At 64.9% G+C, this 57,239-nt stretch carries 53 protein-coding genes and 1 tRNA gene (1 of these 54 only partly in view); 16 read left to right on the top strand and 38 right to left on the bottom strand.

All coding sequences use genetic code 11. From position 1 onward, the window contains the following. The first annotated feature begins 409 nt into the window (after positions 1–409). From G6R19_RS09160 to G6R19_RS09145, 4 genes are read left to right on the top strand one after another with little or no spacing between them, the layout of a single operon-like run. Complete coding sequence (locus G6R19_RS09160) at positions 410–1,693, top strand: branched-chain amino acid ABC transporter permease (protein WP_163164644.1); 1,284 nt, start codon at positions 410–412, stop codon at positions 1,691–1,693. 9 nt (positions 1,694–1,702) lie between these two features. Beyond that, complete coding sequence (locus G6R19_RS09155; protein WP_163164254.1) at positions 1,703–2,671, top strand: branched-chain amino acid ABC transporter permease; 969 nt, start codon at positions 1,703–1,705, stop codon at positions 2,669–2,671. Further along, positions 2,668–3,762: an ABC transporter ATP-binding protein gene (locus tag G6R19_RS09150; RefSeq protein ID WP_205484344.1), complete on the top strand. Its 1,095-nt coding sequence runs from the start codon at positions 2,668–2,670 to the stop codon at positions 3,760–3,762. The genes G6R19_RS09155 and G6R19_RS09150 overlap by 4 nt, the downstream gene beginning before the upstream one ends. Beyond that, the gene (locus G6R19_RS09145) at positions 3,759–4,532 is read left to right on the top strand and encodes an ABC transporter ATP-binding protein (RefSeq protein ID WP_163164253.1); all 774 of its coding nucleotides are present in this window, start codon (positions 3,759–3,761) and stop codon (positions 4,530–4,532) included. Before G6R19_RS09150 ends, G6R19_RS09145 begins: the two co-directional genes overlap by 4 nt. Before the next feature lie 70 nt (positions 4,533–4,602). Here the strand turns inward: G6R19_RS09145 and G6R19_RS09140 are convergent, their stop codons facing one another. The 24 genes from G6R19_RS09140 to G6R19_RS09025 form a co-directional block, all read right to left on the bottom strand. Further along, positions 4,603–5,955, bottom strand: a complete 1,353-nt coding sequence (locus G6R19_RS09140) for an ABC transporter substrate-binding protein (RefSeq protein ID WP_163164252.1) — start codon at positions 5,953–5,955, stop codon at positions 4,603–4,605. A gap of 218 nt (positions 5,956–6,173) precedes the next feature. Beyond that, a tRNA-Leu gene (locus G6R19_RS09135) sits at positions 6,174–6,247 on the bottom strand. A gap of 20 nt (positions 6,248–6,267) precedes the next feature. After that, positions 6,268–7,227, bottom strand: coding sequence for an N-acetyltransferase (locus G6R19_RS09130; protein WP_163164251.1), 960 nt, complete (start codon positions 7,225–7,227; stop codon positions 6,268–6,270). Between the two features lie 131 nt (positions 7,228–7,358). After that, on the bottom strand, positions 7,359–8,834 hold the full coding sequence (locus G6R19_RS09125; protein WP_163164250.1) for an FAD-dependent oxidoreductase: 1,476 nt from the start codon (positions 8,832–8,834) through the stop codon (positions 7,359–7,361). A gap of 59 nt (positions 8,835–8,893) precedes the next feature. Beyond that, positions 8,894–10,258 carry a S8 family serine peptidase gene (locus G6R19_RS09120; protein WP_163164249.1) on the bottom strand — a complete coding sequence of 455 codons (1,365 nt, stop codon included), beginning with the start codon at positions 10,256–10,258 and terminating at the stop codon, positions 8,894–8,896. A 27-nt stretch (positions 10,259–10,285) separates the two neighbouring features. Beyond that, the gene (locus G6R19_RS09115) at positions 10,286–11,233 is read right to left on the bottom strand and encodes a Ppx/GppA phosphatase family protein (protein WP_163164248.1); all 948 of its coding nucleotides are present in this window, start codon (positions 11,231–11,233) and stop codon (positions 10,286–10,288) included. Then, positions 11,230–11,901 carry a DUF501 domain-containing protein gene (locus tag G6R19_RS09110; protein ID WP_205484342.1) on the bottom strand — a complete coding sequence of 224 codons (672 nt, stop codon included), beginning with the start codon at positions 11,899–11,901 and terminating at the stop codon, positions 11,230–11,232. Before G6R19_RS09110 ends, G6R19_RS09115 begins: the two co-directional genes overlap by 4 nt. A gap of 28 nt (positions 11,902–11,929) precedes the next feature. Then, on the bottom strand, positions 11,930–12,634 hold the full coding sequence (locus G6R19_RS09105; RefSeq protein WP_163164246.1) for a septum formation initiator family protein: 705 nt from the start codon (positions 12,632–12,634) through the stop codon (positions 11,930–11,932). A gap of 123 nt (positions 12,635–12,757) precedes the next feature. Next, positions 12,758–14,038: a phosphopyruvate hydratase gene (gene eno, locus G6R19_RS09100; RefSeq protein WP_163164245.1), complete on the bottom strand. Its 1,281-nt coding sequence runs from the start codon at positions 14,036–14,038 to the stop codon at positions 12,758–12,760. A gap of 133 nt (positions 14,039–14,171) precedes the next feature. Further along, entirely contained in the window at positions 14,172–14,789 is a 618-nt protein-coding gene (locus tag G6R19_RS09095) for a MazG nucleotide pyrophosphohydrolase domain-containing protein (RefSeq protein ID WP_163164640.1), read from the bottom strand. A 133-nt stretch (positions 14,790–14,922) separates the two neighbouring features. Beyond that, positions 14,923–16,059, bottom strand: coding sequence for an adenosine deaminase (locus tag G6R19_RS09090; RefSeq protein ID WP_163164244.1), 1,137 nt, complete (start codon positions 16,057–16,059; stop codon positions 14,923–14,925). Between the two features lie 39 nt (positions 16,060–16,098). Beyond that, the gene (locus tag G6R19_RS09085; RefSeq protein ID WP_163164243.1) at positions 16,099–16,827 is read right to left on the bottom strand and encodes a DedA family protein; all 729 of its coding nucleotides are present in this window, start codon (positions 16,825–16,827) and stop codon (positions 16,099–16,101) included. Positions 16,828–16,952: 125 nt separating this feature from the next. Next, the gene (locus tag G6R19_RS09080) at positions 16,953–17,582 is read right to left on the bottom strand and encodes a DedA family protein (protein WP_163164242.1); all 630 of its coding nucleotides are present in this window, start codon (positions 17,580–17,582) and stop codon (positions 16,953–16,955) included. A 6-nt stretch (positions 17,583–17,588) separates the two neighbouring features. Further along, positions 17,589–18,920 (bottom strand): thymidine phosphorylase, encoded by a 1,332-nt coding sequence (locus tag G6R19_RS09075; RefSeq protein WP_163164241.1) that lies wholly within the window; start codon positions 18,918–18,920, stop codon positions 17,589–17,591. Next, positions 18,917–19,342, bottom strand: a complete 426-nt coding sequence (locus tag G6R19_RS09070; RefSeq protein ID WP_163164240.1) for a cytidine deaminase — start codon at positions 19,340–19,342, stop codon at positions 18,917–18,919. Before G6R19_RS09070 ends, G6R19_RS09075 begins: the two co-directional genes overlap by 4 nt. Further along, positions 19,329–20,654 (bottom strand): ABC transporter permease, encoded by a 1,326-nt coding sequence (locus G6R19_RS09065; protein ID WP_163164239.1) that lies wholly within the window; start codon positions 20,652–20,654, stop codon positions 19,329–19,331. Before G6R19_RS09065 ends, G6R19_RS09070 begins: the two co-directional genes overlap by 14 nt. Continuing rightward, complete coding sequence (locus tag G6R19_RS09060) at positions 20,651–22,024, bottom strand: ABC transporter permease (protein ID WP_163164238.1); 1,374 nt, start codon at positions 22,022–22,024, stop codon at positions 20,651–20,653. Before G6R19_RS09060 ends, G6R19_RS09065 begins: the two co-directional genes overlap by 4 nt. Continuing rightward, a complete protein-coding gene (locus G6R19_RS09055) occupies positions 22,017–23,597 on the bottom strand; it encodes an ABC transporter ATP-binding protein (RefSeq protein ID WP_163164237.1) in 1,581 nt (526 codons plus the stop codon). The genes G6R19_RS09060 and G6R19_RS09055 overlap by 8 nt, the downstream gene beginning before the upstream one ends. 180 nt (positions 23,598–23,777) lie before the next feature. Further along, complete coding sequence (locus G6R19_RS09050) at positions 23,778–24,848, bottom strand: BMP family ABC transporter substrate-binding protein (RefSeq protein WP_163164639.1); 1,071 nt, start codon at positions 24,846–24,848, stop codon at positions 23,778–23,780. A gap of 287 nt (positions 24,849–25,135) precedes the next feature. Further along, on the bottom strand, positions 25,136–26,164 hold the full coding sequence (locus tag G6R19_RS09045; RefSeq protein ID WP_163164236.1) for an NADP-dependent oxidoreductase: 1,029 nt from the start codon (positions 26,162–26,164) through the stop codon (positions 25,136–25,138). After that, positions 26,161–26,589: an organic hydroperoxide resistance protein gene (locus G6R19_RS09040; RefSeq protein WP_163164235.1), complete on the bottom strand. Its 429-nt coding sequence runs from the start codon at positions 26,587–26,589 to the stop codon at positions 26,161–26,163. The genes G6R19_RS09045 and G6R19_RS09040 overlap by 4 nt, the downstream gene beginning before the upstream one ends. A 50-nt stretch (positions 26,590–26,639) precedes the next feature. Beyond that, complete coding sequence (locus tag G6R19_RS09035) at positions 26,640–27,074, bottom strand: MarR family transcriptional regulator (protein ID WP_163164234.1); 435 nt, start codon at positions 27,072–27,074, stop codon at positions 26,640–26,642. Between the two features lie 118 nt (positions 27,075–27,192). Then, positions 27,193–28,392 carry an amidohydrolase gene (locus G6R19_RS09030; protein WP_163164233.1) on the bottom strand — a complete coding sequence of 400 codons (1,200 nt, stop codon included), beginning with the start codon at positions 28,390–28,392 and terminating at the stop codon, positions 27,193–27,195. Positions 28,393–28,481: 89 nt separating this feature from the next. Continuing rightward, complete coding sequence (locus G6R19_RS09025) at positions 28,482–29,615, bottom strand: mannose-1-phosphate guanylyltransferase (RefSeq protein ID WP_163164232.1); 1,134 nt, start codon at positions 29,613–29,615, stop codon at positions 28,482–28,484. 295 nt (positions 29,616–29,910) lie between these two features. Between G6R19_RS09025 and sdhC the strand changes: the two genes are divergently transcribed. The 5 genes from sdhC (at position 29,911) to G6R19_RS09000 (ending at position 34,391) form a co-directional block, all read left to right on the top strand. Then, on the top strand, positions 29,911–30,291 hold the full coding sequence (gene sdhC, locus G6R19_RS09020; RefSeq protein WP_015936418.1) for a succinate dehydrogenase, cytochrome b556 subunit: 381 nt from the start codon (positions 29,911–29,913) through the stop codon (positions 30,289–30,291). A 3-nt stretch (positions 30,292–30,294) separates the two neighbouring features. Continuing rightward, complete coding sequence (locus tag G6R19_RS09015; protein ID WP_050055919.1) at positions 30,295–30,756, top strand: succinate dehydrogenase hydrophobic membrane anchor subunit; 462 nt, start codon at positions 30,295–30,297, stop codon at positions 30,754–30,756. Between the two features lie 108 nt (positions 30,757–30,864). Then, the gene (sdhA, locus tag G6R19_RS09010; protein ID WP_163164231.1) at positions 30,865–32,664 is read left to right on the top strand and encodes a succinate dehydrogenase flavoprotein subunit; all 1,800 of its coding nucleotides are present in this window, start codon (positions 30,865–30,867) and stop codon (positions 32,662–32,664) included. A 1-nt stretch (position 32,665) separates the two neighbouring features. Continuing rightward, positions 32,666–33,448, top strand: a complete 783-nt coding sequence (locus G6R19_RS09005; protein ID WP_163164230.1) for a succinate dehydrogenase iron-sulfur subunit — start codon at positions 32,666–32,668, stop codon at positions 33,446–33,448. A 166-nt stretch (positions 33,449–33,614) separates the two neighbouring features. Further along, positions 33,615–34,391 carry an alpha/beta hydrolase gene (locus G6R19_RS09000; protein ID WP_163164229.1) on the top strand — a complete coding sequence of 259 codons (777 nt, stop codon included), beginning with the start codon at positions 33,615–33,617 and terminating at the stop codon, positions 34,389–34,391. Positions 34,392–34,439: 48 nt separating this feature from the next. Here G6R19_RS09000 and G6R19_RS08995 read toward each other — a convergent pair whose 3' ends face one another. Further along, a complete protein-coding gene (locus tag G6R19_RS08995) occupies positions 34,440–35,738 on the bottom strand; it encodes a sugar ABC transporter substrate-binding protein (RefSeq protein WP_163164228.1) in 1,299 nt (432 codons plus the stop codon). 117 nt (positions 35,739–35,855) lie between these two features. Here G6R19_RS08995 and G6R19_RS08990 point away from each other — a divergent pair, with 117 nt between their 5' ends. Continuing rightward, a complete protein-coding gene (locus G6R19_RS08990; protein ID WP_163164227.1) occupies positions 35,856–36,788 on the top strand; it encodes a glycoside hydrolase family 43 protein in 933 nt (310 codons plus the stop codon). 244 nt (positions 36,789–37,032) lie between these two features. Beyond that, complete coding sequence (locus G6R19_RS08985) at positions 37,033–39,144, top strand: hypothetical protein (protein WP_240341828.1); 2,112 nt, start codon at positions 37,033–37,035, stop codon at positions 39,142–39,144. 17 nt (positions 39,145–39,161) lie between these two features. On the opposite strand, the gene G6R19_RS08980 is transcribed toward G6R19_RS08985, so the two are convergent. From G6R19_RS08980 to glyA, 10 genes are all read right to left on the bottom strand, one after another. Next, positions 39,162–40,232 carry a YihY/virulence factor BrkB family protein gene (locus tag G6R19_RS08980; RefSeq protein WP_163164226.1) on the bottom strand — a complete coding sequence of 357 codons (1,071 nt, stop codon included), beginning with the start codon at positions 40,230–40,232 and terminating at the stop codon, positions 39,162–39,164. A gap of 37 nt (positions 40,233–40,269) precedes the next feature. Beyond that, on the bottom strand, positions 40,270–40,935 hold the full coding sequence (locus G6R19_RS08975; RefSeq protein WP_240341827.1) for a 2'-5' RNA ligase family protein: 666 nt from the start codon (positions 40,933–40,935) through the stop codon (positions 40,270–40,272). A 61-nt stretch (positions 40,936–40,996) separates the two neighbouring features. Further along, positions 40,997–42,040 carry a tryptophan--tRNA ligase gene (trpS, locus tag G6R19_RS08970; RefSeq protein ID WP_163164225.1) on the bottom strand — a complete coding sequence of 348 codons (1,044 nt, stop codon included), beginning with the start codon at positions 42,038–42,040 and terminating at the stop codon, positions 40,997–40,999. A 21-nt stretch (positions 42,041–42,061) separates the two neighbouring features. Beyond that, positions 42,062–42,895, bottom strand: coding sequence for an exodeoxyribonuclease III (locus G6R19_RS08965; RefSeq protein WP_163164224.1), 834 nt, complete (start codon positions 42,893–42,895; stop codon positions 42,062–42,064). Positions 42,896–42,905: 10 nt separating this feature from the next. After that, entirely contained in the window at positions 42,906–43,466 is a 561-nt protein-coding gene (locus G6R19_RS08960) for a hypothetical protein (protein WP_163164223.1), read from the bottom strand. 139 nt (positions 43,467–43,605) lie between these two features. Next, a complete protein-coding gene (locus G6R19_RS08955; protein ID WP_163164222.1) occupies positions 43,606–44,439 on the bottom strand; it encodes an ABC transporter permease in 834 nt (277 codons plus the stop codon). After that, positions 44,436–45,281 carry an ABC transporter permease gene (locus G6R19_RS08950; protein ID WP_163164635.1) on the bottom strand — a complete coding sequence of 282 codons (846 nt, stop codon included), beginning with the start codon at positions 45,279–45,281 and terminating at the stop codon, positions 44,436–44,438. Before G6R19_RS08950 ends, G6R19_RS08955 begins: the two co-directional genes overlap by 4 nt. A gap of 28 nt (positions 45,282–45,309) precedes the next feature. Continuing rightward, positions 45,310–46,227 carry an ABC transporter ATP-binding protein gene (locus tag G6R19_RS08945; protein WP_163164633.1) on the bottom strand — a complete coding sequence of 306 codons (918 nt, stop codon included), beginning with the start codon at positions 46,225–46,227 and terminating at the stop codon, positions 45,310–45,312. 208 nt (positions 46,228–46,435) lie between these two features. Next, positions 46,436–47,341 (bottom strand): bifunctional methylenetetrahydrofolate dehydrogenase/methenyltetrahydrofolate cyclohydrolase, encoded by a 906-nt coding sequence (locus tag G6R19_RS08940; protein ID WP_163164221.1) that lies wholly within the window; start codon positions 47,339–47,341, stop codon positions 46,436–46,438. Between the two features lie 3 nt (positions 47,342–47,344). After that, positions 47,345–48,643 carry a serine hydroxymethyltransferase gene (gene glyA, locus G6R19_RS08935; RefSeq protein WP_163164220.1) on the bottom strand — a complete coding sequence of 433 codons (1,299 nt, stop codon included), beginning with the start codon at positions 48,641–48,643 and terminating at the stop codon, positions 47,345–47,347. Positions 48,644–48,919: 276 nt separating this feature from the next. Here glyA and purU point away from each other — a divergent pair, with 276 nt between their 5' ends. The 3 genes from purU (at position 48,920) to G6R19_RS08920 (ending at position 51,082) form a co-directional block, all read left to right on the top strand. Further along, entirely contained in the window at positions 48,920–49,780 is an 861-nt protein-coding gene (gene purU, locus G6R19_RS08930; protein ID WP_163164219.1) for a formyltetrahydrofolate deformylase, read from the top strand. Between the two features lie 39 nt (positions 49,781–49,819). Beyond that, entirely contained in the window at positions 49,820–50,482 is a 663-nt protein-coding gene (locus G6R19_RS08925; protein WP_163164218.1) for a class I SAM-dependent methyltransferase, read from the top strand. An 81-nt stretch (positions 50,483–50,563) separates the two neighbouring features. Further along, positions 50,564–51,082, top strand: a complete 519-nt coding sequence (locus tag G6R19_RS08920; protein WP_163164217.1) for a gamma carbonic anhydrase family protein — start codon at positions 50,564–50,566, stop codon at positions 51,080–51,082. Here the strand turns inward: G6R19_RS08920 and G6R19_RS08915 are convergent. Both G6R19_RS08915 and G6R19_RS08910 read right to left on the bottom strand, forming a co-directional pair. Then, positions 51,079–52,812, bottom strand: a complete 1,734-nt coding sequence (locus G6R19_RS08915; RefSeq protein ID WP_205484339.1) for an NAD(P)/FAD-dependent oxidoreductase — start codon at positions 52,810–52,812, stop codon at positions 51,079–51,081. The genes G6R19_RS08920 and G6R19_RS08915 overlap by 4 nt on opposite strands. 20 nt (positions 52,813–52,832) lie before the next feature. Continuing rightward, the gene (locus G6R19_RS08910; protein WP_163164216.1) at positions 52,833–54,356 is read right to left on the bottom strand and encodes an amino acid permease; all 1,524 of its coding nucleotides are present in this window, start codon (positions 54,354–54,356) and stop codon (positions 52,833–52,835) included. A gap of 110 nt (positions 54,357–54,466) precedes the next feature. Here G6R19_RS08910 and G6R19_RS08905 point away from each other — a divergent pair, with 110 nt between their 5' ends. Beyond that, positions 54,467–56,092, top strand: a complete 1,626-nt coding sequence (locus G6R19_RS08905) for a PucR family transcriptional regulator (protein WP_163164215.1) — start codon at positions 54,467–54,469, stop codon at positions 56,090–56,092. Here the strand turns inward: G6R19_RS08905 and G6R19_RS08900 are convergent. Then, a complete protein-coding gene (locus G6R19_RS08900; RefSeq protein WP_163164214.1) occupies positions 56,089–56,883 on the bottom strand; it encodes a nitrilase-related carbon-nitrogen hydrolase in 795 nt (264 codons plus the stop codon). The two genes, G6R19_RS08905 and G6R19_RS08900, sit on opposite strands and share 4 nt — an antisense overlap. A gap of 205 nt (positions 56,884–57,088) precedes the next feature. On the opposite strand from G6R19_RS08900, the gene G6R19_RS08895 reads away from it, so the two are divergent. Beyond that, on the top strand, positions 57,089–57,239 hold the 5' portion of the coding sequence (locus G6R19_RS08895; protein ID WP_163164213.1) for an ROK family transcriptional regulator. The gene runs 1,040 nt beyond the window's last position; only the first 151 of its 1,191 coding nucleotides appear in the window; the start codon lies at positions 57,089–57,091; the stop codon falls past the right edge of the window.

The raw sequence follows: 57,239 nt of genomic DNA, 5'->3' as shown, positions 1-57,239 counted from the left end.
GCTGCTGCGGGTGCAACCCAACCGTGACGTGCTGAAACCGCGCTGGGGTTGGGTGACTAGAGCTCACCAGGCGGTTCAGCCGTCCGGGAAGCACCGTGGCTCAACAAAGGTTTCCTCCTGCTCTCCCACGGCTTCGGCCCCACGGTACAGCGCAGTTGTTACCTGATCGCTATGCTGACGCCTCCAATCAGGGCATTTATAGGTTCTCCCGCGCTGTAGCATAAGCCAAGCAGGGTGACGGAACTCACATGCGTGACGGGTGCAGGGCGTTATGGCACTATCCCAGCCCTGCATCCGTTCGCAGCGGCTGCAATGGCGCAGCCGAGACCGCCCCCAAGTGGAGGTTTTCAATTTGAGAAGTACATCCCAAGGCCTGCCGGCCGGAGGACGCCGCGGGTTGCTAAGACTATTGGGAGCCATCAGCGCCTCCATCCTGGCAATCCTCCTCGTGGCGGCCCCGGCATCCCAGGCCACTTCCCCCTCACCGACACCATCCCCGTCGAACCAAACCTTCCAGAACAACATCAGCGGATTTCTCCGTGACGATACCCGTGCACCGCTGGCGGACGTGACCATCACCGCCAAGAGCGGCGACTTCACCGGTACCGCCAAGTCGTCCGCCAACGGGTCCTGGAGCATTGGGGTGCCCGAGCAGGGGACCTACACGGTGGAACTGGACGAATCAACCCTGCCTGAGGGCATTACCCTGGCCGAGGGCCAGGAGAATCCCCGTGACGTCACGTTCAGCCAGACGTCCAATCTGTCGGTCATCTTCGCCTTCGGCAAAGGCATCGTGGTCCAGGAGCAGGACTTCGGCCAAAACCTGCTCAACCGGCTCGTGGCGGGATTGAGTTTTGGGTTGCTGCTGGCGCTGGCGTCCGTAGGCCTCTCGCTCATCTTCGGTACTACGGGACTGACCAACTTCGCCCACGGCGAGATGGTCACCCTCGGTGCGGTACTGGTGTTCGCCTTCAATGCGATCGGCCTTCCGTTCTGGCTGGCCATCGTCCTTTCCCTGCTAGGCGGCGGGTTGTTCGGCTATGTCCAGGACAGGGGGCTGTGGCGGCCCCTGCGGCGCCGGGGCACGAGCCTGGTGCCCATGATGATCGTCAGTATCGGCCTTGCCCTTGCCGTCCGGTATGTCATCCAGTTCTTCTTCGGCGGGGCCACCCAACAGCTGCCGTTCGCCCAAAGCCCTGAGATCCAGCTCGGCCCGGTATCCATATCACCCAACAACCTCTGGTCCCTGGGCATCAGCGCGGTGGTCATCGCCCTGATCGGCATCGTGCTGCTGAAAACCAGGCTGGGCAAAGCCACCCGCGCAGTGGCGGACAACCCCGCCCTCGCTGCGGCGTCGGGAATCGACGTCGACGGCGTGGTCCGGCTGGTCTGGATCACCGGCGGCATGCTGGCGTCGCTCGGCGGCATCCTCTGGGCCTATTACCGTCCAGGCGTCACGTTCGACATGGGCTCCGCCATCCTGCTGCTGATCTTTGCCGGCGTAACCCTCGGCGGGCTCGGCACCGTGTTCGGCGCCCTGATCGGTTCAATCATCGTCGGTATCTTTGTGGAGCTGACCACCGTGTTCGGCCTCGCTGCCGACCTCAAATATGTGGGAGCCCTGTTCATCATGATCGTTGTCCTCTTGTTCCGGCCGCAGGGAATCCTGGGCCGACGCGAGCGCGTGGGTTAGGAGACAGCCATGGACTTTGGATTCATTCTTGCCAGTGCCGCCACTGAGATTTTCAGCCCGACGACGGCCGCCTACGCCTTGGCCGCACTCGGCCTCGCGGTACATTTCGGGTACTCAGGGCTGCTCAACTTCGGGCAGGCGGGCTTTATGGCCGTGGGCGCCTATGGCTTCGCGATCTCCACCCTAAGCTTCGGCGTGCCGTTCTTCGTGGGGCTGCTGATTGCCGTCATTGCTTCAGCCATTTTTGCGCTGCTGCTTGGCATCCCCACCCTGAGGCTCCGCGCCGACTACCTGGCAATCGTCACCATTGCGGCGGCCGAAATCGTGCGGTACATCGTCACCACCAACCAGCTCACTTCGGTCACCGGATCGGCCAACGGCCTGGCGGCCTTCGAAGGCGGGTTCTACTCCATGAACCCGTTCCCTGAAGGCTCCTACTTCGGCATGAACAACCGTGACTTCTTTATCCGCGTGGTGGGATGGGCGCTGGTGGTCATCTGCTGCACGCTTGTGTGGCTGTTGATGCGCAGCCCTTGGGGCCGGGTGCTCAAAGGCATCCGCGAAGACGAGAACGCCGTACGTTCGCTGGGCAAGAACGTCTACGCGTACAAGATGCAGGCCCTTATCATCGGCGGCGTGCTGGGCGCCCTCGCCGGCATGGTCTTCACCCTTCCCCGCGGAGCGGTGCAGCCGGCAAACTACGGAACGGAACTTACGTTCTTCCTCTATACCTGCCTCCTGCTTGGTGGCATGGCCACGGTCCTCGGACCGGTCATCGGCGCCATGATCTTCTGGGTGGTCCTCTCCTTGACCCAGGGGATCCTCTATGGCCTGATCGAATCAGGTGCCGTTACGTGGCTTAACACGGTCCAGGCCGGGCAGCTGCGCTACATCCTGGTTGGCGTCGCCCTCATGCTGCTGATGATCTTCAGGCCGCAGGGCGTCTTCGGAAACAAGAAGGAGCTGGCGTTCGCATGAGCAAGCACAGTGAAGAAATCACCACCCCACGGGCCGGGGAACCGGACTACATGACGGACACCCGTCCCATAGCTGCCGGCGAGACCGCTCCCGGGTGCAAGAAGCGGGACCCTATCGTCGTGGCTGAAAACGTCACCCGAAGCTTCGGCGGCATCAATGCGGTGGACGTTGAGTACCTCGAGATCCCCCGCCACAAGATCACTGCACTCATCGGCCCCAACGGAGCCGGCAAAACCACTCTCTTCAACCTGCTGACGGGTTTTGATACGCCCAACAGCGGCAAGTGGCAGTTCGAAGGCCAGAGCCTGGCCGGGGTGTCCCCCTACAAGGTGGCGCGGATGGGAATGGTGCGCACGTTCCAGCTCACCAAGGTCATGGGCAAGCTCACGGTGATGGAGAACATGCGCCTCGGCGCGGCAAACCAGCCCGGTGAGAGCCTCGCGAAGGCGCTGTTCAAAGGCATCTGGGGCGGCAGGGAAAAGCAAATTACCGCCGAAGCAGATGTCCTGCTGGAGAAGTTCAAGCTCGACGCCAAAAAGGACGACTACGCGGCTTCCCTTTCAGGCGGGCAGCGCAAGCTCCTGGAGATGGCACGCTCCCTCATGGTCCGGCCCAAGCTTGTGATGCTAGATGAGCCCATGGCAGGTGTTAACCCCGCGTTGACGCAGTCCCTGCTGGACCACATCAAGAACCTCAAAGCCGAAGGCATGACGGTGCTCTTCGTCGAACACGACATGCACATGGTCCGGCACATCGCCGACTGGGTGGTGGTTATGGCTGAAGGAAAGGTAGTTGCAGAAGGTCCTCCCGGGGAGGTCATGAAAAACCCCGCAGTCATCGACGCTTACCTGGGCGCCCACCACGACGTTGACCTTGGAGACTCCGAGGGCATCAAGGAGCTGGCAGCGGAACTCGTCGCTGACGAGGAATCCATCGTTGGAACAGAAAATGCGGGCATCATCGCGGTGGACGTAGTGGCGGCAGAGGGCGGCGAACCTTCCCGCAGCGACGACGGCGGGCCACAACGCGATCAATCCCGCGGCCGTCACGGAAGCACGGAGACCGGCAGCACAGAACAGGATACCCAATGAGCAGCACCAGCACGGCACCCGCCGCACAGCCAGTCAGCGACAGCGACTCGGTGGTTAAGGTCACCGACCTTGTGGCCGGTTACCTTCCCGGGGTCAACATCCTGAACGGCTGCAGCATCGAGGCCCGCAAAGGCGAACTGATCGGCATCATCGGGCCCAACGGAGCCGGCAAGTCCACACTGCTGAAAGCGATGTTCGGCCTCGTCAAGGTCCATTCCGGAACAGTGATTGTGCGTGGGCAAGACATCACCGGGCTGAAAGCGAACAAACTCGTGTCCCGGGGCGTGGGTTTCGTTCCGCAAACCAACAACGTGTTCGCCACCCTGACCATCGAGGAAAACCTGCAGATGGGCATGTTCCAGCGGCCCAAGGACTTCGCGGAGCGGTTCGACTTCGTCACCGGCCTGTTTCCTGAACTCGGCAAGCGCCGCGCCCAGCGGGCCGGCTCCCTCTCGGGCGGCGAGCGCCAGATGGTTGCCATGGGCAGGGCACTGATGATGGATCCGGCGGTGCTGCTGCTCGACGAGCCGTCCGCGGGCCTTTCCCCCGTCAAGCAGGACGAAACCTTCCTGCGTGTCCACGAGATCAACCGCGCCGGCGTCTCGGTGATCATGGTGGAACAGAACGCCCGGCGGTGCCTCCAGATCTGCGACCGGGGCTACGTCCTGGACCAGGGCAGGGATGCCTACACCGGCACGGGACGCGAACTCATGAAGGACCCCAAGGTCATTCAGCTCTATCTGGGCACGCTCGCCGATACGGTCGAGTAAAACAATAGGCCACATACAAAGAGCCCCTGTCCGGCTGGACAGGGGCTCTTTGGTGTATCAGGAGTAGAGATTACAGCTTGCCGAACTCCGACTGGAGGGGCTTGAGCTTGTTGTCGTTGGTGTACTCGTAGATGCCGATGTAGGCCTCGGTCGGGTCACCGGCGTCGGAGAACGTCACGGGGCCGGACTGGCCGTCGTAATCGATGTCCTTGCCCTCGCGCAGCAGGGTGACGCAGGAGGGGAAGCTGGAGCACTTCTCCCCGGCCTCCGAGACTCCCTTGAGCTGCTTGGCGATTTCAGGGCCGCTGGTGCTTCCGGCAGCTTCAGCCGCCAGCGCGATCAGGTTCACGGCATCGTAGGATTCACCACCGTAGGTGAAGTCCTTCAGCGCCGGGTCCACCTCAAGAAGCTTCTTGGTGAAGGATTCGTTGGCAAACGTTCCCGGGAAGGTGCCGTGGGCTCCGAGCATGGTGCCTGCCTGGAAGTCCTTGCTGTAATCCGAGGTGTTGCCGTCCACCAGGAACATCTGGGTGGGCTTTACGCCCTTGCCGGTCATCAGCGGCACGATGCTCTTGGCCTGGTCGAAAGTGATCAGGGCGATGGCATCGGGCTTGGCTGCGATGACCTTGTCCACCTGGCTGCTGAACTGGGTATCGCCTTCGTTAAAGAGCTCCTCGGCGACGACCTTGCCACCGGCTGACTCGAAGGCTGCCTTGATGTTGGTCGCGAGCCCGGTGCCGTAGGCGTCATTCAGGACGATCATGCCGACCGTCTGGGCGCCACAGGTGGCCATGTAGTTGCCCAGGACCTTGCCCTGGAGGACGTCGGACGGCGCTGTGCGCCAGTACAGGCCCTTGTCATCCCACGTGGTGAAGTCCGGTGAGGTGTTGGCGGGAGAGAACTGGAGAACGTTGGCGCCCGTGATCTGGTTGATGACCGTCTTGGAGACGCCGGAGGACGCTGCACCAATGATGGCGTTGACGCCCTGGCCGAGCAAAGCTGCTGTGGACTGGGTTGCAATGTCCGTCTTGGTGTCACCGGAGTCGCGGTGTACCACTTCAACAGGCTTACCGAGGACGCCACCGGCGTCGTTGACTTCCTTGACACCGAGGTTAACACCGGCGATTTCCGGCGGGCCGAGGTACGCCAGCGAGCCCGTGGTGGGCAGGAGGGAGCCGAGCTTCAGCGGAGTCTCCGTTGTGCCCTTGGACGGTGGGACCGCGCCGCCCGCGCCAGTGGGCTGGGCGGTGCTTCCACCGGTGGAGCCGGGGGCAGGGCAGGCAATTCCTGCCGCCGAACCGGTGGCGGTTTCGGACGCCGTGGGTGTGGACGAACCGCCGCAAGCCGTTGCCATAAAGGCGACGCCGATGCCAAGCACTGTCAGCTTGGCAACGCGGGTTCCCGCCTGGGGGAATAAAGTCATTTACGAGCTCCTCGATCTAAAGGTGCGAACGGCCTTTGACACGAAAAATCAGGTGTTCCTGATTTAGCTTCAAGCTAGTGCATATCCAGGGCGAAGATAAGTGACTGAGGTCACATCCTTATAACAGTCGTTGCATATGTGGAATTAAATGCGGGAAGCCGCCCGCGCTGCGGACGGCTTCCTCTGTCGCCCGGCGCCCTGCGCCAGGTTCTGCCAAGTACCCCAGGTGGGACTCGAACCCACAACACGCGGATTTTAAGTCCGCTGCCTCTGCCAATTGGGCTACTGGGGCAACGGCTCCATGGTATCCCGTCAGAGGCGCGTGAACGGTTCGGCATACCGGAAGGTCCCCCGGACCCCGCCATGCCACAGGGCGAGCGGCAGAAGCTGGAAATAATCGCCCCATGCCTCCTCCGGCGGGAGCACACCCATCGTGGCTGCCGGGACGAACCCGAAGCGGGAGTAGTAGTCGGGGCTGCCCAGCAGTGCGATGCCGATTTCCCCCGCAGCGTTGGCCCTCTCGATGCTCTCCTTCATCAGGGCTGAGCCGATGCCCTGCCTTTGAAGCCGCGGCGTGACTCCGAGAGGACCGAGGCCCAAAAGTTCCCGGTCCCCCGCCCACCCGCGGGTGCTGATCACGTGCCCCACCACCTGGCCGTCAAGGACCGCAACGACGCTGAACCCGGGGAGGTACTCCTCGGCGTCAAAGAGCTCCCGAAGCACGTTGACTTCAACCGGTTCCCCGTCCGCCGGGAGCCCGGTGGCCGGCGAGATGGCGAAAGCGTCGGCTGTCAGGGCAAGGATCGCGTCCCGGTCGGCTGGAGTCTCGTCGCGCAGCACCAGCCCGGGCAGGGGCTGCTTCCCATGATCCTGAACCTGCCCCCGCCCGGAGAGTTCAGCCAGCACCCCAAGGGCGCGTCCGGCGTCGGCCACCGGTACGAGCAGATGGTCGTGATGGAACCCGGCCAGGACGTTGCAGCTGATCCTTGCATCCGTGAGGGCCCTGCTGACGGCGGCAGTCAATCCGACGGCTTCCAGTGCCGAGTGGATCTGCAACGTGATCCACGCGGCGACGAAGTCGTAGGACAGCCCTTGCTTGTCCGCCTCGGCACGGGGCAGGACCACAGTGAGGCCCTCAGCTTCCCTGACCGCCGCCTCGATGCCGGGCGCCAGCGGCCGTCCATGCGGCCACAGGACGTAAACGTATTCGCCCGGCCGCCGCACCGGGTGCATCCCTGCCAGCAGGGCCTGAAGGTTCTTCTCGCCAGTCATGCTGCCCAGTCTAGAAGGCGCGGCAGCGGGCTGCCGGGTAAGCAGCCGCTATCAGGCTGCCGGGTAAACGCAAACGGCGGCCATCCCCGGAAGGGGACAGCCGCCGTCGTGCGCATTAAAGCCGGGCCGGTCTATTTGGCGTTGGCCGTAACCGATTCCTTGGAGTCCACCGCAGTGGAACCGGAGCCGCCGGCCACCGGGGCGGGGGCATCGGCAGCGGGTGCGGCGGCCGGCTTCGGAGCCGGGGTAGCTGCGGCCACGAAGGCACCGCGCGGGTTGTCCAGGTCCATCAGCTGCGTGGTGTCGCGGCCTGCGAAGAAGCTGATGATCCAGTTGAAGATCACCCGGAACTTGCGCTCGAACGTGGGCATGGCCATGCCGTGGTAGCCGCGGTGTGCCAGCCAGGCGAGTCCGCCCTTGAGCCCGATGCTGCCCACAAGATTGATGTTGGCAACGCCCTTCCACTCACCGAAGCCGGCAACAGCGCCCAGGTTCTTGTGCTTGTAGTCCTTCAGCGGCTTGTCCCAGCGGGAGGCCCAAAGGTTCTTGGCGAGGCGCTTCGCCTGGCGGAGCGCGTGCTGGGCGTTGGGGACGCAGGTACCGTCCGGGAGGCCCTTGCCGGTGAGGTCGGGAACGGCGGCGACGTCGCCGGCTGCCCAGGCGTTGTCGATGATGCCTTCATCGCCGGCAACCCGGAGGTCCGGCAGGACGCGGACGCGGCCGCGCGGCTCGAGCGGGAAGTCGGTGGACCGGACCATGGGGTTGGCCTGCACGCCGGCCGTCCACACGAGGGTGTCCGTTTCGAACTCCTGGGCGGGGGTCTTGTCCGGGAGGTTGATGAGCTTGAGCGTGCCCTCAGCGTTGTCCAGGGACGTGTTGAGGAGTACCTCGATGCCGCGGCTGCGGAGGTGCTCCACAACCCATTCGGCCTGCTTGGCGGTAACCTCGGGCATGATCCGGCCCATGGCTTCCACCAGGACGAAGCGGACTTCCTCCTGCTTGATGCGCGGGTTGTTCCGGACGGCGGCCCGGGCAAGGTCCTCCATCTCGGTGATGCACTCGATGCCGGCAAACCCGCCGCCCACCACAACGAAGGTGAGGGCCTTGGCACGCGCCGCGGGATCGGTCATGGTGGAGGCAACTTCGATGCGCTCCAGGACCTTGTTGCGGAGGGCAACAGCTTCCTCGATGGTCTTCAGGCCGATGCCCTTGTCCGCGAGGCCCTTGATGGGGAACGTGCGGGTGATGGCACCTGCCGCCATCACAACGTCGAAGTAGGGAACCTCAAAGTGCGCACCGCCGTCGGCGGGAGCCACCACCGCCGTGCGGTTGGCGTGGTCGATCGAGGTCACTCGGCCCTGGATCAGTTCGGTCTGCTTGAGGTGCTGACGGTGGGAGACCACAGCGTGGCGCGCCTCGATGTTGCCGCCGGCCACCTCGGGCAGGAACGGCTGGTAGGTCATGTAGGGCAGTGGATCCACGAGGGTGACGATGCCACCGGCATTCGCGATCTTCTTCTGCAGTTTGAGTGCTACGTACAGGCCGACGTACCCGCCGCCGACGACGAGTACCCTGGGACGGTCCTGGAGCTCTGGGGTGGTTGCCATAGTTTAAGGATACAGCAGTTTGTGAAAATCTTCACTAACTGCCGGACAGGCTTCCCGCCTCAGGGTTTCCGGGCGGAATCGACGCTGTCCATCACGCCGGTGTCAGGCTCCTCCGCCACCACTCCCGGGCTCCTCGCCGCCCGCCGGAGTTGGACGACGGCTGCCGCGATGATCGCCACGAACAACAGGCTGAAACCGATCACGACGGCGGCGCCGAGGGCAGTGTCCCGCTGCGACGGCGGCTTGGCCGCGGGTACGGTAGCCTCCGGCAAGGTAGGCACGGCGCTAGGGACTTCCGAGGTAGGCAGCGGGGCGGGGGTGGCGAGGTTGCCCCGCCGGTGAACGCGGATCCATTCCGCAATGGAGCCAAGCGGGTTGGCGCCGGCCTCGGGAACGTTGCCCTTCAAGGCCGCCTCGGCATCGAGCACACCGAAGCCGTACAGGGGGTCCTTGCCGGGTGCTCCGGCGTCCTTTGCGGTCGTAACAATCCTGTTGATGACCTGTTTCGCGGACATCTCCGGCCATTTGGACCGGATCAGGGCCGCAACGCCGGAGACAATCGGCGTCGCACCCGAGGTTCCTGCCCATTCCGCATAACTGCCGCCGGGAAGACCGCCCAGCAGGTTTTCAGCGGGCGCCGCAACCCCGATGCTGATTCCCTGGGAGGATGCGTCAACGCTGGCTGCGCCCTTGCGGTCCAGGCCGGCGACGGTGAGGACGCCGGGAATGGTGGCAGGAGCGCCCACCTGCGTGTTGCCACCCACCCGGTTGCCGGCCGCCGCCACGATTACGACGTCTTTTTGCTCGGCGTAGAGGAAGGCGGCGTCCCAGCTTTGCGGCCATTGCGGCGTGGTGCTGCCCAGGGAAATGTTGATGACCTTTGCACCGTTGTCCACCGCCCAGCGGACAGCCTCGGGAATCTGGTCCTGGTCGCTTTTACCTGAGGGATTCGCTGAGCCCAACCAGGTGGAGACCGAAAGGATCTGGGCCTCCGGGGCCACGCCTATGATTCCGTCGGGGGGAAGGGCTGCGGGGCCGGGTGTTGGGCTGGCAGTGGCGTCGGCCGGCTGATGGCCCCTTCCTGCAAGCATGGTGGCCACGAGGGTGCCGTGTTCAGTCTTGGAGCCCACACCTTTTTGGCCATTGGGCTGCCCCGAACCGGAGGCGTCGTAGCCGCCGGCAACAGCTCCCTTAAGGTCGGGATGCTGGGCGTCCACGCCGCTGTCGATGACGGCAACTTTCACGCCGGCGCCCTTGGAAACCTCCCAGGCCTTGGTGATGCCGGACTCGCCCAGCCAGTACTGCTTGTCGCGCCATTCATCTGCGTGGGCTGCCGGGGCGGTGAGAAGACCGGTGACAAGGCAGCCGCCAGCCAGGACCAGCGCGAGCAGTGCTGCGGTGGCCCGTCCAAGGGGTGATCCCATCCCAGTGCTGTGTTTGAGCATGGGCCGTCAGTCGATGCTCAGGGCAATGCCGTCGAGAATGTCATGTTCGCTGGCGGTGGCTGTTGCAATCCGTCCACCGGTCAACCCGGCCAGCCTTTCGAGGATCCGCCGCCAGACCAGTCCCCCTGCACCGATGACGTCCACCCGGCCCGGATGCATGTAGGGCAGCGCGGCGCGATCTGAACGCGTCATGGTGAGGAGATCGGTACCGGCAGCCCGGACCGTGTCGAGGGGAAGTTCCCTGCCGTGGATCGCGTTGGGCGAATATTCCGTCAGCCGAAGGGCGTGGGCAGTAATGGTGGTAATGGAGCCGGCAACGCCGACGACGGCGGTGGCGCGTTCCAGCGGAACGTCCTGTCCGGCGCGTGCGATGGCGGCGTCCACATCAGCTTCCGCGGCTGCTATCTGTTCGGGGGTGGGCGGGTCCTGGCGCAGATGCCGTTCGGTCAGCCGCACACAGCCGATATCCACTGATTTTGCTGCTGTCACGCCGGCTGCCGTACCCAGGACGAATTCGGTACTTCCGCCGCCCAGGTCAACTACCAGCACCTCCTGGCCGTCCAGGATGGGCAGGACGCTGCTGGCGCCGGCAAAGGACAGCGCGGCTTCCTCGTCGCCGGAGATGACCTCAGGTTCCACGCCCAGGAGGTCCCGGATGCCGTCCACGAAGACGCCCCTGTTCCGCGCGTCACGGCTGGCAGAGGTGGCAACGAAACGAACCTTGCCGGCACCGTGCTCCTGGATCAGGCGGGCGTAGTCGGCGGCCGCCGCGAAAGTGCGCTCCAGCGCTTCCGGAGCCAGTTCGCCCGTGGCATCCACTCCTTGGCCCAGCCGCACCACGCGCATCTCCCGCACCACGTCCTTGAGGCTGGTGGTCCCGTTGCTGCGTTCGATGTCGGCGATGAGGAGGCGGATGGAGTTGGTGCCGCAGTCAATGGCGGCGACGCGGGTCATTGCCCGGCCTCTGCGGTGCCGGAGGTCTTTCGAACGGGCGCGGGACGGCCTACGATGTCCGGCAGCCCCTGCGGTCCGTGGCGGCTGAGGTCCCGGGACGGGGCTTCACCGGTGGTGTCCCATGCGCCTTCGCAGTAACACGTGTCGGCGGTCCACCACTCGCTGATGGCGGAGATGGCCTGGTCCCCCAGCGGATTGACTCCCGGACCGGCCGCGAGTGAGTGCCCTACCAGGACGTGAAGGCATTTGACTCGGGTGGGCATGCCGCCGGCTGAGATCCCATCGATTTCGGGGACGGCTCCGATCCCGGACCGTTCACCGATGTCCGAGCGTGCCTTTAGGTACGCGTTGTGGGCAGAGCGGTAGGCGGCGGCCAGTACGTCATCGCCGGCCAGTTGCTCGTTCATCACGTTCATAACGCCCGCGGCTTCGAGCCGGGAAACTGCAGAGGTAATGACCGGATGCGTCAGGTAGAAGGTGGTGGGGAACGGAGTTCCGTTGCCGAGGCGGGGAGCGGTGGCGGCCACCAGCGGGTTACCGCAGACGCAGCGCGCAGGAATCTCCACTACGTCCCTGACCGGCCGTCCCAGCTGGCGGCTCAGTACTTCCAGGTCTTGCGGTGATGGTTGGCGGGATTCATCCCGGGCGGCTGCCGTGTTGGGTTCCACTGTCGCGGGCCGTCCTTCCTTTTGCGGTTCAGTCTGTGGCCGCGCGCGTGATGGACTCCCACAGGGAATCCACCCACGGCAGATCGGCGGGGTCTTGTGCTGCTGCACCGGTTTGGCTACTGCTTTCTCCGGCCGGCACATCGCTGCCGAAGACCCAGTAGCCGGTTTCGCCCGGCATAACCATGTTAATGCGGTCGCGGGCCTGCTGTTTCACGTAGTTGGGGTCCTGCCACCGGGAAACCTGCTGCCGGAGGCTGTTGCCTTCCGCCTCGCGGGCGGCAATGTCAGCGTTCAGGGCCGCTATTTCTGCCCTTTTGTCGAAGAAAATCTTCACCGTGGGGGCCAGCATGATGGTGATGGCAATCATGACCACGGCCAGCGCGAGCATCCGTCCGGAAAACGCCTTGGCCGGGACGGGCTGCTGGTCTTCGGGCGTTTCGGCGCCGGCCGCCGCAGACGCGCCTTGGGAATTGCTCCCCTTTCCTGCGCCGGCAGGCGAGGAGGCGCCGTGTGGTCCCGGGACGTTTTTGGAGCCGGGCGAGTGGGCACCCGCTGCGTTGCCGGCCGTCGGTGCGGCAGCTTTTCGGCCGGCCCCGTTGGCGCCGGGTTTTTCCTTGGCGGAACGGAAATCCGCCCGGATTACAGCGGCTTCGTGGTCCGTTTCCTGGTTCGACCGCGGTGTGCCCGAACGGGAAGAGGCGACCTTTGGAACTTTGGGACGGCGGGTAGCCATGACACTCCTGAAACACGCAGCCTGCCTGGGCCGCCGCTAGCTGGGCTGAAACTAAGTTGCCGAAACAACAACGGTGGCTATGGTCTTTCAACCATAGCCACCGCCTCGTTGTTTATGCGGCTACTAGCCCTTGAAACGCGGGAACGCGCTGCGGCCTGCGTAGCGGGCGGCATCGTCGAGTTCCTCTTCGATGCGCAGCAGCTGGTTGTACTTGGCAACGCGCTCGGAGCGGGCCGGTGCGCCGGTCTTGATCTGGCCGGCGTTGGTGGCCACCGAGATGTCGGCGATGGTGGTGTCCTCGGTTTCGCCGGAGCGGTGCGAGGTGATGGTGGTGTAGCCGGCACGCTGGGCCAGGCTCACGGCGTCAAGCGTTTCGGTGAGGGAACCGATCTGGTTGACCTTGACCAGCAGCGAGTTGGCGGTCTTGGTGTCAATGCCGCGCTGCAGGATGGCGGGGTTGGTGACGAAGAGGTCATCGCCCACCAGCTGCACCTTGTCGCCGATGGAGTCGGTGAGGGTCTTCCAGCCGTCCCAGTCGTTTTCGTCCAGCGGGTCTTCGATGGAGACCAGCGGGTAGTCAGCGACGAGTTCGGTGTAGTACGCGCTCATCTCGGCGGAGGTCAGCGACTTGCCTTCGAACTGGTAGGCGCCGTCGGTGAAGAACTCGGAGGAGGCGACGTCCAGGGCCAGCGCGATGTCCTTGCCCGGGGTGTAGCCGGCGTTCTTGATCGCTTCCTGGATCAGGTCCAGTGCTGCACGGTTGGACGGCAGGTTCGGGGCGAAGCCGCCTTCGTCGCCGAGGCCGGTTGCGAGGCCCTTTTCCTTCAGCACGGACTTGAGGGCGTGGTAAACCTCAACGCCCCAGCGCAGGCCCTCGGAGAAGGTTTCGGCGCCCAGCGGGACAACCATGAATTCCTGGATGTCGACATCGGAATCAGCATGCGAGCCGCCGTTGAGGATGTTCATCAGCGGAACCGGCAGGACGTGGGCGTTCGGGCCGCCCAGGTACTTGTACAGGGGAAGGTCTGCCGAGGCGGCAGCCGCGTTCGCAACGGCCAGGGAAACGCCCAGGATGGCGTTGGCGCCCAGCTTGCCCTTGTTCGGCGTGCCGTCCAGGTCCAGCATGGCCTGGTCGATGCTGCGCTGGTCCGTGGCGTCGAAGCCGGTCAGGGCCGGGGCGATCTGGTCGATGATGGCGTCAACAGCCTTCTGGACACCCTTGCCAAGGTAACGGCCCTTGTCGCCGTCACGCAGCTCAACGGCTTCGTGCTCGCCGGTGGAAGCACCGGACGGTACTGCAGCGCGGCCGATCTGGCCGTCGGAGAGCAGTACTTCAACTTCTACTGTGGGATTGCCGCGGGAATCGAGGATCTCGCGGGCGTGGATGGCATCGATAAGCGCCATGAATTTGCTCCTTATGGGCGATTAACGGGGGGATCTTGCAGAAAGACTCGACGTACTCGTCACGGACCAGCGTAGTCGAGAGTGGTCCGGGTTACGGAAACCTATCCAGCCCCCGGACGTCATGATGGTGCGGTTATCTCTGGTGGTGCTGCTCGGGGACACGCTGCTGGTAGGTCCGGACCGCGCCGCGCAGGGCACGCTCGGCGTCGAACCCGCTGGCCCGGGCGGAATGCACGACGGCGAACAGCAGCTCGCCGAGTTCTTCTTCCGACGTGAAGGGGCCAACATCCGCCGGTGGTTGAGCTTGCGGAAGCCCTGCCCTGGCCACGCGGTCGATGGATTTTTGAGCCCGTGCCAGCGCCGGGAGGGCCAGCGGGATCCCTTCAAACGGATCCCGCCGCTCCGGCCGCTCGGCGCGCTTCACGGCGTCCCACTTCTGGACGATCTCATCAATGGTGGCCGGAAAGCTGTCCTGCAGGGAGCCGTCCGGGCGGAACACATGGGGGTTCCGGCGGACCATCTTGGCACTGAGCCCGCGCGCGACGTCGTCGAACGTGAAGGCGCCGCGCTCCTCGGCAAGCCGGGCGTGCAGCACCACCTGGAGCAGGACGTCGCCCAGCTCGCCCTGGAGTTCGGCGTCTGCTGCTTCTGCCGTGGTACCGCCAGAGCTTCCGGCCTCGATCGTTTCGGCAACCTCAAAGGCCTCTTCGAGGAGGTACTCCACCAGCGACGCGTGGGTGAGCGCCCCCATCCACGGGCAGTGCTCCCGGAGGGAAGCGACTATCCCCAGCAGCTCCCCCAGCTCGCAAGCTCGCTCGGGGCCCCCTGCTGCTGTGGGCCCATTCCGCAGCTCCCCCACCGGGGAGCTGCCGACATCCGGCTCGTTAGCCAAGGTTCGCGTAAGCGTCGTTGATGTACTCCACCAGGGCTTCCTTCTCCTCCAGCGGCAGGAAGGATGCCTCGGCGGCGTTCAGGGTCAGCTCCAGCAGGTCGTCGAGATCGTAGTCGAAGGTTTCCACGAGGAGGTCGAACTCGTCGGTCAGGGTGACCCCGCTCATCAGGCGGTTGTCGGTGTTGATGGTGACGTTGAAGCCGAGCTGGTACAGCATGTCCAGCGGGTGGCTTTCGATGCCGTCGCCGAACCCCGCGATCGCACCGGTCTGGAGATTTGAGGACGGGCAGATTTCCAGGGCAATGCCGCGGTCGCGGACCCAGCTGGAGAGGTCGCCGAGGGTCACCAGTCCGATGGTGTCCTCGGTCTCGTCATCGTCGTCGAACTCCACCATGATGTCCTCGGCGATCCGGACGCCATGTCCAAGCCGGAGCGCCCGGCCGTCCACCAGTGCGGACTGGATGCTCTCCAGGCCGGCTGCCTCGCCCGCGTGAACGGTGGCCGGGAAGTTGTTCTGGGCCAGGTAGGTGAAGGCCTCCCTGAAGCGGGAGGGCAGGAAGCCGTCTTCGGCGCCGGCGATGTCAAAACCTACAGCGCCCTTATTGCGGTGCCGGACTGCGAGTTCAGCGATCTCCTGGCCGCGGTCGGCGTGGCGCATGGCCGTGATGAGCTGGCCCACCTGGATTTCCCGTCCGGTCTCCCCCACGGCCTCGACGCCGGCCTCAAGGCCTTCCTGCACCGCTTCCACGGCTTCATCCAGTGTGAGGCCCTTCTGCAGATGCTGCTCGGGGGCCCACCGTACTTCGCCGTACACCACGCCGTCGTCGGCAAGGTCCTCGACGAATTCCTTCGCGACGCGGAAGAGTCCTTCGGCGGTCTGCATCACGGCGACGGTGTGGTCGAACGTCTCAAGGTAGCGGACCAGGGAGCCGGAGTCCGCCGACTCGCGGAACCATTGGCCCAGCGCCACAGGATCGGTGGAAGGAAGGGTGTGGCCAACTGCCTCGGCGAGTTCGATGATGGTGGCCGGACGGAGTCCTCCGTCCAGGTGGTCATGAAGTGAAACCTTTGGGAGGTTCTTCAGGTCAAAATCGATGGCAGGGGCAGCGTCAACAATAGGCTCAGTCACGTTCCCACCTTAGGGTGGGCAGGGGTTCAATGCCAGCGGCTAGGTGGCGGCAGGCTTGCCGTCCGCGGCAGCGGGTGCCAGGACGGCGTTGCCTTCGGTTTGGCTGTCCCGTGCGCCGTCCGGGCCGCCGTCGAGCCACTCGTCCAAGTCCTGGGCGTCGTTGCGGGCAAGGTGCTTGTGCCACCACCGGAGCAGGTGGTCGATGAGGATGCCGAGCACAATCGCGAACACCACCGCTATGCCCGCACTGAGCAGCGGGTTGTGGTGCAGCCACGGAAAGGAACTGGCCAGCAGTCCGATGCCGATGGAATACCCCACCCACGTGATGCAGGCGAAGGCGTCCAGCAGGAAAAAGCGGCGGTGGCCGAAGCCGGTGCTTCCAGCCACGTAGTTCACGGCCACCCGGCCCCATGGGATGTAGCGGGCAGTGAAGATCAGCACCGCTCCGCGCTTCTCGAGTTCATAGCGGGCCCAGCCGAAGGCCTTCTGGACCTTGGGCCGGCGCATCCATTTCCACCGGTTCAGGCCAATCCGGCGTCCGAGCATAAAAGCCATGTTGTCGCCGGCGATGGCACCGACCAGGGCGGTGATGCCCAGGATCCAAAGATTGGGTTCCCCACCGTGCCGGGAGAACGCCGCAAGGGCTACGATGAGGGTTTCGCTGGGGACCACCATGGCGAAGCCGTCCACAAAGAAGAACAGCAGCAGTACCGGGTAGATCCACCACTGGCCCGCTGCATGGAGCACGGCCTCATTAATAAACTCCACGCGGTCTTGCTCCTATGCAAAATGGCACCAGCCAAAAGTGACGCAGCCAAAGCGGAAATCGTTCTAAGTGTCCCACGGCCGCGGCGCAACACGCTACGCCCCTGCCTGCCCGAACAACGGTTGAACTACGCTTCCGGTTCCTTCATCCGCTCCACCATGGGCGCCTTTCGCCGGACCCGGTTGATGACCAGGTCCACCACGATCCCGAGGGCCACTGCACAGATGATGGCGATGACGGCGCCCAGGAGGTGGTTGTCTTCAAACCACTGGCCAAAGAACAGCCCGATTCCCACCGAGTAGGCCGCCCACAGGCTGGCCGAGAGGACGGTCAGCCCCACGAAGCGCAGGTGCGGATAATGCGTGACCCCGGCCGTGAGGTTCACAGCTACTCTTCCGATTGGTACGAAGCGCGCCACGAGGATGAGCGAGGCCGGGCGCTTGCGCAGCTCCCGGCCTGCCCACCGGAAGGCGCTTTGCATCCGGGGGCCCCGCATCCACGACCACCTATTGGTTCCTACCCTGCGGCCGATCAGGTACGCGATGTTGTCGCCGGTAAAGGCGCCAAGGGCCGCCACCAGCATCAGGAGCCAGGGGTTGGGTACATCCGCGGTGGCAGCCACTGCGGAGAGGCCCACCACCACTGATTCACTCGGTACGGGCGGAAAGAAGCCGTCAATGATGCAGCAGGCCAAAACAAGGAACAGCACCCAGGGCTGTCCGGCTGCCGCGAGGATGAAGTCATTGATGGCCTGCATGGCTCCCTATGCTATGCGGTCAATGATCAGGCGCTGTGCCGGCCGCGATCCCTCGGGGGCTATGACAGCTGCGTTCTCCAATGCTTCCTTTGCCCGGGCGAACCGTTCCGGAGTGTCCGTGAGGAGGGTCATCAGGGGCTCTCCCGCCCGGACCACGGCACCGGGCTTGGCATGCATCCGGACTCCCGCGCCTGCCTGCACGATGTCCTCCTTGCGCGCGCGTCCTGCGCCGAGCCGCCAGGCTGCGACCCCCACGGCAAGGGCGTCGAGTTCCACCAGCACTCCATCGGCCGGGGCGTAGACCACCTCGGATTCCCGGGCCACCGGCAGCTTGGCCCGCGGGTCGCCGCCCTGCGCCTCGATCATCCGGTTCCAGACGTCCATGGCACGGCCGTCTTTGAGCGCTGCGGCGGGATCGGCGTCGTGCACTCCTGCAGCGGCGAGCATTTCCTCGGCGAGCCGGACCGTCAACTCCACCACATCATCAGGGCCGCCGCCCGCCAGCACCTCGACGGATTCCTCCACCTCGATGGCGTTGCCGGCCGTCAGGCCCAGGGGCGTGCTCATATTGGTGAGCAGAGCCACGGTGTTGACCCCGGCATCCTTGCCAAGCGCCACCATGGTCTCCGCCAGCTCGCGTGCCTTGGCCTCATCCTTCATAAAGGCACCGCTGCCCACCTTGACGTCCAGGACCAGCGAGCCGGTGCCCTCGGCAATCTTCTTGCTCATGATGGACGAGGCAATCAGCGGGATGGCCTCAACGGTGCCGGTGACGTCGCGCAGGGCGTACAGCTTCTTGTCTGCCGGGGCCAGGCCTGCGCCTGCTGCGCAGATGACGGCGCCCACGTCCTGGAGCTGGGCCAGCATCTCCTCGTTGGTGAGTGAGGCCCGCCAGCCGGGGATGGCCTCCAGCTTGTCCAGCGTGCCGCCGGTGTGGCCCAATCCCCGGCCGGAGAGCTGGGGAACGGCGACGCCGAACACTGCTACCAATGGCGCCAGCGGCAGGGTGATCTTGTCCCCCACGCCTCCGGTGGAGTGCTTGTCCGAGGTGTACTTCAGCCCGCCGTCCGGACGGCGCAGGCTGGAGAAGTCCATCCGCTCGCCGGAAGCGATCATTGCGGCCGTCCACCGGGCAATTTCGCTGCGGTTCATGCCATTGAGCAGGATGGCCATGTTGAGGGCGGCCATCTGCTCGTCGGCGATGACGCCCCGCGTGTAGGCGTCAATGGTCCAGTCGATCTGTTCCGGGCTCAGGGTGCCCTTGTCCCGCTTAATACGGATGATATCGACGGCGTCGAACGCTTCGGCCACGTTGATCGCTGCGGCGGTGTCTGTCATCGCGTTCCCTCCAGGTGTTCGGGACCAAAGGCGTCTGGCAGCACCTGGTCCATGGTCTTGATGCCTTGGGTGGTCATAAGCTCCATGCCGGAGGCACGGAATTCGTACAGCAACTGCCGGCAGCGCCCGCAGGGCATCAGGATGTTGCCGGCGCCGTCCACGCAGTAGAACGCGCGGAGCAGGCCGCCGCCGGTCATGTGCAGGTTCCCCACCAGCGCGCATTCGGCGCAGAGGGTCAGGCCATAGCTTGCGTTCTCCACGTTGCAACCACTGACGATCCGGCCGTCCTCGGTGAGGGCCGCCGCCCCCACCGGAAACTTGGAGTACGGCACGTAAGCCTTTCGCATGGCTTCGACGGCGGCCGCCTCCAATGCGGACCAGTCCACGTGCCCCTCGCCGGCCACGCCGTCAACCCTTGACATACGGGATGCCGCTGGCTGCCGGCCCTCGTGACCTGCCCACCAGCCCGGCCACGGCCAGAACCGTCACCAGGTAGGGCAGCATGGCCATGAACTGGCTGGGCACAGGGGTGCCGATGATGGTCACGATGCTCTGCAGGTTGTCAGCGAACCCGAACAGCAGGGCAGCAAAGAAGGCACCGATCGGATTCCACCGGCCAAAGATCAGGGCAGCCAGCGCGATGAAGCCGCGGCCGCCGGAGATCTCCTTGGTGAAGCTGTCGATCGCCACCAGGGTGAAGAACGATCCGCCGATGCCGGCTACTGCCCCGCCAAGGGTGACGTTCCAAAACCGGGTGGCATTGACGTTGATGCCCAGGGTGTCGGCCGCCTGCGGGTGTTCACCGACAGCGCGTACACGCAGGCCCCAACGGGTTTTGAAGAGGCCTACCCAAACCACCAGGACCGCTACGTACATCAGGTATCCCACCAGCGACTGGCGGAAAAGGATGGGCCCGATGATCGGGATGCTGGACAGGACGGGAATCTCGATGATGTCCAGCCCGGGAGGCGAATTGAACTGCGCCTTGTTGGCCTGCATCACCGTGCTGAACAGGAAGCCGGTAACGCCGGAGACCAGGACGTTCAGCACCACGCCCACGATGATCTGGTTCACAAGGTACTTGATGCTGAACAGGGCCAGGACCATGGAAACGACTGCCCCGGCCACGGCGGCGGCCAGCAGCCCGATAAAGGGGTTTTGCGTCATGCTGGCAACGATGGCGGCGGTGAATGCGCCACCGAGGAGCTGGCCCTCAATGGCGATGTTGACCACGCCCACCCGCTCACACAGGACGCCCGAGAGTGAACCGAACACCAGCGGGACGGCAAGGGTGACCGACCCGGCGATAAGCCCGGCCAGTGAGATGCTCGGGGTGCGGGCACCGCCCACCACCCAGATGAGGAAGGCGGCCACGAACAGGACAATGAAGCTAACTGTCAGCCAGCCCGGTGCGGGCCGGTTCTGGGATTTCAGGTACACCGCATAGGCTGCCAGGCCCAACAGGAGGACGGACAACACGATGCCCGCGGCGAATGCGTTCACCTCCAAAGCCGGCAGCTGGAAGAAGTCCTCGCCGGTGGAGATGCCGAAGCTGGCGGTCTGGTTGGGTGCCATCAGCCCGAAGAAGACCAGGGCGATCAGTCCGAAGGCCGTGAGCAGGACCGGCGTGCGCCAGGTCACCGGCTTGCCTGAGACGGCTGCGGTGCCGGTGCCTGCCGGGGTATTACCCGGCTGCGGCTTTCCGGGGAGGGGCGACGATACTTTTGTGCTCATGCTGCACCTCCGGTTGTGGCTGCCTGGCGGGACTTGGCCGCGCGGGCAGGCTTCTTGCGGCGGGGGTTCAGGCCGAAGACGGCCCGCACCAGCGGCGGAGCCGCAATGAAGAGGACGATCAGGGACTGGACCACCAAAACGATATCGATGGGGGTTCCGGTCTGGATCTGCATCTGGACGGCCCCGGCGCGGAAGGCGCCGAACAGAAGGCCGGCAGCGAAGGTACCCCACGGCGTCGAACGTCCCAGCAGGGCGACGGTAATCGCGTCGAATCCATAGGTGGCAGCAACGCCGTCGGTGAGCACTTTCTCTGTGCCCGCTACCTGGGCGACGCCGGACATGCCGGCGAGTCCGCCTGCAATGGCCATCACCAGGACGGTGGAGCGGGAAACGTTGATGCCCGCGGTCTGTGCCGCCTTGGGGTTGGCACCGACGGCACGGAACTCGAAGCCCACCGTGGAGCGGTTCAGGAGCCACCACACCAGTACGGTGGCTGCAATCGCCAGGAGGAAGCCCAGGTGCAGCCGGTACTGGGTGCCAAAAATCTGCGGGTACACGGCGGTGGGATCCAGGATGGGCGAAATGGGGTTCGTCTCCCCCGGCCGCTGGAAGGCCGGTGTGTTCAACAGGTACCGCAGGAAGTACAGCGCGATGTAGTTGAACATGATGGTCAGGATGACTTCGTGGGCGCCCGTCCGGGCTTTAAGCAGACCCACCAGTCCGCCCCAGAAAGCGCCGCCGATGATGCCGGCCACCAGGACCAGCAGCAGGTGCAGCCCCAGCGGCAGGTGCAGCGCGAAGCCAACCCAGGCGGCAAGGATGCCGGCCACAATGATCTGTCCCTGCGCACCAATGTTGAAGAGTCCGGCGCGGAAGGCCAATGCTACGCCGAGGCCGGCCGTGATAAGCGGCGTGGCAATGGTGAGGGTTTCCATGAACGGTGCGAACTGGGCCGCGACGCTGTTGCCCCGGGGGTTGAAGACCGAACCCTGGAACAGCGCAATGTAAGAGCGCGTTGCGGCGTTCCACACTGCTGACAGGAAATCAGAGGGACGGGCAAAGAGGTAGGTGGATGTGGTAGCGACCTGTTTGTCGGTGCTGGCAATCAGGAGGCCGCCGATGACGAGCGCAAGCAGTACGGCCAGGACCGAGACCATGCCGCTCCCGGTAAAGATTTTGCGGAGCAGCGTGTCCGGGCCGCCCGGAAGCTGGCCGCTTTGCGCAGTGGCCGGAACGGCGGAGGGCTCCATGGCGCCGCCGGCAGTATCAACGGATACGACGGCGGCCGTCTCCTCCGCGGCGGGAGTTGCCTCGTGCGCTTTGCCGCTGTGTTCGCCGGCCGCGTGCTTGGGGGGATGCTTGTCAGACATGGTCGCCTCCTTCGGCGTCGGAAGTGGAGGCCGTGGCAGCGGAGGGCGCCTGCCCCGTCGGATGGCCGTGTTCCTCGGGCGGGATGCCCGCCATCATGAGGCCCAGGACGTCGCGGCTGGTGCCGGCCGGAACGATGCCCACCAGCTTGCCTTTGTAGAGCACGGCGATCCGGTCGGCCAGTTCCATGACCTCGTCCAGCTCGGTGGAAATGATCATCACGGGGGTGCCCTGGTCCCGCTCCGCGACGATCCGGCGGTGCAGGAACTCGATGGACCCCACGTCCACGCCGCGGGTGGGCTGGGAGGCGATGAACAGCCGCAGCGGGCGGGAGAGCTCGCGCGCCATCACCACTTTTTGCTGGTTGCCGCCGGACAGCGTACCTGCCGCGGCTACGGCCGATGGCGTCCGCACGTCGAATTCGCCGATGCGGGCCTTGGCGTTCTCCAGGATTTTCGCCGGGCTCATGCTGATGCCCTTCGCGAAGGGAGGCTTGTCATAGAGGTCCAGGACCAGGTTCTCGGCCACGGAGAACGTGCCCACCAGCCCGTCCACCTTGCGGTCTTCCGGCACGAATCCGACGCCGGCGTGCAGGACTTCCTTCACGGACCGGCCCAGCAGCTCCTTGCCGTCAAGCCTGATGGAGCCGGAGACCCGGTCCTGGAGGCCAAGGATGGCTTCGGTGAGCTCGGTCTGGCCGTTGCCCTGCACACCGGCTACTGCCAGGATCTCGCCGCGGGCAATGTCGAAGCTGAGTCCGTCCACCACGTGCTGGCCGTTGGGAGCGATGACTGTGAGGTCCCGGACTTCGAAGGTTTTTTCCTTCGGCTGGGCGGGTGCCTTATCCAGGTTCAGGCTGACGGCGCGCCCCACCATCATGGAGGCGAGTTCGGCAGTGGGGGCGGCAGGGTCCGCCGTGCCCACCACCTTTCCGCGCCTGATCACGGTGATGGTGTCCGAGACTTCCTTTACTTCCCGCAGCTTGTGCGAAATAAACACGATGGACGTGCCGCTGGCCTTGAGCTGGCGCATGATGTCCAGCAGTTCGTCAGTCTCCTGGGGCGTCAGGACGGCAGTGGGCTCGTCCAGGATCAGGACCTTGGCGTTGCGGACCAGTGCCTTGATGATTTCGACGCGCTGCTGGACGCCCACCGGCAGGTCCTCCACCAGGGCGTCCGGATCGACGTCGAAGCCGTATTGATCGGAGATTTCCTTGATCCGGCGGCGCGTCTCTTCCAGGTTGAGGAAGCCGGCAGCCTTGGTGGGTTCTGCGCCCAGCGCCACGTTCTCGGCCACCGTAAAGACGGGAACCAGCATGAAGTGCTGGTGCACCATTCCGATCCCGGCGGCCATCGCATCGCCGGGTCCGCGGAAGGACACGGCTTTGTCATCAACGAGGATTTCGCCCTCGGACGGCTCGTACAGGCCGTACAGCACGTTCATCAGGGTGGATTTTCCGGCCCCGTTTTCGCCCAGGAGGCAATGTATTTGTCCGGGCTCAACCACCACGTCGATATGGTCGTTGGCTAGCAGGGTCCCGAAGCGTTTGGTGATCCCTCTGAGTTCAAGTTTCAAAACTCTGACCAATCTCGAAGCGTCCAGTGATCGACCGGACGGGATATGTGGCTGCAGCACCAGCCTAGTGGGTGCAGTCGGAGGATGAGCGGGCGGTAACCCGAAAGAGGAAGGCAACAGCAAAAAGCGCCACCGCCCGGCCAGTCATTGACCAACCGGGGGTGGCGCTTCAAGCGGGAATCAGGCCTTGGGGCTCGCCTTGGACTCCACCTTCAGCTTGCCGTCCACGATGTCCTTCTTGATCTGCTCCAGCTCGCTCTTGAGCTCAGCGGGAACCTGGGATTCGAGGTCGTGGAACGGGGCGAGCTGCACGCCGTCGTTGGCCAGAGTGCCGACGTACGGTGTGTTGTCGAAGTTGCCTTCTTTGTCCTCCTTGACGACGTTCTCCACGGCGTCGCCCATCTGCTTCATGACCGATGACAGCATGATGTCCTTGTAGTCGGGCGCCGTGAGGTAACCGTCGGAGTCAACCCAGATCAGCTTGACGTCCTTGCCGGCGGCCTTGGCATCCTTCAGCGCCGCCCCCGCGCCCTTTCCAACCGGCCCGGCGACCGGCATCACGATGTCGGCACCCTGGTCCAGGAAGTTCTGGGTAACCTGTTTGCCGACGTCCTGCTTCTCAAAGTCGCCGGTGAAGGTTCCGTCCTGGGCGTCCTTATTCCAGCCAAGGAGCTTAACGTCCTTGCCCTTCTGCTCGTTGTAGTACTTCACGCCGTCGGCATAGCCGTCCATGAAGATGGTGACAGTGGGGATGTTCATCCCGCCGAAGGTGGCCACCGTCCCGGTCTTGGTAGTACCGGCGGCGAGGTAGCCGGCGAGGAACGCCGCCTGCGCCGTGTCGTAGATAATCGGCTTGACGTTGGCGATCGGCGTCTCATAGCCGGAGTCGACAATCGCGAAGTGGCTGTCCGGGTTGGCCTCGGCCTGTGCCTTGGTGGCATCACGCAGCAGGAACCCTACTGTGACAGTAAGGTCGCATCCTGCGGTGACCATGGCGCGCAGGTTGGGCTCGAAGTCGTTGTTGGTCTTGGACTCCACCTGGTTCACCTTGATGCCCAGATCGGTTTCAGCCTTTTTCAGTCCCTCATAGGAGGACTGGTTGAAGGACTGGTCGTCGAATCCGCCGGAGTCGGAAACGATGCAGCCCGTGTAGTCGGTGGCTCCGGCGGACGAGGTGCTTCCGGCTTCGGGGGGTGCGCCGCAGGCGGTCAACAGAAGGGCCGAAGCACTGACGGTAGCCAGGCCGGCCATTGAACCGCGCTTGAAGTGTGCACGCAGTGATGACTTCAATTTTCCTCCAGGATGAAGAGAGTGGCGCTGCGGCTCGAATTCAATGAGTGTCCGTTTCTACACTGAAATTCTGTTTTCACTGAGGTCCGCAGCACTGCGCCTGAGCGCACTAATGGCACCTACTTTAGTGGCCTGCGCCACGCCCTAATAGCACAGCGGGACCTGTTCCTGGAGATTGTTGACAAGTTGTTACCAACCAGTAGGGGTGCCGCGCCGTGACGCGGCACCCCTCTTTGGTCCGCCTGCTGTTACTTGGGCTCGAGGCGGACCAGCATCTTGCCGGTGTTGGCTCCGTCCAGCAGATCCATAAAGGCCTGCGGGGCGTTCTCGAGCCCATCAACAATGGTTTCGTCATAGCGGACGGTGCCGTCAGCCAGCCAGCCGGCCATTGCGGCGGCGAACTCGGCCGCGTGCTGCCGCTGGCCGCCCACCAGGAAGCCCCTGAGGGTGAGCTGTTTGCCAATGGCCAGCACCAGGTTGTGCGGTGCCGGCGTCGGCTCGGTGGAGTTGTACTGTGCGATCGCCCCGCACATGGCCACCCGCCCTCCGACGTTCAGGGTGGCCAGGGCTGCCTCGAGGTGGTCGCCGCCCACATTGTCGAAATAGACATCGATGCCGTCCGGACCGGCAGCCTTCTTCAGCTGTTCGCGCACGGGACCGTCGTGGTAATCGAAAGCCGCGTCAAAGCCCAGTTCCAGAAGCCTGGCCACCTTAGCGGGCGAGCCGGCCGAGCCGATCACGCGGGAGGCGCCCATGGCCTTGGCAATCTGGCCGACCAGGGAACCCACGGCACCTGCCGCGCCCGAAACGAAGACGGCGTCGCCGGGCACGAACTCAGCCACCTTCAGCAGTCCGGCGTATGCCGTCAGGCCGGTCATGCCCAGCGCACCCAGGAAAGCCGAAGCGGGGGCAAGGTCGGTCCGCGCAGGCGTGGCGGCGGCCGCATCCAGCACCGCGTATTCCCGCCAACCGAGGGAATGCACCACGACGTCGCCCTCCTTGTGTGCTGCGGACCGGGACGCGATGACCTCCCCCACCGCACCGCCGTCGAGCGCTTTGTCCAGGGCAAACGGAGCGGAGTACGACTTCACGTCATTCATCCGTCCGCGCATATACGGGTCGACGGACATAAAAAGGTTCCGGACCAGGATCTGGCTATCGCCAAGTTCAGGCAGCGCCGACTCGGCAAGCCGGAGATTTTCCGGCGACGGCCGCCCCACCGGGCGGGAGGCCAGCTGGATTTCGAGGGTGGTGGCGGGAAGGGTAGGGAGGCTCACGCGGCAAACTCCATGATCTTGATGTCCACGGTGATATTTCCGCGCGTCGCGTTGGAGTACGGGCAGATCTCGTGGGCCTTGGCCACCAGCGCCTCGGCGGTGGCCAGGTCCAGTGCGGGCAGCGCTATTTCCAGTTCTGCGGCAAGGCCGAAACCGGAGTTGTCCAGCTGGCCGAGGTGAACCTTGGCAGCCACGGCCGAGTCTGTCAGGTCTGCACGCTCTTTGCGGCCAACGAGACGGAGCGCGGAGTGGAAGCAGGCCGCGTAGCCGGCGGCAAAGAGCTGCTCCGGGTTGGTTCCCTGGCCGTTTCCGCCCAGCTCCACCGGGCTGGACAGGGTCACGTCCAGCTTGCCGTCGTTGGTCCGCGCATTGCCGTCGCGTCCTTCGCCCGAGGCCAGTGCCTCGGCAGTGTAAAGAGGTTTCACGGGGATGTATCCGTCCTGTAGGTGGATTGGAAAATTGCAGACTGATGCCGTCAGCGGGCGTTATGGAGGGCGGCCGTCAGCCGCGCCAGGGTGTTGTGCAGCTGGTCGAGCTCGTCGGCGGTAAGCCCTGCAGCCTCGGCCAGCCGTTTCGGCAGGGCGCCGGCCTTGCTGCTCAGTTCCCGTCCGGCGGCCGTCAGGTGGATGGCGACGCGGCGCTCGTCCTCGCCGGACCGGCGGCGCTCCACCAGGCCCAGGGACTCCAGGCGCTTCAGCAGGGGTGAGAGCGTGCCGGAATCCAGGCCGAGCTCATCTCCCAGCTCCTTCACCCCGCGCGGCTCGTCCTCCCAGAGCACCAGCATCACCAGGTACTGGGGATAGGTCAGGCCGAGTTCTTCAAGGACCGGCCGGTAGACCGCAGTTGCGGCACGGGAGGCCGAATAGAGGGCAAAGCACACCTGGCGGTTCAGCCGTGGAGCATCAGTCATGTAAGAACTATAGGACACAATTCAATTGTGCACAATTTAGAGGCGGAAGCTCACCATAGCCCGCATATTTGGTGAAGCACATCGTCCGTGAAGCACGACGGCGTCCGCGCCTTTGGGATTACAGGTCGCGGATGGTGCGCAGCGCCGCAGCGGTGAGGACCCGGATGCCAAGGCCCAGGGCCCGTTCGTCCAGGATGTAGTCGCCGCGGTGGAGGTCGTATTCCTCGCCCCCGGGCGTTTTGGTGCCGAGCCGCATCATGGCGCCCGGCAGCTCGGCGAGGAACCAGGCGAAGTCCTCCCCGCCCATGGACTGCGGGGTCAGCACCACGGCGCTTTCGCCGATTTCGGCCCGGGCGGATGCTTCGATGATTGCTGTTTCGTGCTCGGAGTTCACCACCGGCGGCACTCCCCTGGTGTGCTCGAGGCGGACGTCAACGCCATAGGGGGCAGCCACCTGGTGCACCACCTCATCGAGCAGTTCACCGGCGGCGTGCCACGCCTCGCGGTCCAGGCAGCGCATTGTCCCGGCCATGTAACCGGTGCCGGGAATGGCATTGGGGGCGGAGCCGGCCGAAATCTGGCCCCACACCACGGAAACGCCGCTCCGGACGTCCACGCGGCGGGACAGTACGGCGGGAACGTTGACGGCGATTTGCGCCAAAGCGAACACAAGGTCCTCGGTCAGGTGCGGGCGGGACGTGTGGCCGCCGCGGCCGGAAAGTTCAATCCGGATGGTGTCGGAAGCCGAGGTGATGGCACCGATGCGCGTGCCGATCTTGCCCACTTCGATGCGCGGGTCACAATGCAGGGCCAGGATCCGGGGAACCCCGTCCAGGACCCCCTGTTCAATGCACGAGTGCGCGCCGCCCGGCATGGTTTCCTCGGCGGGCTGGAAAATGATGCGGACGGTGGCGCCGAGCGGCTCCTCCTGGTGCATCCGGTGCAGTACCAGGGCGATGCCCAGCATGGTGGTGGTGTGCACATCGTGGCCGCACGCGTGGGTCACACCGTGATTTTTCGAGGCAAAGGGCAAACCCGTTTCCTCGATGATGGGCAGGGCATCGATATCGCCGCGAAGGGCAGTGGCGATGGGACCCTCCCCCACATCCACGGTAAGGCCGGTGCCCTCAAGCCGGCGCGGGCTGAGGCCTGCAGCTTCCAGCCTGTCAGCCAGCTTGTCGGTAGTGCGGAATTCCTTGAAGGACAGTTCCGGATGCGCATGCAGGTCCCGGCGGAAATCAATCAGTTCCGGCAGGAGCGGCTCAAGCCATGGAGCCACCAGGGCGGTGGGCTCGGCTTCCGTAGTGTAATTGCGCACTGCTTCACTCTAGCGAGGGTCGCTGGAATCCGGGCCATCGCGGTCCCTGCGTTACATCCGGGGACCGCGATGCCTCAGAGCGCGATGCCTCAGAGAACGTCGGTATCCCCGCTGGCCTTCAGTGCGTCCACCGCTGCCTTGACCCGCTGCGAGTTGGCCATGGTGGTTACCAGCAGCGCATCGGGAGTGTCAACGATGACAACGTCCTGGATTCCGATCAGCGCAATGACACGCTTGGTGTCCGTGACCACCACGCCGCTGGAGTTCTCCGTGAAGACGCGCGCGCCCTCCCCCAGCACCGTGACGTCGTCCACTTCCCTGGCACTGTTGAGCCGGCCCACGGAAGCGAAGTCGCCGACGTCGTCCCAGCGGAAGGAGCCAGGCACGACGGCGACGTCCCCGGCTTCGGCCGCAGGTTCGGCAACGGCGTAATCGATGGCGATCTTGGGCAGCGTGGGCCACACCCGTGCCGTCACCTCGTCGCGGGCGGGGGTGTCCCAGGCACGCGCAATTTCCTGCAGGCCCTGGAACAGCGCGGGCTGGTTGGCTTCAAGATGCTTGAGCAGCAGTGCGACGGGTGCCACGAACATGCCCGCGTTCCAGACGTAGTTGCCGCTGTCCACGTACTGCTGGGCAACTTCCTCGTTCGGCTTTTCAACGAACTCCACTACATCCTGGGCACTGGGGGCGCCTTGGATGTGCAGGTCCTGCCCGGAGCGGATGTAGCCGAACCCGGTGGACGGGTGGGTGGGCTTGATGCCGATGGTCACAATCTTGCCTGCGGCGGCTGTGTGGATCGCCTCGCGGACAGCTTTCTGGAAAAGGCGGTCGGGGCTGATCACCTGGTCGGCGGCAAAGGAACCCATAATGGTGTCCGGATCGCGCTCGTGGAGGATGGCGGCTGCAAGGCCAATCGCCGCGGCGGAGTCCTTGGGCTCGGACTCCAGGACAAGGTCCGAATCCTGAAGTTCGGGAAGCTGCCGGCACACCGCTTCACGGTGGGCCTTGCCGGTGACCACCAACATGCGGCTTCCGGCGAGCGGGTGCAGCCGGTCGTAGGTGGCGCGCAGCAAGGTGCTGCCCGAACCGGTGAGATCGTGCAGGAACTTGGGAGCTGCGGCTCGCGACAGGGGCCATAGGCGGGTCCCCACTCCGCCTGCCGGGATCACCGCGATGAAGCGGTCAAGGGGTGAAGCCGGGCTTGTCACTTTGTCTGTACTCATCACGGCCTACTTTAGCCGACCCGGTGCCGGGGAGCCCTTCCGCCCCCTTGGGCGCTGCTCAGGGCTCCTTCCGGGCCTGCGGCCGCAACAAAGTCAGCCGGGCGGGCAGGAGATTGTGGTGTTTGTCTCATTATTCGGCGGAATCCTTGCCACTGCTGGGCACCAAGGAGTTCCTAAATTGAATAAGCTGTTAGCGGAGCCTAGATTTAGGCCTGAGCTACGAGTGCTCTCGCAGCAGGCGTTCCCCCCGCGTGGATCTCATGCCAGCGCCGCTGTGTTGCAGGGAGGTTTATCAGTGCCGACAAAACCAGCTGGCACCTTGTACCGCGGCCGTGAAGGCATGTGGTCCTGGGTAGGACACCGTATTACCGGTGTAGTGATCTTTTTCTTCTTGTTGGTCCATGTCCTGGACACCTCCTTGGTACGGGTGTCCCCGGAGGCCTACACCGCGGTGATCGGTGCATACAAGAACCCCCTGATGGCCCTGGGTGAGACCGGACTTGTTGCCGCCATCGTTTTCCACGCCTTCAACGGCCTGCGCATCATTGCGGTGGACTTCTGGAAGAAGGGCGCCAAGTACCAGCGCCAGATGCTCTGGGCAGTCCTGGGCCTCTGGGTGGTCACCATGGTCGCTTTCTCCATCCGACACCTGTCCCTCGCGCTCGGAGGTCACTAAGCCATGTCTGCAACGATTGAGAGCCCGCGCAGCGGGCGCATCGCCCCCCAGTACCGCCGCACCGGCGGAAGCCGGGGCAACTTCGAAATGATTGCCTGGCTGTTCATGCGGCTCTCCGGCGTGGTGCTGGTGGTCCTCATCTTCGGCCACCTTTTTGTGAACCTCTTGGTGGGCGAAGGCATCCACGCCATCGACTTCGGCTTCGTGGCCGGCAAGTGGGCCGACCCGTTCTGGCAGTTCTGGGACCTCACCATGCTGTGGCTGGCCATGCTGCACGGGACCAACGGCGTACGCACCATCATCAACGACTACGCCGAAAAGGATTCAACCCGCCGCTGGCTGAAGACGGTCCTCTACTCGGCCACCGTCGTCATCATCGTCCTGGGCACCCTGGTGATCTTCACCTTCGATCCGTGCCCCGTGGTGGACGGCGTTCCCCTGCCTGGCGGATTCTGCCCTGCCTAGCACCGGCAGCATCCCGGGCCCGCGGGTACAACCGCGGGCCTTGTTTTGCGGAGCGGGCAACGCCCGCCCGTTGTTTTATTGCGAATTTTGAGAGAAAGAGCGTCTGGTATGCAGGTCCATAAGTACGACGTCGTCATCGTCGGTGCCGGTGGCGCTGGCATGCGCGCCGCGATCGAGTCCGGTCAACGCGCCCGCACAGCAGTACTGACCAAGCTCTACCCCACCCGCTCGCACACCGGTGCGGCGCAGGGTGGCATGTGTGCAGCCCTTGCCAACGTCGAGGAAGACAACTGGGAATGGCACACGTTCGACACCGTCAAGGGCGGCGACTACCTGGTTGACCAGGACGCGGCAGAGGTAATGGCCAAAGAGGCCATCGACGCCGTGCTGGACCTGGAGAAGATGGGCCTGCCGTTCAACCGCACGCCGGAAGGACGGATTGACCAGCGCCGGTTCGGCGGCCACACCCGCGACCACGGCAAGGCTCCCGTCCGCCGTGCATGCTACGCCGCTGACCGCACCGGCCACATGATCCTGCAGACCCTGTACCAAAACTGCGTCAAGCACAATGTCGAGTTCTACAACGAGTACTACGTGCTGGACCTGCTGACGGTGGAAGAGGATGCGGTCCGCGAGGACGGCACCCCGTACAAGCAGAAGCGCGTTGCCGGCGTGGTCTCCTACGACCTCGCGTCTGGCGAGCTCCACGTGTTCCAGGCCAAGTCGGTTGTGTTCGCCTCCGGCGGCGCCGGCAAGGTCTTCAAGACCACCTCCAACGCCCACACCCTCACCGGTGATGGCATGGGCATCGCGTTCCGCCGCGGCATCCCCTTGGAAGACATGGAGTTCTTCCAGTTCCACCCGACTGGCCTGGCCGGCCTGGGCATCCTCCTTTCCGAGGCGGCCCGCGGCGAAGGCGCCATCCTGCGCAACTCGGAGGGTGAGCGGTTCATGGAGCGCTACGCCCCCACCATCAAGGACCTGGCGCCCCGTGACATCGTGGCCCGCTCCATGGCGAACGAGGTCCGCGAAGGCCGCGGCTGCGGCCCGAACAAGGACTACGTCCTCCTGGACCTCACCCACCTGGAGCCCGCGCACATCGATGCCAAGCTCCCGGACATCACCGAGTTCGCCCGCACCTACCTCGGTGTTGAGCCCTACACGGAACCCGTCCCGGTGTTCCCGACCGCCCATTACGCCATGGGCGGCATCCCCACCAACATCACTACCGAAGTCCTCCAGGACAACGACACGGTGGTCCCCGGCCTGTACGCAGCCGGCGAGGTCGCGTGCGTCTCCGTCCACGGTTCCAACCGTTTGGGCACCAACTCACTGCTGGACATCAACGTGTTCGGCAAGCGCGCCGGTATCGCTGCGGCAGAGTACGCCAGGACGGCCGACTTCGTGGAGCTGCCGGAGAACCCCATCGCGTACACCACCGAACTGCTGGACATCGCCCGCAACGGCACCGGTGATGAAAAGGTGGCTGTGATCCGCAAGGAACTGCAGGACACCATGGACGCCAACATGCAGGTGTTCCGCACCGCAGAGACCCTGAACCAGGTGCTGCGCGATATCGCCTCCTTCGAGGAGCGCTACAAGCGCATCAACGTCCAGGACAAGGGCAAGCGCTTCAACCTTGACCTGCTCGAGGCCGTTGAACTGGGCTTCCTGCTGGAACTGGCCAAGGTGATGACCGTGGCAGCCCTGCACCGTGAGGAATCCCGCGGCGGACACTTCCGCGAAGACTTCCCGGAACGCAACGACGAGAAATTCATGAAGCACTCCATGGCGTACAAGGACGACCACGCCCCGGCGGACGGATCGGCGGAATCAATCGCCGGCATCCGCCTGGCCACCAAGCCGGTTGTCTTTACCCGCTACGAGCCGATGGTGAGGAAGTACTAAGATGACCGCTGAAACGGCTGAGCCAGCCTCAAAGATTGAACTGCCTGCCGGCGTCGGCGGGGGCGGCGAAATCCCCACGTTCGATGTCCACCTGCGCGTCCGCCGGTACAACCCGGAGGTTTCGGAAGAAGCCACCTGGGATGACTTCCACCTCACGATGTACGGCACGGACCGTGTCCTGGACGCCCTGCACAAGGTCAAGTGGGAAACTGACGGCAGCCTTTCGTTCCGCCGCTCCTGCGCCCACGGCGTCTGCGGCTCCGACGCCATGCGCATCAACGGCCGCAACCGCCTCGCCTGCAAGACGCTCCTGAAGGACCTGGACACTTCCAAGCCCATCACCGTGGAGCCCATCAAGGGTTTGCCGGTGGAGAAGGACCTCATCGTGGACATGGAGCCGTTCTTCCAGTCCTACCGCGAGGTTATGCCGTTCCTCATCAACAAGGGCCACGAGCCCACCCGGGAACGCCTTCAGTCCGCTGAGGACCGTGAGCGCTTCGATGACACCACGAAGTGCATCCTCTGCGCCGCCTGCACCTCGTCCTGCCCGGTGTTCTGGACGGACGGCCAGTACTTCGGTCCGGCAGCAATCGTCAACGCGCACCGTTTCATTTTTGATTCACGCGACGACGCAGGCGACATGCGCCTGGAGATCCTCAATGACAAGGAAGGCGTGTGGCGCTGCCGCACCACCTTCAACTGCTCCGAAGCATGCCCCCGTGGCATTCAGGTCACGCAGGCCATCCAAGAGGTCAAGCAGGCCATTCTCTCCCGCAAGATCTGACATAGGATTTAGCGGACGACGGCGCTGTCCCCCATGCAAGGGGGGACAGCGCCGTCGTTGTCTCACCAGTTAAGCATCGCCAGTTGCGCTATCAGATCCAGTCCCCAAAACTCCGGTTTGGGGACCACAACTGATGGGGCATCCGCAACGAAAGAAAGGGGACGCCGTGTCCCGCTCCGAAAAAGTCTCCTTTGCAGGTTCCACCGGCGAGCTGCTCTCCGGAATCATCGACATCCCGGAGGGCCCGATAAAGGGTTGGGGCGTCTTCTCGCACGGATTTACGCTCGGAAAGGACGCGCCCTCCGCCTCGCGGATGTGCAAGGCGCTGGCGGACAGCGGCGTGGGCATGCTCCGGTTCGACAACCTGGGCCTGGGCGGCTCCGCCGGTGAGTGGTCCGCGGGTTCCTTCAGCCACAAGGTGGCGGACACGGTGAAGGCGGCGGAGTTTATGCGCAGCGAGGGCAAACAGATTTCCCTGCTGGTGGGCCATTCCTTCGGCGGCGCCGCGGTGCTGGCTGCGGCGCGCGAGATTCCAGAGCTCGACGCCGTTGCTACCGTTGGGGCGCCCTTCTCGCCCAAGCACGTGGCGCATGTCTTCGACGCTGCGCTGGACAAAATCCTGAGCGAAGGCTCCGCTGAGGTGGACCTCGGCGGGAAACGGGTGGAGATTCGCAAGCATTTTGTTGAGGACCTCGAGAACGCCGACCTGACGGACTGCATCAAGCAACTGCACAAGCCGCTCATGGTGCTGCACTCCCCCACGGACAACACCGTGGGAATCGAGAATGCCAGCACCATCTTCCAGACGGCCCGGCATCCCCGGAACTTCGTGTCCCTCGAAGGCAGCGACCACCTCCTGACCGGAAAGGGCCAGGCGGCCCGGGCGGCCCGGATCATCGCTGCCTGGGCCGATCAGTACCTCGACGCCGGGAACCCTTCCTGACGCCGCCGGCCGCGGCTGCCGGCGGCGTTCCGCCTTTGCGGCTTCCGCTTACTTGCCGATGGCAGCTTTGCTTTCGCTGATCCACTGCTCCGCCGCTTTTTCGGGTGAAAGCCGTTTGAACAGGACATCAGTGTTGATGCGGGCAGTGATTTCCGAAACCGCCGTTGATCCGGTAGGCCCTATGTAGGTAGGGGCAAAGTCCATCTTGCCGATCTGGTCAATGTACTCGGCCTCCACCTTGCCCTGCGGGGTGAGCAGATCCTGGATCGAGGTGCGCATTTCGGAGTTGCTGGGCACACCGCGGTCGCTCTGGATGATCTTGGCGGCAGACTCGTTGTTCACCAGGAAGTCCACCAGCTTTGCCGCAGCTTCGGTGTGCTGGCTGCGTGCGGAGATGGTGTAGAACTGCGAGGACTGGAGCCAAATTCCGGGAGTGGGCGTCTCACCGGGGAGCTTAAGCAACTTCAAGTCAGCGCCGGAGGCCTTACTAAGCGCGGACAAGGAGTTGCTCCACGTAAGCATCATGCCCGCCTGGCCCATCCCCATCAGGGTCTGCTCAGTGCTGACATTGAGCTTCTCTACGGTCTCGGAAGCATTCGGCGCCGCCCCCGACTCGCTCAGTTTCAGCGAGTAGTCGAAGTAGTCCTGCACCGTTTCCTTGCCCAGGCCAAGCTGGCCGTCCTCGGTGTACAGCGACTCTCCCTGCTGGCGGGCGAAGGCATCCAGCGAATCGTGCGTGAGGACCGTTGCCGTGCCGTAGGTTCCTTTGGGGCTCTTGGCCGTCACGTCGGCAGCGGTTCTCGCGAAATCGTCCCAACTCCACGTGCTGTCATCGGGAAGCTCAACGCCGGCTGCCTTGAAGACGGCGGGGTTCACGACAATAGCGAGTGCATTGGCGCCGGTGGACACACCATATTGTGTGCCTTGGACCTGGCCGTTCTCGAGCGCTCCCTGGTCCATTTTTGACAAGTCCAGTGAGCCGCTGACCTTCGACAGATCCAACAATGCCCCGCGGTTGGCATATTCCGCCGGATACGCGCCTCCCATGGTGATGACGTCCGGGGCATCGTTGGCAGCCACCTGCGTGGCAAGCTTGTCAAAATAGCCGCTGATGTCGCCGTACTCCGGCTTCACCTTGATGTCGGGGTTGGCGGCCTCAAACTCCGCGATGGCTTTGTTGGTCAACTGGGCACGCCCCTCGTTGCCCCACCACGAGAATCGAATTTCAACAGGGCCGTCCTGGGCCTGGTTGGACGGGCTGGAACATGCGGCGGTGAGGCTCAGCAGCCCCACGGCTGAGAGCATCGCGACGGATTTGCGAAGGTTCCTGAGGACATTACGCGCCATTGGGTAAGCTTCTTTCCGTAGAAGAAAACGGTTTCCTGAAACGTATCAAGACCCTTATCGAGGGTCAAGAGCTCTCCAGCCAGCGGCTGCGGCGTTGGATTTCACAGAATGGACGGCATGGCACTGCGACTCAACGAGATACAAATCCGGGATCCCTTCGTCCTCACACTCCCCGATGCCGGGGAGTATCTTCTGTTCGGCAGCACAGACCGGAACATCTGGTCCGGGCCGGCTACCGGCTTCGACTGCTACCGGAGCACGGACTTGGTCCATTGGGAGGGGCCCCTTCCAAGCTTCCGGCCGCCACCGCACTTCTGGAGCCAGGAGCAGTACTGGGCGCCGGAAGTGCACTTATACCAAGGGCGGTACTTCATGTTTGCGACCTTCACGGCGCCAAGCCATTTCCGCGGAACACAGATACTTTCAGCCGACCTCCCGGAGGGGCCCTACGCGCCCTGGAGCGACGGCCCTGTCACCCCGTCGAACTGGCATTGCCTGGACGGGACGCTCCACGTGGACGGGGAAGGGGTGCCGTGGATGGTCTTTTGCCATGAATGGAAGCAGATCCACGACGGCGCGATCATGGCCCAGCGTCTGACGCCCGACCTCCGCACGGCAGTGGGAACTCCAACGTTGCTGTTCAACGCGTCGGAAGCCCCGTGGTCACACCCTCTGGACGTTCCCTCGACAAAGCACCTGGCCCACCCCGTCTATGTCACCGATGGCCCCTACGTGTTCAGGCTGAGCAGCGGCAAGCTGCTCATGCTGTGGTCAAGCTTCGGCGATCGCGGATACGCCATGGGAATTGCACGCAGTGCGTCCGGGACAGTACTTGGTCCCTGGACCCAGGAAGCCGAACCGCTCTGGAGCACGGATGGTGGACACGGCATGATCGCCCGCACCTTGGATGGTGGACTCTTCCTGACTCTGCACCAGCCGAACACCAGCCCCCACGAAAGGGCTTCTTTTTATGCCCTCCGGGAACTCGAGGACACAGTGGTTTTCGCATCGACACACGAATTGAGCGGCCCTGAACAGCCCAAGGCTTGACAGGGGCTTGAGCCGCCACAAGGATTGAACGCGTCCAGAAAACGCTTTCTTACGTCGCTTCCTTCAGGAGGGCGTGCCAGTGCACAGCCAAACCACCGCTGCTCCCCCGGTTCTCCCTTCCCCCGGCGCCGTCCCAGCCGCCACGATCAAGAGGGAAGAACTCGTCCGGCGCCACAATGTCCGCCAGCTGGCCTTTGACCCAAGAAGCCCCGTGTCCGTGGGCAACGGCGAGTTCGCCTTCACCATGGATCTGACCGGGCTTCAATCGCTGCCGGACGCTTACCCGGTGGGCTCGAGGGACGAACTGCCGTCCGGAACGCTTCTTGGCACGCAGGCGCAATGGGGGTGGCATTCGACCCTCCCGGCGCAACAGTATGACCTGGCCGACTCCACGGTCCTCTACAAGTCGCCGCGCGGGCCGGTGCCGTATGTGGACATGGTGGGCGACATTATCAACGACCGTGAAACCGATACCTCCCTTGGTGAAACATGGCTGCGTGCCAACCCGCACCGCCTGGATCTGGGACGCATCGGCTTCAGGCTGGTCGAGGCCGGAACAGCACGTGCGCTCACCGAAGCTGATATCACCGACACCGCACAAACGCTCGACCTGTGGACCGGGGTAGTAACCAGCCGCTTCACACTTGCCGGTCACCCGGTCACTGTCACCACGGCATGCCATCCCCACCGCGACGAGCTCGGCCTTCGCGTGGAGTCGCCCGCTCTCCGTGAGGGTTTGGTGATCGGCATCGATTTTCCCTACGGCTCGGAGGCGTGGCACGATGCGGCCGATTGGAATAGCCCGGACGCCCACACCACCTGTCTCGGCGAACCCACAGGGTCCGAACAGCATGCCGGGTCCACCTGCTGGACCGCCCGCCGCGAGTTGGACGACTCCCGCTACCAGGTGCTGATCACGGGACGCCTGCTCAAGGTGGAACAGACCGGGCAGCACCACCTCCGGATAACGCCCGACAACGGCGTCCCGGACCGGCCGGACGTCCTTGACTGCAGTATTGCTTTCATCTCGGCCGGCGACGGCGACTGCGTCCCGCGAGGCGACAGGGAGGTGACCCTGCCCGCAGCAAAGCCGGGCAGTGCCGCATCAGGCAGGGCCGACGTCGGCCTTTCACGTGGCAACAGCCTTGAGGCCGGCAGCAGCGTGGCCGCCGCCTCGGAGGCGTATTGGCCTCGGTTCTGGACCTCGGGCGGGGCAATCGAGCTCGATGCGATGGACGATCCGCGAGCCAAGGAACTGGAGCGCCGGATCGTTCTCTCGCAGTACCTGACCGCGGTCAACTGTTCGGGCTCCATGCCCCCGCAGGAAACGGGGCTCGTGTGCAATTCGTGGCGTGGCCGCTTCCACCTCGAAATGCACTGGTGGCACGCCGCACACTTTGCGCTCTGGAACCGCGTGGACCTCCTGCTGCCGTCGTTGCGGTGGTACTCCACAGTGTTGGAGACCTCGCGGGAGACCGCCAGGATGCAGGGTTTCGACGGCGTGCGCTGGCCGAAGCAGGTGGGCCCGGACGGGAGGGAAAGCCCCAGTCCCATCGGAACCTTCCTGATCTGGCAGCAGCCGCACCCCATCTACTTGGCCGAACTCGTATACCGCTCCAATCCCAGCCGGGCGGTGCTCGAGGAGTTCGCGGAGATCGTCTTCGAGTCGGCTGCATTTATGGCCAGCTTCGCGCATCCCACAGAGCGCGGATTTGAGCTGGGTCCACCCCTGATTCCGGCGCAGGAGAGTTATGGCTCCATCCGCGCGTCCGTCACCAATCCCACCTTCGAGTTGGCATATTGGCAGTGGGCCCTTCGGACTGCAGCCAGGTGGCGGGAACGGTTGGGGCTCGAACCTGTCGAATCCTGGCGGAGCGTGGCCGATGGCCTGGTAAAGCCACGCGTAACCGATGGTGTTTACGCCGCCATCGACGTGGAACCGTTCACCATCAGGACGGACCACCCCTCAATGCTCTGCGCCCTCGGCGTCGTGCCCAAAACAGACCTGATCGACGAGGACATCATGCGGGCAACACTCGCCGATGTCCTTGCCGGCTGGGACTGGGGCAGTACCTGGGGCTGGGACTACCCGGTCATGGCCATGACTGCAGCCCGCCTCGAGGACCCGGAGGCTGCTGTCAACGCGCTCCTGCTCGACGCCGGGAAGAACACGGTGCTGCCCAACGGACATAACCGCCAGACTGACTCCCTGCCGCTGTACCTGCCCGGTAACGGCGGGCTGCTCGCCGCCGCCGCACTGATGGCGGCGGGGTGGGACAACGGACCGGACCGGAATGCCCCGGGCTTCCCATCCGACTGGACCGTGAGGTGGGAAGGACTGGTGGCAGCACCGTAGCGTCCAGCGGGCGCGGGCTACCGCTGCCTGGGGCGGCCAATACCTCGACGCCGGCCGGTAGCCGAAGCTGCGCTGTCATTCTGGACCGGGGCCTTGCCCGGCTGGACAGGCACCTTGCCCGGCTGGACCTGGCGGGCTCCCCACATGCCCTTCTCGTGACCGGATGAATCGTGCTTAAGGTCTGCCTCGCGGACCGCTGCCCATCCTGCCGAGACGAGGTAGACCTGGCTGACCAGGTTGAACCAGATCAGCAGGCCGATGATGATGGCAAAGGGTGCCAGGATGGGGTTGCGGCCGGCCCCGGCCAGCAGCTCGGTGCTGAAGATCTGCAGGACTGTGGTGCCCACGGCCGCCAGGATGGTGCCTTCGAGCAGGGCCCGGCGGGACAGCTTCAAGCTGCCGGCCAGCCTGAACATGATGATTGCGGTCACCCAGCTCAGCACCAGTGGCACGGCAATCTTGATCGATGTGGTCAGCGGACCCGCGAGGGCGTCGTCGAGCCGCAGGAAGTCTGAAACCCACCCCGCGGCTGTGCCAAAGATCAGGGAGGCGCCGGCGCTGATGACCAGGGCTACTCCCAGCAGAAGCAGGGTGCCGGCGTCGCGCAGCTTCAAAAGGATGGGGTTCACCACCAGCGGGGGCAGCACCATAACGCCGCGCAGCCCGTCCCGAAGCCCGGCAATCCAACCCAGCGACGTGACGACCGTAACCACCGCGCCAACCAGCGCTGTCAGGCCGAGCCCGTCCGGGTTGAGCAGGTCCTGCGGATCGACGAGCCCTTCACCGCCGTTCAGCTTCAGGAGTCCGGGCGCGCTTTGGGCCACGCTGCCGATGATGGTGTCCAGGAGTGCCGGCTGTCCGCGCAGCACCAGCCCGGCGATTGAGAAGCCTGTAGTAAGCAGGCCGGTAATCGAGAAGAACATGTTGAAGCCGATGCCGGCGCTCATCAGCGGGCCGTGCTGGAGTGTGTAGTGCCGGAAGGCACGCATGGGACGGAAGGCATTCAGGCGGGCGAGGAGCCACTGGAACGTGGCCATCAGGGTGGTGAACGGGCCGCCGCCGGCCCTGCGCGCCTTGCCCAGCTCCATCCGCTTTTGGATGACGGCGAGCTTCAGGCGGGCCTGCTCAGTGGGAAGTGGCTGTTGTTCCGCTTGCTTCGGCTGCTGTGTCCGCGGCGGCGTCCGCGAGTCCGGAGCCGGCGTCGTTGTCAGTTTCGGTCCCAAAGTCCAGCTCTTCCCGTAGCTGCCAGATGCCGTCAGCATCGTGCTCGTAAAGTCCCATGCTAACCACGGGGAAGGTGGCCCTGTAGTTTTTCAGCACCGTTTCGGCTTCATCGAGGCTTTCGGGGGCCACATCGTGGGCGATGGTGACATGCGGGTGGTAAGCGAAGGGCAGCTCCCGCTGGAGGGGACCCTGCTGGAGCCTTTCGTGCAGGTCAACGCAGTCCGTGAAGCCGTCCTCCACGTTGATAAACACCACGGGGGAAACCGGACGGAACGTCCCGGTCCCGGCGATGGTGACCATAAACGGTCTTTGGCGGCGCGCCACTTCCCGCACGTGCTCCCTGGTGGCTTCCCAGTCCTGGGTCGGGGTGGTGGTCACCAGCGTGATGTGGGCCGGAACCACATCAGCGAGCGGGTCGCCGAACGAAGCCCGCCAGCGCTGCAACTCGTCAGCGACATCCGGCGGAAATCCCAGGATGACGCCCACGCTGACGTTTTCGGTACGGGGCGCAGCGGCATCATCGCTGCCGGTGGCCACCGCCGGGTCGCCTTGGGGGTTACCGGACATTCCCGCCACCTGAGTGGAGCGGGAGCCTTCCCTTGCGGTGACTTTGCTGGATGGCATGGCGCTAGCGGACTCCAGCGAGGGAGAAGGACGGCAGGAAGCCCATGCGCTCGTAAACCTGGCCGAGGGTTACCGACGCGATTTCGCGGGCACGCTCCGCACCCTGCGCCAGCAGCCGGTCCAGTTCCGCGGGGTCATTCATCAGCTCGTTGGTGCGGTCACGCAGCGGCGTGACGAACTCCACCACCACCTCCGCAAGGTCCACCTTCAGGTGGCCATACATCTTGCCCTGGTACTCGGCTTCGAGTTCTGCCACCGATTTTCCGGTCAGGGACGAGTAGATGGTCAGCAGGTTCGAAACGCCGGGCTTTTCCTCGGAGTCGAACCGGATTTCGGTGCCGGCATCGGTCACAGCGGACTTGATGCGCTTGGCCGCGATCTTGGGATCCTCCAGCAGCTGGATGGCCCCGTTGGGTGACTCGCCGGTCTTGGACATCTTGGCGCTCGGGTTCTGGAGATCGTAGATCTTGGCGCGTTCCTTGACGATGGTGGCCTCCGGAACGGTGAACGTGGGGCCGAACCTCGTGTTGAAGCGCTGGGCCAGGTTCCGCGTCAGCTCCAGGTGCTGGCGCTGGTCCTCCCCCACCGGCACAAGGTCGGTCTGGTACAGCAGGATGTCCGCGGCCATGAGCGTGGGGTAGGCGAAGAGCCCCAGGGTGGCGGCATCGGCGCCGGACTTCTGGGTCTTGTCCTTGAACTGGGTCATGCGGGAGGCCTCACCGAATCCGGTGATGCAGTTCAAGGCCCAGGCCAGCTGCGCGTGCTCCGGAACGTGGGATTGGACGAAGAAGATGCTCTTGTCCGGGTCGATGCCGGCGGCGATGTACTGGGCGGCCACGATGCGGGTGCGCCTGGCCAGCTCAGTGGGATCAAAGTCCACGGTGATGGCGTGCAGGTCCGGGATGAAGAAGACGGCGTCGTACTCCGCCTGCATGTCCACCCAGTTGCGGACGGCGCCGATGTAGTTGCCCAGATGCAGGGAGTCGGCGGTGGGCTTGGCGCCGGAGAGGATGCGCTTCTTGGTTGCCGGGGAAGTCTGGCTAGTCATTGGGGAGGAAACCTTCGGGGCTCAGAGCTGGTAGTCCACTACCAGCGGGGCATGGTCGGAGAAGCGGGTGTCCCACGAGGCCGCCCGGTCCACAACCGCCGAGATGGCGGCTGAAGCCAGTGCCGGGGTGGCCAGGTGGTAGTCGATGCGCCAGCCGGTGTCGTTATCGAACGCCTTCCCGCGCTGGGACCACCACGTATACGGTCCGTCAACCTCGCCGGACAGGTTGCGGTGGACATCCTGCCAGCCAATGTCCTCGCCGAAGAACCGGTCGAAGTAGGCACGTTCCTCCGGCAGGTGGCCGGCCTTCTTGACGTTGCCCTTCGAGTTCCGGATGTCCAGGGGCGTGTGGGCCACGTTGAGGTCGCCTACCACCAGGGCATGGTCGCTGTGCTTGGTCAGTTCCGGAAGTCGGGTGCTCATGGCATCCAGGAACCGGAACTTGTCGTCCTGCTTGGGCGTGCCCACCTCACCGGAGTGGACGTAGGCGCTTGCCACGGTGAGCTGAACAGGGTGTCCGGCTGCATCGGCAAACCGGAAATCAGCCTCCACCCAACGCCCGGCGGTGGCGAAGTAATCGTCGCCGATGCCGTTCCGGGTTGCCAGGGGTTCTTCGCGTGAAGCAATCGCGACGCCGGCGCGGCCCTTGGCTTCAGCCTCGGCGTGCAGGATGTGCCAGCCTTCGCCCAGCAGCTGCCGGACGATGGCGTCGGGGGCGCGGACTTCCTGCAGGCAGAGGATGTCCACTTCGCGCGGTTCAAGCCACGCCGCCATGCCGTTTTTGTAGGCAGCCCGAAGGCCGTTGACATTAACGGATGCGATGCGAAGGTGGTCCTTCTTCAATGCCGAGATCACCCGCTCCACTCTAGTCGATGATGGTTCCGGTGACCGGCTCTCCGCTGCCGCCGGAGGACTTGATCATGTCCCTGGCATTCGTGGCTGTGATCTCGATGGTTTCCAGTGCCCGGTTGATCGTGTCCTGGTTTGCTGCAGCACCCTTGGCGCGCTCCTCCTCCACCACGCGGATCTGCACCTGGACGATCTTGAAGGAGTGGTCCAGCTTGAGGTCCCGGACCTCGTCCGCCTGGCTGCGTTCTGCAACCACACGGGTGCCGCCCTGGTCTGCCGAGGAGTAGGGGCCGCGCCCCGCAGCCGTGGTGAAGGCATTCTGGGCTTCAGTCAGCTTGGCTCCCGCCTTCTTAGCTGCTTTCTGGATGCTGAAGACAACAAAGCACGCGAGCGCGAGCCAGAAGGCGGCGATGACGGCAACAACCCAGCCGACGACGTCGTTCTGGTTGGCCGCGAAGATGACGGCCACAACGAACGCGGTGACGAGGACCATCAGTCCCGGCCCGCTGATGCGGAACATGGAGAATCCGCCCCTGGCGGGTTTGGAGGATGACCTGGAGCTGCCCAAAGATTGCATGCACCCATTCTCTCAAACGCCGGAGCCTGCTCCCGCCGCCTTCCACCCCGGGCGAACACCCCCCTCGGCTCCCAACTAGGTAGCGCTAAGTGTCGTTTTGCCCCCTCAAAACGACACTTAGCGCTACTTAGTTGGGGGGCTACTTCAGGAAGAGCTGACGCAGCCGCACGGTGGTGAGCAGCATTCCCACCGCCGTCATCACCAGGTAGTAGCCGATGTGGATCGGGGTGGCCGTGGTGAAGGTGCCCACGCTGATCTGGCGCAGCAGTTCCACCCCGTGCCACAGCGGCATGGCCTGGATGAGCCACTGAATGGCCTGCGGGTACACGCTGAGCGGGTAGAACGTGGCGCTGAACAGGAACATGGGCAGCATGATGAAGTTAATCCAGTCCATCTGCTGGAAGGTCTTCAGGAAGCTGGTAATCCCCATCCCGATGCTGGCGAACCCGAAGGCGATCAGCACCGAAGCCGGTATCATCAGCAGCGCCCAGGGCGTGGTGATCAAACCCATAACACCCATCACTGCCGTGAACCCCATGGCGTAGAGCAGTCCGCGCAGGAGGGCGAGGAAGATCTCCCCCAAGGCAACGTCCAGCGGCCCGAGCGACGTGTACAGCATGCCCTGGTACAGCTTCGCGAAGTTCATTTTGAAAAACACGTTCCAGGTGGAGTCGTAAACAGCCCCGTTCATTGCGGAGACAGCCAGCAGTGCGGGGGCGATGTAGGCGGCGTAACTGATCTCCCCGCCACCCGGGCCCTGCACCGAACCCACAATCGCGCCGAGCCCCACTCCCATGGAGATCAGGAACAGGACCGGTTCGAAGAACCCGGAGAGCATAACCAGCCAGTTGGTGCTCTTCGTGGCGAGCAGCCCACGGGAAATCACGGCCCTGGCGTTGCGCGAATACAGCGGCCCGAAGCTCCTGTCGCGGGCAGCGTCGCTCGCGCTCGTCACGGGCAGCCCGGCGCTCATCGGCCCATCCTTGCGGCGAACTGTTTCCGGGTCAGGACCCAGCCCAGCACGGCCAGGCCCGCCAGCACCACAACATGCAGGACGGTCAGCAGCGGAGGTTCACGGTACCCGTAGCTGAAGACCCGGCCCAGCTCGGTACCGTGCCAGATGGGTGAGATCCACCCGATCCAGCGCACCGCCAGCGGGAGGCTGTCCAGGGGAAAAAACGTGCCGGAAAACAGGAACAACGGCATCACGATGAAGCGCATCACCAGCGCGAACTGGCCCTTGTCCTCGGTGATGGACGCGGAGTACGCCATCAGCGGCAGGCCAAAGGCGAGCCCCGCCAGCGTGGCCACCAAAATGGTCACCCAGCCCCAGCCGTCCGGCGCCGCACCAAAAAGTGCAACAGCCGCAAAATAGACGGCGGACTGCAGCAGGAAGCGCAGGGTCACCGCCATGATGTGGCCGGCCGCGATCTGCTGGGGCGTCAGCGGCGAGGCGTGGGGCCCGTAGTAGGTCCGGCGCCACTTGAAGCCGTCCATCACGGGGAAGGTGAATTCGTTCGCGGCGGTCATGACTGCCGCGGAGACCAGCAGCGCCGGCGCCACGAACGTCACGTAGCCCACTCCCCCGAAGGCTCCCGCGCCCTGCGAGTCAACCAGGGTAGCCAGGCCCACACCCATGGCAAACAGGTAGGCCACCGGGTGGCCCACGCTGTACATGATGATGGACCAGCTATACCCCTTCATCACCCGGAGCACCTGTTCCGCGTAGTAGAAGGCACCCCAGCGCCTCGCCTTGGCGGCCGCTATTTCCGGGCTGTGCGCCCGCGCAGGCGCCACGTCCGTCGTCCCAGCCAGGCCCGCGTCCGGGCTCAACCCCGCTTTCTCACTCAACGAGGCTCCTGCCGGTCAGCCGGAGGAACACATCTTCCAGGGAGGACCTCCGTACCAGCGACGTGAGCGGCCGCAGGCCGCGGGACGCTACCTGCTCAAGGGCCGCCTCGCCGTCGTGCGCGTAAATCAGCACCCGGTCCGGCAGGACCTCCAGGCGCTCCCCGATGCCGTCCAGTTCCGCGGCGATGGTTGTGTTCCGTTCGGAGCCGAAGCGCAGCTCAACCACCTCCCGCGTGGAATGCTCGCGGATCAGTTGCGCCGGGGACCCCTCGGCCATGATCCGGCCCTTGTCCACCACGATGAGCCGGTCGCACAACTGCTCGGCCTCGTCCATGTAGTGCGTCGTCAGGATCAGCGTGACGCCCTGCTCCTTGAGCCGGAAGAGGCGGTCCCAGAGGATGTGCCGCGCCTGCGGGTCCAGCCCGGTGGTGGGTTCGTCCAGCAGCAGGATCCGCGGTTCGTTGATCAGCGAACGGGCGATGGTCAACCGCCGTTTCATGCCGCCGGACAGCGCGTCCACCTTGGACTTTGCCTTGTCCGTCAGCTGGGCGAACTCCAGCAGTTCGTCAGCCTTTGGCTTCAGGTAGCTCATGGGCAGGCCGAAGTACCGGCCGTACACAAGGAGGTTGTCGCGGACCCGCAGTTCCTCGTCCAGGTTGTCCTGCTGCGGCACCACCCCAAGGTGCGCCCGCACCTCCGGCCCGTGCGAGTCCGGGTCCAGGCCCATGATGTGCAGGTCTCCGGAGGTGCGGCGGGTGACTCCGCCGATCATTTTCATGGTGGTGGACTTGCCGGCACCGTTGGGCCCGAGCAGCCCGAAGGATTCTCCGGCGGGGACGCTGAAGGTGATGCCGTCCACGGCGGTAACGTCGCCGTAGGTCTTGGTCAAGTTTTCTGCCGTGATGACGATCCGGCGGGGTTCTGTGTGGGGCTCTTCGGCGGGCTGGACGGCGCCGGCAGCGGCGCCGGAGGACACGGTGGCTTTGTTATGCACCCTCCGCAGACTAGTAGAGCTGACCGGCAGGTGGAAGGGGACTTTCAGTTCAGTGCTTAAAGTCCGACGGCGGCCCGCCCCTCGTGTGCAAGGGGCGGGCCGCCGTCGGACCTGAAGAAAGAAACTACCGAGCGATTCCCGCCTGGCGTTCAGCGGCTTCGACAACATTGGTCATCAGCAGCGCCACGGTCATGGGACCCACACCCCCTGGGTTCGGGGAGATCCAGCCGGCTACCTCGGCAGCGGCCGGTTCAATGTCACCGTGGACCTTGCTCTTGCCCGTCTCGGGGTCGGTCTCGCGGGTGACGCCGACGTCGAGCAGGGCAGCGCCCGGCTTCACATCCGCAGCCTTGACGATGTGCTTGGCACCCGCCGCACCCACAATGACGTCCGCCTGCCGCAACAGGTCCGAAAGGTTCTCTGTGCCGGTGTGCGTCAGGGTCACGGTGGCGTTCACGGCCCGCCGGGTGAGCAGCAGCCCGATGGAGCGGCCGATCGTCACGCCGCGGCCCACCACCACAACATGCTTGCCGGCCAGGCTGTAACCGTTGCGCTCCAGGAGCTCGATGACGCCGCGGGGCGTGCACGGCAGCGGTGAGGTGATCTCGCCGCTGACGTTGAGCACCAGCCGGCCAAGGTTGGTGGGGTGCAGGCCGTCAGCATCCTTGGCGGGGTTGATGCGCTCAAGGATGGCATCGGTGTCCAGGTGCTTGGGCAGGGGCAGCTGCACGATGTAGCCGTGGCAGGCGGGGTCCGCATTGAGTTCGTCAATGAGGGCCTCCACCTGGGCCTGGGTGGCATCCGCCGGGAGCTCGCGCTGGATCGAGTTCATCCCGATTTCCACCGACTGCTTGTGCTTCATGGACACATAGAGCTGCGAGGCAGGATCCGCGCCGACCAGCACGGTGGCAATGCCGGGAGTGACGCCCTGGGATTTCAGTGCCGCGACCCGCTCGGTGAGCTCGGACTTGATGGCCGCAGCGGCCGCCCTGCCGTCGAGGATCTTCGCGGTCTGCTTGGTTTCAGTCATGGATCACCACTGCTCGTGCTGCGGGTACAGCGGGAAGTCGGCGGCGAGCTTGTCCACGCGGGCCTGCAGGGCCTCGACGTCGGCGCTGTTGCCGGCCTTCAGCGCGGTGGCGATGATCTCTGCCACCTCGGTGAACTCCGCGGCACCGAAGCCGCGGGTGGCCAGGGCCGGGGTGCCGATGCGCAGGCCGGAGGTGACCATCGGCGGGCGGGGGTCGAACGGAACAGCGTTGCGGTTGACCGTGATGCCCACGGAGTGCAGGAGGTCTTCGGCCTGCTGGCCGTCCAGCTGGGAGTTGCGCAGGTCAACGAGGACCAGGTGCACGTCGGTGCCGCCGGTGAGGACGGAGACGCCGGCTTCGGCGACGTCGGCCTGGTTGAGGCGGTCGGCGATGATCTTCGCGCCTTCGAGGACGCGCTCCTGGCGCTCCTTGAATTCCTCGGTGCCGGCGATCTTGAAGGCCACGGCCTTGGCTGCGATGACGTGCATCAGCGGCCCGCCCTGCTGGCCCGGGAAGACGTTGGAGTTCAGCTTCTTGGCCCACTCCTGCTTCGCCAGGATTACACCCGAGCGCGGACCGGCGAGGGTCTTGTGCACGGTGGAAGTGACGACGTCGGAGTACGGCACCGGGCTCGGGTGCAGTCCTGCGGCAACCAGGCCGGCGAAGTGCGCCATGTCGGTCCAGAGCAGCGCGCCGACCTCATCGGCGATGGAGCGGAAGGCAGCGAAGTCCAGGTGGCGGGGGTAGGCGGACCAGCCGGCGATGATCACCTGGGGCTTCTCGGCGATGGCCTGCTCGCGGAGCTTGTCCATGTCCACGCGGAAGTTGTCTTCCTCCACCTGGTAGGCAGCCACGTTGTAGAGCTTGCCGGAGAAGTTCAGCTTCATGCCATGGGTCAGGTGGCCGCCGTGGGCCAGGGACAGGCCGAGGATCTTGTCGCCGGGAGTGATCATCGCGGACAGCGCGGCTGCGTTGGCCTGGGCACCGGAGTGCGGCTGGACGTTGGCGTACTCGGCGCCGAAGAGGGCCTTGACTCGGTCGATGGCCAGCTGCTCTGCGACGTCAACGTATTCGCAGCCGCCGTAGTAGCGGCGGCCCGGGTAGCCCTCGGCGTACTTGTTGGTCAGGACGGAGCCCTGGGCTTCCATCACGGCGCGGGGGGCGAAGTTTTCGGAGGCAATCATCTCCAGGGTGCCGCGCTGGCGGCCGAGTTCCTGGTCCAGGACTGCTGCGATTTCGGGGTCGAGCTCAGCCAGCGGCTGATTGCTGACGGCGGTGGTTGAGGTGGCTGTAGTAGTCACGAAGAACTCCTGGCTAGGGATACGGGCACTGCTTAGGTCAGGCTACCGGCTGGCGCACTTTCACACACTTGATGACAGGGCGTGAAAGCGCAGGATGATGGCGCTGCAGTACTGACGCAGGGGCAGCCCCAATTCCGGCAAGACATGACCCTCGGCCCAGGCGTACGATCCGTGGTCTTCGTGATTGCCGCTCCCTGGTGGTTAGCCACCCAACGCCAGTTGCGACGCTCCCAGCCTACCAAATCCGCAGCGCCCTGCGCGGGTAGGCTTGTAGGCGTGAGTGAAGAGCAGCTGAACCAAGCGTACGTAGTAACCCTGTCCTGCCCGGACCGCCCGGGAATCGTTCATGCGGTGGCCGGCGCCCTGCTGGTGGCGGGATGCAATATTACGGATTCGCAGCAGTACGGCAGCCCGGCCACCGGCAACTTCTTTATGCGGGTAGAGGTGACGACGCCGGCCGCTGCGTCGGAGCTTCGGGCAGCTTTGGAGCCCGTGACGGAGGCCTTCGGCATGCAGTGGAGCCTCAACGGCGTGGGGCAGAAGGTACGGACCCTGGTGATGGCCAGCACCTCCGCCCACTGCCTTAACGACCTGCTGTTCCAGCAGCGGTCCGGAACCCTGCCCATCGAGATCCCCGCCATTGTGTCCAACCACCAGGACCTCGCGGGGCTGGCCGAGTTCTACGGAATTCCGTTCCACCACATCCCCGTCACGAAGGACACCAAGGCGCAGGCGGAAGACAAGCTGCGCGCCATCATGGCCGAGCACGATATCGAACTGACGGTCCTGGCCCGCTACATGCAGATCCTTTCGGACGAGCTCTGCACCGAGCTCACCGGCAAGGCCATCAACATCCACCACTCGTTCCTGCCGTCCTTCAAGGGCGCCAGGCCGTACCACCAGGCCCATGCGCGCGGTGTAAAGCTGATCGGTGCCACTGCCCATTACGTGACGGCGGCTTTGGATGAGGGCCCCATCATCGAGCAGGAAGTCATCCGGGTGGACCATGCCCGGACGCCGGAGCAGTTCGTCCAGATGGGCCGGGACGTGGAAGGCCGCACCCTGGTCCAGGCGGTGCAGTGGCACGCGGAGCACCGGGTCCTGCTGGACGGCAACAGGACTGTCGTCTTTAACTGACCGTGGTCAACTGAGCGGGCTGAGCCTCGGGGAGGCGCGATGGAAGCGGGGGCGGAGGACGGCGAGCGCCGCCTTGCCGATTTCTACAACCGGCGGGCCGCTTCCGGCGCCGACCATCCGCCGTCGCGCCACCGGGTGGAGCAGCGCCGCCGCTTCATCGCCCTGCTGAAGTCCGAAGGGCGGCACGCCGTCCTGGAGATTGGAGCCGGAACCGGTTTGGACGGGTTGCAGTTCGTGCAGGCGGGCATCCATTACACGGGCGTGGATCTCGCGGAGGGGCAGGTCCGGCATGCCCGGGCCAGGGGTCTGGATGTATCGGTTGCGAGCGCCCGGAGCCTGCCGTTCCCGGACGGCTCGTTTCCGGCAATGTGGTGCATGAGTACTTTGCTGCACATTCCCGCCAGGGACCTGGACGCGGTCCTGGCAGAGCTGGTGCGGGTGTGCGCGCCGGGCGCGCTGATCGCCGTCGGCCTATGGTCCGGAAACGATGAAGAGGAACTGAACCCGGAGGACGACGTCGTGCCCCGCTTTTTCTGCAGGCGCACCGACGCAACGGTCCGGGAAGTCTTTGGGCGCCACGGAACCATCGAAGACTTTGCCACCTGGCCCGAGGGTACCGGCACCGAGTCCGGACCCGGCGGCGGCTACTGGACGCAGCACTACCAGTTCCTGGTCCTCCGCACCCCGCGCCCAAGTAAGTAGCACTAACTGTCGTTTTGAGCCTCCAAAACGACACTTAGCGCTACCTAGTTGGGCCCGCGGCGGATGTCCTAGGCTTGGCCCATGGCTCCTCTTTACCCCTTCGCCGGGAACACCCCGGCCGTCCATGAATCCGCGTTTGTTGCACCCACGGCCTCGATCATCGGCAGCGCCACCCTGGCCCAGGACTCCAGCGCCTTCTACGGTGTCTCCGTCCGCGCCGACACCGCCGCCATCTCAGTGGGCGCGGGCAGCAACCTGCAGGACAACGTGGTGCTGCACGCGGACCCCGGCTTTCCCTGCACGGTGGGCGAACGGGTCAGCGTGGGGCACGCCGCCGTCGTGCACGGCTGCACTGTGGAGGACGACTGCCTGATTGGTATGGGCGCCACCATCCTTAACGGGGCGGTGATCGGCGCCGGCTCGCTCGTGGCTGCCGGCGCCGTTGTCCTGGAGGGTACCGTCGTCCCGCCGCGATCACTGGTGGCAGGCGTCCCGGGCAAGGTCCGCCGCGAACTTACCGATGAGGAGTACGACGGCGTCCGGGCCAACGCCGCCCGCTACATCGAACTGGCCCGGGCGCACCGGGAATTACACGGCTAGTCCAGGCTTATCGGGCCGATCTCGTCCAGGAGGTCACCCGGTCCGGGGTTGCCCGGGGCTGAGGAGCCGCCCAGGTGTTTGACCACGCCCCACACCGCGTTCAGTCCGGTGGTGACGGCGCCTTCTGCCCAGCCGGCGGTGAATGAGACGTCGTCACCGGCCAGGAAGATGCCGCGCTGCGATTCAGGCAGGGCATCCTGCTTGAAGTGGGTGAACAGCCGCTGCTGGTAGCGGTAGTGCCCCGGCAGGTTCGCCTTGAAGGCCCCCATGAAGTTGGGATCGGCCTCCCAGGACACGGTAATGGGCTGGCCCACGATGTGCCCGGCGATGTCAACCCCGGGGTAGATCTGCTCGAGCGAATGCAGCATCAGTTCCACGCGCTCGTCCGCGTCCAGCGCCAGCCATTTCAGTGCGTCGTCGTTCCAGGTGTAGGAGAGCAGGATGACGGCGGGCTGGTCCGGCCCGTTGTCCAGCAGGTACGTGGCGCGGTTGAGCCGGTCCGTGAGCGTCATCGAGAGGACCTCGTTGCCCGTGTCCGGATCAATGTCCTTCCAGAAGGGCCGGTCCACCATCACAAACGTCTTGGAGGACTGCATGTAGTGCGAGCGCTCGATGGCCGTCCACAGTTCGGCCGGGAACAGCGCTTCCTCGGTGTGGATCCGCGTGGACAGCAGCCAGGACTGGCAGGTGGTGACCACGGCGGGGTAGCTGGCTTCGCGCCCCCAGCGCTCGCGGATGCGCAGGTTTCCGTCCGGATCGCGGCTGATCCTGCCCACTGCCCCCCGCGGCGAACCGGCGTGCAGTGACGACAGTGAGGTTCCTTCCGGCCAGTGCGCCATGCCCGACGGCGCGTGCTGCCAGAGTGCCTCGGGCAGCCGCTGGGCTCCCCCGCTGATGAGCCGGTGCTGGTCATCAGCATCGGTGTAGACCACGCGGAGGATCTCCAGGATGGAGTTGGGGAAGTCGGTGTCCCAGCCGCCGGTGCCGAAGCCCACCTGCCCGAAGGCTTCCCGGTGGGCGAACCCGGCCTTCTTGAACGACTCGCTGGCCGCGATGAAGCCGTAGAAGGTCTGCTCGTCCATCAGTGGCAGCAGTTCGTTCCACAGCTCCTTGATCCGGCCGGTGTCCCGGGATCGGATTGCGGCCTGCATCTCAACGAACTTGGCGCCGTCGTTAACGGCTGCCTTCCACGCGTCCGCCACTTCGCGGAAGAACGGCGGAAGGTCGCCTGGTTTTTCCGCGTAGTGTTTCTGGCCGGCCAGCTCGATCACGGTACTGGAGGTGGCCGGGGACAGCGGGTTGGGGAATTCCTGGGTTTCCAGGCCCAGCAGGTCCACGTAGTGGTAGAAGGCCTTGCCGGATTCCGGGAAGCGCATCCCACCGAGGTCGGCCACCACGCCGGGCGCCGCGGGGAACGAGGCGGTGCGCAGGCGGCCGCCGATCCGGTCGGCCTCGTAAACCACGGGCCGCAGTCCCAGCTTCATCAGCTCATAGGCGGTGACCAGGCCGGAAAGGCCTGCTCCGATGACGGCAACTTCGGTCCCCAGCAGTTCGTGCGGCACAGTTCCGAGGCCGTCCGCGTGGGCGAGGTAGTGGTCGTAGCTGAACGGGAAGTCCGGGTTCAGCATGGTGATGGGATCCGTTGCGGCGCCGCCGGGAGCCGGCGCTGCAGCGGAGGTGGCCGAGGTGCTGGACGGGTCTGAGGCCGGCAGTTCGGTGGCGATGGTCATGGAAGTTCTGCCTTCGTCGGTTAGGGGGTGTGCTGGGGTGAGAGTTGTGGTCCGGACAGCTCGCGGTATTCCTCGTTGCTGAGGGCGGCCACCCGTGAGTTCCGGCGTCCGTAGCCGAAGTAGGCGGCCACGCCCACGAGCATCCAGAGGGCGAAGACCACCCAGGTGTCAGCCCCGAGGTTGGCCATGAGGTAGGCGCACATTGCCGCGCCGAGGATGGGCGTGAGCGGGAAGAGGGGCACGCGGAAGGTCCGCTCCAGCTCCGGCCGGGTGCGGCGGAGGTAGATGACGGCCAGGTTCACCAAGGCGAACGCAAACAGGGTGCCGATGCTGGTGGCGTCGGCGAGCGCACCCAACGGAACCAGCCCTGCAGTCAGCGCGACGGCGGCCCCTACCAGGAGCGTCCCGGCCACGGGGGTGCCGGTACGGCGGGAAACGCGGCCGAAGACCTTGGGAATGAGTCCGTCACGGGACATCGACAGCAGGATCCGGGTCTGGCCGTAAAGAACCGTCAGGACGATGCTGGCGATGGCCAGGACTGCGCCCACGGCGAAGACAAGGGCGATCCAGGGCTGGCCGGTGGTTTCCTCAAGGATTTTGACCAGGGCAGCCTCGGTTCCGTCGAACCAGCCCCACGGCCGGGCGCCGATGGCAGCGACGGCCACCAGGACGTAGATGGTGGTGACAATCAGCATGGACAACATGATGGCCTTGGGCAGGTCACGCTTGGGGTTCCGGGCTTCCTCACCTGCCGTGGAGGCTGCATCAAAGCCGATGTAGGAAAAGAAGACGCGGGAGGCGGCGGCCGAGACGCCTGCGGCGCCCATGGGCAGCAGGGGTTCAAAGTTGCCCGCGTTAAAGGCGGTGAAGGCCACCGCGCAGAAGAACAGCAGGATGCCCACCTTCACCACCACGATGGAGGTATTGATCCAGGCGCTCTCCTTGGCACCGCGCACCAGCAGGATGGTTGCAAGCACCACGATGACCATGGCCGGGACATTGACCACACCGCCGTCGCCCGGCGGTTGGGACACTGCATCGGGGAGGACGGATCCGAAAACGGCAAGCGTTTCATTGACGTATTGTCCGGCACCCACGGCCACTGCGGCCACGGATACTGCGTACTCCAGCACCAGGCACCAGCCGCAGATCCAGGCCATCCCCTCGCCCATGGTGGCGTATGTGTAGGAATAGCTGGAGCCGGCGACGGGCACCAGTCCGGCCATCTCCGCGTAGGACACCGCGGACAGCAGCGCTGCCAGGCCGGCGATCGCGAACGAAATCCAGATGGCGGGCCCGGCGAGCGGAACGGATTCACCCAGGATCACCAGGATGCCTGTGCCGAGGGTTGCCCCTACGGAGATCATGGTCAGCTGCAGGACACCGAAACTGCGGACCAGGCGGGGACCACCGTTGTTGGTTTCTGCTTCGTTGACCATCTGGGAGATGGGTTTGCGGCGCAGCAGCTGGGCGCCCAGGGCGGGACGGGCCGTTGTTCCGGTCGCGCCGTCCGGGGCCTGGCCGGAGAGTGTAGGCACAGTCATCGTTGACGTCCGTTCGTGTCGTTGGCTGGTTGAACTGGTTTTCCCCTGACCAACAGTAGGCGTGTGAGCCGCATCTCAAGGAGGTGCAAAGTGACCTATAGTGTTCACCCATGAGACGTAATGCACCAGCTATCGACAGCCCCGACCAGCTGGACGCGGTCACGCTGGGACAGTTCCTCGCGGCACTGCCCGCGGAAGTAAGGATGGTGCACGACGCCGGGAATGGCCAGGTGCCCCTGCGCTGGGTGGAGCCGAGCGAGCTGGAAGACCCCACCCCCTATCTGCTGGACGGGGAGTTTGTCCTTACCGCCGGCCTGCCGTTCCGTGACGGCGGCTACGATGACGCCGGCACGGACGGAAGCCACAGCGTCCCCCGGGTTCAGGAGTATGTCCGCCGGCTGGTTGATGCAGGAGTGGCGGCCCTGGGCTTTGGCCTGCAGCCTTATTACGACGCCGTTCCGAACCACGTGGTTGCCGCCTGCCGGCAGTACGGGCTCACTTTGGTGGAGGTGGCGGCCAGCGTGCCGTTTGCCGCCCTGGGCCTGGAATTCTCCAAGCTGCTTGAGTCCGGCAATGCTCAGGTGTTCCGGCAGCTGGCGGAAACCAACCGCCACCTCATGCGCGCAGTGCTTTCGGCCCGGCCGGAACACGAGCTGCTGGCGGCGCTGATCCAGCGCGTTCCGGTGTGGGCCGTCCTCTTTGGCGCCGACGGCCGCGTCCGCGCCCGAGGGGGCGCCGCCGTCGACACCGCCCAGCTTCAGCCCCTCCTCAAGAAACTCCTCACCGGGAGCGGGCCCCGCGTGGAAACGGAAACTTTCGACGCCCCGGGCCCGGCGCTGGTGTTCGGCCACCCGCTCCGCAGCACCAAGGACGCGACCCTGGGCAGCTTGGTGCTGGGCGCGGACAAGGCACTGACCCCCGCCCAGAACAGTGTGGTCTCATCAGTTGTGGGGCTTCTTGAACTCCTGGTCCGCCAACGCACCAGCGGGTCCCTGGCACCCAGCCAGCTGGCCACCGCCCTGCTCCTGCACCCCGAGAGCCTGGCCGCCGGCAACACCCGGCAGCTGAACGTGCTGAAGGACCTGCTGGCGCAAAGCGTCGCGGGAACGCGGTCCGGCCCGGTCCGGGTGGTCCAGGGCCTCCGGGGGGCAGGTGCCCCCGCCGCCGAGGACGGGCCGGTGCGGGAGCTGCTGCAGTGGCGCCGGATTTTCGACAGCAAAATGGTGGAACTGACCGATTACGGATTCGCCGCAGTCACCAGGCTGAAGGTGGATGACCAGTTGATGGCAGAGGTGGAGCAGCTGGGCTGGCGCCTGGTGGTGGGTGAGCCGACTGAGCTGTCCGGCCTGCCGGAAACCTACCGGCGGGCCACCTCGCTTCGGCCCCGCGTGCTGGCTACGGGGAAAAGCGCGCGGGTGGAAGAGGTGACCTGGTCCGTGACCGGCCTGCTGGGCAGTGAGGCCGGGACCATCCTTGCGGGAAAGCTCCTGGCACCCGTCCTGGAACTGGAGCCCGAACGCCGTGATGTCCAGCTCCGCGTCCTACGGTCCTGGTTGGCCGCGAACGGAAGCTGGGACGCCACGGCCAAGGATTTGGGCCTGCACCGGAACAGCGTGCGGCGGCAGGTCAATGCCATCGCGGAACTGTTGGAGCTGGACCTGGGCCAGGCCCAGTCCCGGGCGGAGCTTTGGATTGCGCTGCAGTATGCGGACGGCCTGGTAGCAGAAAACCCTTAGCCGCCCCAGGAGCGGTAGAGATCAGGCCGGCGTTCGTTGAGGTACGGCACGTCGCCGCGCGCCCTGGTTGCCGCGCCTTCGTCCAGTTCCGCGAAAAGGAGCTGCGGTTCCTCGCCGGCCGCGGCCAGCAACCTGCCGTCCGGCCCGGCGATGACGCTGCCGCCGAGGAACCTGCAGCCCTCCTCCACGCCCGAGTGGTTGGCGTAGGCAATGGACAGCTGGCTTTCCAGCGCCCGCGCCCGCAGCAACACCTGCGGGACGTCGTCATACCCGTGCGCGAGCGCAGTTGGCACCAGGAGCAGTTCGGCTCCGGCCACGGCGGCAGCCCGGACTGCTTCGGGGAATTCGACGTCGTAGCAAATCACCATGGAGGTGCGGATGCCATTGAAATCCACGACGGCGGGAGGCTGGGCCGCCGGGCTGAAGGCAGCACGTTCGTCGGCGCCAAAAAGGTGCACCTTTGCGTAGCTGAGCAAAGTATTGCCGCCGGCGTCAAGAAGCGTCGCACTGATGTGCCACTCCCCTTGACCGGTGAGCTGGGGAAGGCTATACACCAGGCCGATGTTGTGGCGGCGTGCGATGGTGGCAAGCTTCGCGTGCAGCCCGGGCAGGGAGTCGGGATCCAGCTCTGCGCGGACCCGGCGGGGTGCGTAACCCACGGGAAACAGTTCTGGCGTCACCAGGACTGCAGCGCCGGCAGCAGCAGCGGCCTCTGCCGCCGCGTCAATGGCGGCACAGTTGGCATCCACATCCATCACAACGGCGTTCGCCTGCAGGAGTGCCAGCAACACAGCGGCCACCTTCCATCGTCGGAACCGGCCCTCGAAGGAAGGCCTTAGTTCAGACTAGCGACGGCCCGTGCTGGCCACATGGGGTCTTTTGCACCTCCCTCCCCGCCCAAGCGGGCAGATTATCCTGTTCGCTTCCAGGTGTTTTGCAGGCACCCTTGCGTTAACTTCTTGACTACAAGAGTTCGAATGAGGCAATCTTCTAAGCATGCCCGCAACTTCGCGCTCAACGAGGAGCAAACCTAAAAATCCCGGCTCGCAATCCGCGCTCAGGCAACTGAACCAGCAACGGATCATCGAGTCGCTGATGGGCGGGCCCTCCACGCAGGCAGAACTGGCGCGGCAGACCGGTCTCTCCA

Origin of the sequence: Arthrobacter sp. Alg241-R88 (assembly GCF_900537115.1) — a bacterium.
GTDB lineage: Bacteria > Actinomycetota > Actinomycetes > Actinomycetales > Micrococcaceae > Arthrobacter.
Note: the sequence above shows the minus strand (reverse complement) of the source record. Positions and strands in the feature narration are given on the sequence as shown.

Bases quoted from the DNA above. Each gene is read 5' to 3' on its own strand.
- G6R19_RS09060 (WP_163164238.1), bottom strand. From the start codon at position 22,024: ATGTCTGACAAGCATCCCCCCAAGCACGCGGCCGGCGAACACAGCGGC.
- G6R19_RS08990 (WP_163164227.1), top strand. From the start codon at position 35,856: ATGGCACTGCGACTCAACGAGATACAAATCCGGGATCCCTTCGTCCTC.
- G6R19_RS09145 (WP_163164253.1), top strand. From the start codon at position 3,759: ATGAGCAGCACCAGCACGGCACCCGCCGCACAGCCAGTCAGCGACAGC.
- G6R19_RS09075 (WP_163164241.1), bottom strand. From the start codon at position 18,920: ATGACAGACACCGCCGCAGCGATCAACGTGGCCGAAGCGTTCGACGCC.
- G6R19_RS08960 (WP_163164223.1), bottom strand. From the start codon at position 43,466: ATGCAATCTTTGGGCAGCTCCAGGTCATCCTCCAAACCCGCCAGGGGC.
- G6R19_RS08955 (WP_163164222.1), bottom strand. From the start codon at position 44,439: ATGAGCGCCGGGCTGCCCGTGACGAGCGCGAGCGACGCTGCCCGCGAC.
- G6R19_RS09150 (WP_205484344.1), top strand. From the start codon at position 2,668: ATGAGCAAGCACAGTGAAGAAATCACCACCCCACGGGCCGGGGAACCG.
- G6R19_RS08920 (WP_163164217.1), top strand. From the start codon at position 50,564: ATGGCTCCTCTTTACCCCTTCGCCGGGAACACCCCGGCCGTCCATGAA.
- G6R19_RS09050 (WP_163164639.1), bottom strand. From the start codon at position 24,848: ATGGCCGGCCTGGCTACCGTCAGTGCTTCGGCCCTTCTGTTGACCGCC.
- G6R19_RS09095 (WP_163164640.1), bottom strand. From the start codon at position 14,789: ATGGGGGCGCTCACCCACGCGTCGCTGGTGGAGTACCTCCTCGAAGAG.
- G6R19_RS09005 (WP_163164230.1), top strand. From the start codon at position 32,666: ATGACCGCTGAAACGGCTGAGCCAGCCTCAAAGATTGAACTGCCTGCC.
- G6R19_RS09155 (WP_163164254.1), top strand. From the start codon at position 1,703: ATGGACTTTGGATTCATTCTTGCCAGTGCCGCCACTGAGATTTTCAGC.
- G6R19_RS09130 (WP_163164251.1), bottom strand. From the start codon at position 7,227: ATGACTGGCGAGAAGAACCTTCAGGCCCTGCTGGCAGGGATGCACCCG.
- trpS (WP_163164225.1), bottom strand. From the start codon at position 42,040: ATGACTAGCCAGACTTCCCCGGCAACCAAGAAGCGCATCCTCTCCGGC.
- G6R19_RS09125 (WP_163164250.1), bottom strand. From the start codon at position 8,834: ATGGCAACCACCCCAGAGCTCCAGGACCGTCCCAGGGTACTCGTCGTC.
- G6R19_RS09105 (WP_163164246.1), bottom strand. From the start codon at position 12,634: ATGGCTACCCGCCGTCCCAAAGTTCCAAAGGTCGCCTCTTCCCGTTCG.
- G6R19_RS09080 (WP_163164242.1), bottom strand. From the start codon at position 17,582: ATGCAGGCCATCAATGACTTCATCCTCGCGGCAGCCGGACAGCCCTGG.
- G6R19_RS09115 (WP_163164248.1), bottom strand. From the start codon at position 11,233: ATGACCCGCGTCGCCGCCATTGACTGCGGCACCAACTCCATCCGCCTC.
- G6R19_RS08915 (WP_205484339.1), bottom strand. From the start codon at position 52,812: ATGACCATCGCCACCGAACTGCCGGCCTCAGACCCGTCCAGCACCTCG.
- G6R19_RS09120 (WP_163164249.1), bottom strand. From the start codon at position 10,258: ATGGGATCACCCCTTGGACGGGCCACCGCAGCACTGCTCGCGCTGGTC.
- G6R19_RS09015 (WP_050055919.1), top strand. From the start codon at position 30,295: ATGTCTGCAACGATTGAGAGCCCGCGCAGCGGGCGCATCGCCCCCCAG.
- G6R19_RS08905 (WP_163164215.1), top strand. From the start codon at position 54,467: ATGAGACGTAATGCACCAGCTATCGACAGCCCCGACCAGCTGGACGCG.
- G6R19_RS08925 (WP_163164218.1), top strand. From the start codon at position 49,820: ATGGAAGCGGGGGCGGAGGACGGCGAGCGCCGCCTTGCCGATTTCTAC.
- G6R19_RS08975 (WP_240341827.1), bottom strand. From the start codon at position 40,935: ATGTCCGGTAACCCCCAAGGCGACCCGGCGGTGGCCACCGGCAGCGAT.
- G6R19_RS09035 (WP_163164234.1), bottom strand. From the start codon at position 27,074: ATGACTGATGCTCCACGGCTGAACCGCCAGGTGTGCTTTGCCCTCTAT.
- G6R19_RS09070 (WP_163164240.1), bottom strand. From the start codon at position 19,342: ATGTCAAGGGTTGACGGCGTGGCCGGCGAGGGGCACGTGGACTGGTCC.
- sdhA (WP_163164231.1), top strand. From the start codon at position 30,865: ATGCAGGTCCATAAGTACGACGTCGTCATCGTCGGTGCCGGTGGCGCT.
- G6R19_RS09065 (WP_163164239.1), bottom strand. From the start codon at position 20,654: ATGAGCACAAAAGTATCGTCGCCCCTCCCCGGAAAGCCGCAGCCGGGT.
- eno (WP_163164245.1), bottom strand. From the start codon at position 14,038: ATGGCGCTTATCGATGCCATCCACGCCCGCGAGATCCTCGATTCCCGC.
- G6R19_RS08940 (WP_163164221.1), bottom strand. From the start codon at position 47,341: ATGACTGAAACCAAGCAGACCGCGAAGATCCTCGACGGCAGGGCGGCC.
- G6R19_RS08985 (WP_240341828.1), top strand. From the start codon at position 37,033: ATGGATCTGACCGGGCTTCAATCGCTGCCGGACGCTTACCCGGTGGGC.
- G6R19_RS08980 (WP_163164226.1), bottom strand. From the start codon at position 40,232: ATGGAGCTGGGCAAGGCGCGCAGGGCCGGCGGCGGCCCGTTCACCACC.
- G6R19_RS08910 (WP_163164216.1), bottom strand. From the start codon at position 54,356: ATGACTGTGCCTACACTCTCCGGCCAGGCCCCGGACGGCGCGACCGGA.
- G6R19_RS09025 (WP_163164232.1), bottom strand. From the start codon at position 29,615: ATGAGTACAGACAAAGTGACAAGCCCGGCTTCACCCCTTGACCGCTTC.
- G6R19_RS08995 (WP_163164228.1), bottom strand. From the start codon at position 35,738: ATGGCGCGTAATGTCCTCAGGAACCTTCGCAAATCCGTCGCGATGCTC.
- G6R19_RS09140 (WP_163164252.1), bottom strand. From the start codon at position 5,955: ATGACTTTATTCCCCCAGGCGGGAACCCGCGTTGCCAAGCTGACAGTG.